Genomic DNA, 56496 nt, shown 5'->3' with positions numbered 1-56496 from the left:
CCACGCCCTGCCGCCGCAACATCCGCCGCGCCACCGTGCCATCCCTGCGCGCCGCGCGGTGCTCCGTGCCGCCGCGGCGCTCGTCTTCGGCAGTGCCGCCTTCGCCCTGCTGCCGGCCGGCGCCGCGCATGCCGAAGACCTGCGCATCGGCCTGGCCGCCGACGTGACGTCGATGGATCCGCACTGGAACAATGCCGGCCCCAACAACGCCATCGCCCTGCATGTGTTCGAGTCGCTGGTGTTCATGGACAAGAACGCCCGCTACATCCCCGGCCTGGCGCTGTCGTGGAAGCCAGTCAACGCCATCACCTGGGAAATCAAGCTGCGTCCCAATGTGAAGTGGCACGACGGCTCGCCCTTTACCAGCGAAGACGTCAAGGCGTCGCTGGAGCGCCCGGAGAAGCTGGTCAACAGCCCGGGCTCGTTCACCAGCTACACCAAGCCGATCGCCCGCATCGACACGCCCGACCCGCTCACCGTGCGCCTGACCATGAGCGTGCCCAACTACGCCAACCTGGCCAACGACCTGAACAGCGTGCCGATCATGCCGAAAAAGGTCGCGGCCACGCTGACGCAGAACGATTTCGACTCGGGCAAGGCCATGATCGGCACCGGCCCGTTCAAGTTCGTGCGCTTTGCGCGCGGCCAGGAAATCGTGATGGCGCGCAATCCCGACTACTGGGGCCCCAAGCCCGAGTGGGACCGCGCGGTATTCCGCATCATCACCGACAACGGCGCGCGCAGCGCCGCGCTGCTGGCGGGCGATGTCGACGTGATCGAGAGCGTGCCGTCGGCCGACGTCGCCAGGCTCAAGCAGAACCCGAAGTTCAAAATCGAGCAGCAGGTGTCGTGGCGCACCGTGTTCTGGCAGATGGACCAGTCGCGCGACAACCCGCCCTTCGTCACCGACAAGGCTGGCAAGCCGCTGGGCAAGAACCCGTTCAAGGATGCGCGCGTGCGCGCCGCGGTCAGCAAGGCGCTGAACCGCGACGCCATCGTCAGCCGCATCATGGAGGGGCTGGCGGTGCCGGCGTCGTCGATCGTGTCGCCGCAGATCTTCGGCCATCCCGGCACCAAACCCGATGCCTATGACCCGGAAGGCGCGAAGAAACTGCTGGCCGCGGCCGGCTACCCCGACGGTTTTGGCCTGACGCTGCACGCCACCAACAACCGCTACCTGAACGACGCCGCGGTGGCGCAGGCCACCGCCAGCATGCTGACCCGCATCGGCATCCAGACCAGGGTGGAAACCATGCCGGTGGCGGCCTACTTCACGCGCGCGCGCCAGGGCGAGTTTGCCTTCCAGATGCTGGGCTGGGGCTCGGCCGCGGCCGACGTGGCGCTGCGCTCGATCACCGGCACGCCCAACCCGAAGACCGGCTACGGCACCTGGAACTGGGGCAAGTACAGCAACCCGCAGCTGGACCAGCTGATCGAGAAATCGCTGACCACGGTCAGCAGCGACAAGGCGCGCGAGGAAAATGCCCGCGCCGCGGCAAAGTTCGCGCTGGCCGACCACGCCATCATTCCGTCGCACAGCCAGCTGGCGATGTGGGCAATGAAGAAGGGGCTGAAGTACGAGGCGCGCACCGACGAGTGGTCGCTGGCGCAGTTCTTTCACAAGGAGTGAGGACGACCGCGCGCCGCGGGTTTTCTCCTCTCTCCCGCATGCGGGAGAGAGGCGTCAAATCCTCAACCGCTCTTCCTGCCGCGCATTGGCCGCGCGCAGCTTCTGCACCCAATCCCGCGCCGGCAAGCCGGTGGTGTCCTCGACGACGTCGGCACGCGCGTCCAGCACTGCCCACGACACATCGATTTCCGGCCCGTTGAAGGCCAGCGCGATGATGTTGCCGTCATGCACTTCCGGAAACACCAGCACGCGGTTGTCGAAGGCATCGCAGATGCGCTCGATGTTCTTCGGAAAGCTGTCGTGGTCGCCGAACAGGTTGATCGTCATCACGCCGGGCCCCCTCAGCGTGCGGCGGCAGGCACGGTAGAACGCGGTGGTGTCCAGCACCGGGCCGCGCGCGGTGGCGTCGTACAGGTCGACCTGCAGCACGTCGATGGCGCCGGCGTGGGCGCCGTCCATGACGTAGTCCCAGGCGTCCTGCTCGCGCACGGTCAGGCGCGCGTCGTCCTCGCGCAGGCCGAACATGCTGCGCCCGGCGATGATCACGGCGGGGTTCAGCTCGACCGCAGTCACGCGCGCGCGGCTGAACTGGCGATGGCAGAACTTGGTCAGCGCCGCGGCGCCCAGGCCCAGCTGCACCACGTGGAATTCATCGGCCGACGGCGACAGGAACAGCAGCCAGGCCATCATCTGCTGCGCGTATTCCAGCTCGATCGCGTCCGGCTTGCGCAGCCGCATCGCGCCCTGTACCCACTCGGTGCCGAAGTGCAGGTAGCGCACCCCTTCCATTTCCGAGAAGGTCACCGGCGCGAAGCGCGGCGTCATGCGTTTTTCTTCGCGGGCCGGCGCCTGGCCGCGGGTGCGGGTGCCGCGTGCCGGTCGGCGCGAGGCCACGGCTTCAATCGATTTGCGTTTCAGTAGGGTCATATTGTCGGGAATACATGGACCGGGGGCGCCGGCCCGCGCCTTACTTGCCCAGCGCCGCCTGCGCGCGCTGCAGCCACTCGCGGTTGTGTTCGCGGGCATGGCGCGGCCAGTGGCGGGCGTCGTGGACGATTTCGGCATAGAGCTGGCGCGCGCGTTCGCGGTCGGCGGCGTCGGACTGCGTTGCCAGCCAGTCGGCGAACAGGCAGCGCGGCGCGACATCGCTGGCGCTGGTCAGTGCCTGCTCGAACGCGGCGCGCGTGCCGGGCGCGCCGGTGGCGGCCAGCGCGCGAGCATACAGCAAGGCGGGCACGGGCTGCTGGCGCGCATGCGGGCTGGCAGCGAACAGCTTTTCCAGCGTCGCCAGTGCCGCCGCCGCGTCGCCGGTGGCGAACTGCGCCTGGGCTAGCCCCTGCAGCAGCGCCGGATCGGAGGCAAACGGCCCGTTGGCCGCGGCCTGGTAGTGCTGCAGCGCCTCGGCCGGCTCGCCGGCTTCGAGCAGCGCGGCGCCCAGGCGCATGCGGTGCGCCACGGTCGGGGCGCGGTCAAAGTCGGTGCGGGCCTCGCGCACCGCGCGGTTGGGGTCGACCAGTTGCGAGATGGCGCGCGTGGCGGCGCGCGCCCCGCGCGACTGGCGCAGCTCGGGCAGGAAGATCGCAAAGAAATAGACCAGGCTGCCGAGGCCTGGGAACAGGAACAGGATCAGCAGCCAGTACATGTTCTGGTGCGTGCGCACCGCGTGCACGGCAAAGAACAGTGCGACGATGATATGGATGCTGATGCCGAAGATACGCATAGGGAGATCACCTTTGAAACCATGGCGGGCGCGCCAGCCGCCGGCATTGTGACAGAAAGGCGCGGCGGCGGCCCGGCGCAGGCGCCGGACAGGGCTGCAGACAAGGCTGCGGACAGGCCCTCAGGATGCCAGAAGCGCCTGGCGGCGGCAAAAAAAGCGGCCCCGGCAGCGCCGGTGTCGCAACCGGTGCCCGGGGCCTGCTGGTTTGCCGCGCGTCGCAGGTGCTAGCGATAGACCAGCACCGGGATCTTGCTGTGCGTCAGCACCTTCAGCGTCTCGCTGCCGATCAGCATGCCCTGGATGCCGCGCCGCCCGTGCGATGCCATCACGATCAGGTCGCAGCCCTTGTCCTCGGCGGTCTTGATGATGGCTTCGTAGGGATGGTCGTTGACGGCGTACGCGGTGTCGCACGGCACGCCCGCCGCGCTGGCTTCCTCGGCGCGCTCGCGCAGGTACTGCGTGGCGCCGGCCGCGGCTTCCTTGACGTAGGTTTCGCGCGTGTCCTCCAGCATCTCGACCTGGTAGGTCAGCACGTGGTAGTTCGGACAGACGCGCACCGCGGTGGTACGCGCCCCCATGTCCCGCGCCAGCGCGAGCGCCTTGCGGAACGCCGATTCAGACAGGTCGGAGCCATCGACCGCCAGCAGGAGATGCTTGAACATGATTGCCTCCTTGCCTGCAACTTTGCCGGCTCAGGCAACTCACTTCCGATGCATTCGCGCCATGCGTCAGAAAGTGCGAGCCCGCAAGGCGCACAAGGAGCGGCCGATACTCCCGGTTTGGAATCATGGGCCGGCCCGATTCCAGTATAGGTGCGCGATGGCCCACGACAATCCGGAACGCGTCACTTCCGGGCAGGCCGATTCCATACACGCAATGCGGCGACAAGCCTCTCAGTCCAGCAGGCTGCGCCACAGCGCCAGCTTCTGCTCGAAGCTGCGCGCGGCATGCGCCGGGCTGGATGACGGCAGCACCACGGTCTCGTAGCCCTGCGCGGCAAACTGCGGCGCAAAGCGGGCGGAGGTGCCGCCATTGAAGCCGACGCGCCGCAGCGACGGCGCCAGCGCGCGCAGGCGCGTGAAATCGTTGGCCTGCGGATAGCGGATATTGCTGTCCAGGCTGCCTTCGCGCTGGCACGCGCCCAGCACGTCCCACACGCCGATGCGATGCGCCAGCAGCCGCACCAGCCGTTCGGCATAGGGCAGTTCCGGCAGCGGCTCGCCGGTCAGGGCGCCCAGCAGCGGCCAGAACTGGTTGCGCGGATGGGCGTAATACTGGCGCGCGGCCAGTGACGCGGCACCGGGAAAGCTGCCCAGCACCAGCACGCGGGTGTGGGTGTCGATGACGGGGGGCAGGCCCTGGTGGAGATCGGTTTGAGGCGTAGAGGTGTCGGGCATGGCAGCAACGCAGGCCGAGCAAATCTGCGATGGCGGTCTCCGCTCTCCCATTAATTTATGGGAGAGCGGAAACCCCATCGCGTCCGCTCAGGCCAGCAGCTTGTTCACGCGCTGCACGTAGGCCGCCGGGTCTTCCAGCATGCCGCCCTCGGCCAGCAGCGCCTGGTCGAACAGCACCTGCAGGCGGTCGCTGAAGGCATCCCCCGATTCCTCGCCTTGCAGATCGCGCAGCTTCTTCACCAGCGCATGCTCCGGGTTCAGCTCCAGGATCGGCTGGGCGTCGGGCGCCTTCTGGCCGGCCTGCTTGAGCAGGCGCTGCAGGTAGCCGCTCATGTCGCCCTCGTCCGAGACCAGGCACGATGCCGATTCGGTCAGGCGCAGCGTCACGCGCACGTCCTTGGCCTTGCCGGCGAGCACGGCCTTGGCGCGCTCGACCACGTCCTTCCAGTCGGCTTCGGCCTTCTCCTGCTCGGCCTTCTCGGCCTCGTCGGCGAGCTTGCCCAGGTCGAGATCGCCACGCGCCACCGACACCAGCTCCTTGCCATCGAACTCGCGCAGGAACGACAGCATCCATTCATCGACCCGGTCGGTCAGCAGCAGCACCTCGATGCCCTTCTTGCGGAACACTTCCAGGTGCGGGCTGTTCTTGGCGGCGGACCAGGTGTCGGCCGTGACGTAGTAGATCTTGTCCTGCCCTTCCTTCATGCGGCCGACATAGGCAGCCAGCGACACGTTCTGCTCGGCGGTGTCGTTATGGGTCGAGGCGAAGCGCAGCAGCTTTGCCACGCGCTCCTGGTTGGCCTGGTCTTCGCCGGCGCCTTCCTTCAGCGCCTGGCCGAACTGCTGCCAGAAGGTGTCGTACTTGGCGCGCTCGGCTTCGTCCTCGCTGTCGGCCAGCGCTTCCAGCATCGACAGCACGCGCTTGGTGCAGCCCTCGCGGATCGCCTTGACGTCGCGGCTTTCCTGCAGCAGCTCGCGCGACACGTTCAGCGGCAGGTCGGCGGAATCGACCACGCCCTTGACCCAGCGCAGGTAGCCCGGCAGCAGTTGCTCGGCGTCGTCCATGATGAAGACGCGCTTCACGTACAGCTTCAGGCCGGCCTTGTGGTTGCGGTCCCACAGGTCGAACGGCGCGCGCGCCGGGATGTACAGCAGCTGGGTGTATTCGCTGCGGCCCTCGACGCGGTTGTGGGTCCACGCCAGCGGCGCCTCGTTGTCGTGCGCGATGTGCTGGTAGAAGGCGGTGTACTGCTCGTCGGTGATATCGGACTTGGCGCGGGTCCACAGCGCGCTGGCCTGGTTGACGCTCTCCCACTCGTCGGTGCGCTTGTAGCTGCTGGCTTCCGCGTCCCACACTTCCTTGGGCATGCGGATCGGCAGCGAGATATGGTCCGAGTACTTCTGGATGATGCTCTTCAGGCGCCACGCCGACAGGAAGTCGTCCTCGCCCTCGCGCAGGTGCAGCGTGATGGTGGTGCCGCGCTCGGTGCGCGCGATCGCGTCGACGGTGAACTCGCCGTCGCCGGTGCTTTCCCAGCGCACCGCTTCCTCGGCGCCCAGGCCGGCGCGGCGCGTTTCCACGGTGACCTTGTCGGCGACGATGAAGGCCGAATAGAAGCCCACGCCGAACTGCCCGATCAGCGCCGCGTCCTTCTGCTGGTCGCCGGACAGCTGCTGGAAGAACTCCTTGGTGCCCGAGCGGGCGATGGTGCCGAGGTTGCGGATGGCCTCGTCGCGGCTCATGCCGATGCCGTTGTCGGTGATCTTCAGCGTGCGCGCCTGCGCATCGGCCTCGATGCGGATGGCCAGGTCGGCGTCGTTCTCGAGCAGGGACGGATTCGCGATCGCCTCGAAGCGCAGCTTGTCAGTGGCGTCCGAAGCATTCGAGACCAGCTCGCGCAGGAAAATTTCCTTGTTGCTGTACAGCGAGTGGATCATCAGGTGCAGCAGCTGCTTCACTTCCGCCTGGAAGCTCATCGTCTCGTGCGGTGCGGTCATGGTTCTCCTCTTGAAAACAGGCGAATCTGGATGGGTTGGGTGGCCACCGGGGCCGTGCCGGCAAAAATAGGGACGCCCGGGCCATTTTCAAGACCCGGTGGCGCGACTGGCGGTGCGGCTACAGCCGCTCGAGCTGCCGCGCCAGGAAGCGCAGCATGTCGGGATCGCCGCTGCTGGCGACGTTGAAGCGCATCCAGCCGGACGGCATCTGCGACGGCGAAAACAGGCTGCCCGGCGCGAACAGGTAGCCTTCTTCGTGGCCGGCGGTGGCGATGGCGTTGGAATCGCGGCCGGTGTCGGCCCACAGGTACATGCCGGCATGCTGGCCCGGGAACAGGCGCAGGCCCAGCCGCTCCAGCTCCTGCCGGGTGTCGTCGCGGGCGCGGTCGAGCCGCGTGCGCACGCGCTCGACGTGCTTGCGGTAATGCCCTTCGGTCAGCACCTTGTACAGCACCCGCTCGTTGATCTCGGGCGTGGCCAGCCCGGCCAGCAGCTTGCTGTCGGTCAGCGCCGCGGCCGTCTCCGGGTGCGCGGCGACGAAGCCGACGCGCAGGTTGGCCGCCAGCGTCTTGGAAAAGCTGCCCAGGTAGATCACCCGGCGCAGCTGGTCCAGGCTCGCCAGACGGGTGGCGGCGTGGCCGGGCGGGCACAGGTCGCAGTAGATGTCGTCCTCGACGATCAGGAAGTCGTACTGCTCGGCCATGCGCAGCAGCTGGAACGCCTTGGCCGCCGACAGCGAGGTGCCGGTCGGGTTGTGCAGCACCGAGTTGATCACGAACAGCCTGGGGCGGCGCGCCTGCACGATGCGCTCCAGCGCCTCCAGGTCGGGCCCTTCGCCGGTGTAGGGCACGCCGATCACCTGCGCGCCCTGCGCGGCAAAGCGGCCGAACATCACGAACCACGCCGGGTCGCCCACCAGCACCGCGGCGCCGGGCTGCAGGTAGAGCCGGGCGATCAGGTCGAGCGCCTGGGTGATGCCCGAGGTCAGCACGATCTGCTCGGCGCCGGCGCGGATCTCAAGTTCTTCCAGGCGGGTGCGCAGCTGCTGGCGCAGCGGCAGGAAGCCCTGCGGCGTGCCGCTGGCGAGGAAGTGGTTGCCCGGCTGGCGGCCGAGCCCGCGCAGCGCGCTGGCGATCAGCTCGCCGTCGAGCCAGTCGTTGGGCAGGAAGCCCAGCCCCGGCGCCTTGTGCGCCTCGGCGGTATGGAACATGCTGCGCAGCAGCCAGGTCACGTCGATCTTGCGCGCCGCCGGCGCGTCGCGCGAGACCGGCGCCGCCGGCGCGGCCGGGGTCCGCTCGCGCACGTAGAAGCCCGAGCCCCGGCGCGATTCCAGGTAGCCCAGCGCCACCAGCCGCTCGTAGGCCTCGACCACGGTAAAGCGCGAGATGCCCTTCTCCTGCGCCAGCTGCCGGATCGACGGCATGCGCATGCCGGCGCGGAACACGCGCTCGTCGATGCGCATGCGCGCCCATTCGGTCAGCTGCTCGACCAGCGTCATCTGCGCCGACGGCACCGGGTCGGGCAAGCGCGCGGTGGACGGCAGCACCAGCTGCAGCGCGCGCGCCGGCGCGGCGCCGGCTGGGGCTTGCGTGCCGCCTCGGCTATCCTTCTGGCGGGCCGCGGCGGCGCTGTCGCCGCCGCCGTCGCCCTTGCTGGATTGGGCATCCATGTGCTGCTCCTGCAACTGTACTGAAGACGATCCGTGCAACTGTACCGGTACTGTACCGAGTACCTTGTCTACCATCAAGCCAAGATGAAGCTAGCCCTCGATCACCTCGTCGTTGCCGCCCCAGACCTCGACGCCGGCACGGATTACGTTGCCGGCGTGCTGGGCATTGCGCCCCAGGGCGGCGGCGCGCATGCGGCCATGGGCACGCACAACCGCGTGCTGGGCCTGTTCGGCGGCATCTACCTGGAAGTGATCGCGATCGATCCGGCCGCGGCCGCGCCGGCACGGCCGCGCTGGTTCGGCCTGGACAGCGAAGCGGTCCGGCAACGGCTGCGCGATGGCCCGTTCCTGCTGCACTGGGCCGCGCGCGTGGAACGGCCCGCCGACCTGAGCCGCTGGCAGGCGCAGTATCCCGAGCGCATCGCCCCGGTCATCCCGATGAGCCGCGGCAGCCTGCACTGGCGCATCACCGTGCCCGCCGACGGCAGCCTGCCGGCCTGGCCCGGCGAAGCCGGCAGCGCCGGCGACGGCGCGCTCCCCAGCCTGATCCAGTGGGACGTGACCCCCGCCCCCGGCGCCAGCCTGCCGCGGCAGGACCTGGCGCTGCGCCGGCTGTGCGCGCACCACCCGCGCGCCGAGCTGCTGCGCCAGGGACTGGCATGGCTGGGCGCCGACCACCTGCTCGCGGTGGATCAGGACGATGGCCCGCCCGGACTGATGGCCGAGATCGAAACCGCGCAGGGCATCCGCACCCTGCGCTAGCCGTCCCTCACAACAAGCCCCAAGGAGCCCCCGATGTCCGCCACCCGCAAGCGTTTCGACGAAGACCCGTACCTCGACCACTGCGCCGCCACCGTGGTGGCCGCCAGCGCCGAGGGCATCGAGCTCGACGAGACCGTGTGCTATGCGCGCAGCGGCGGCCAGGCCGGCGACACCGCCACGCTGACGCTGGCCGACGGGCGCGCCGTGGCCATCGTCGACACGGTCTACGCCGACGACCGCCGCCGCATCCTGCATGTGCCGGCCGCCGGGGCGCCGCTGCCGCGCGTCGGCGAGCGCGTCACCGTGGCGATCGACTGGGACCGCCGCCACCGGCTGATGCGGCTGCACACCTGCCTGCACCTGCTGGGCTCGCTGATCCCGGTGCCGGTGACGGGCTGCGGCATCTCGCCGGACAGCGCGCGCATCGACTTCGACCTGCCCGAATCCACGCTCGACAAGGCCGACCTGAGCGAGCGCCTGAACGCGCTGATCCGCGCCAACACCGCGGTGCGCACCACGCTGATCACGCCGCAGGAACTGGCCGCGCAGCCCGACCTGGTGCGCACCATCGGCGCCGCGCCGCCGGCGGGCACGGCCAGCATCCGCATCATCGAGATCCCCGGTGTCGACCGCCAGCCGTGCGGCGGCACGCACGTGGCCAGCACCGGCGAGATCGGCGCGGTGGTGGTGACCAGGATCGAAAAGAAAAGCCGCACCAACCGGCGCGTGGCGGTGGCGTTCGCATGACCGCTTCCGCACTGCTCACGGAGCTGCTCACCGGCCTGAGCGCGGCGCAGTTCGCGGCGCTGCTGACGCTGCTGACGGTCGGCCTGTTCACGCCCGGACCGAACACCACCATCGCCGCGGTGAGCGGCGCCAACTTCGGCCTGCGCGCGACGCTGCCGCACTGCGTCGGCGTCGCCTTCGGCTTTGCCAGCATCCTGGCGCTGTGCGCGCTGGGCGTAGGCGCGCTGGTGCTGGGCCAGCCCGCGCTGGCCGCCGCGGTGCACGCGGCCGGCGTCGCCTACCTGCTGTGGCTGGCGTGGAAGATCGCGCGCAGCACCGCGCTGGCCGAAAAACAGGTGCTGCGCCCGCTCAGCGTGTGGCAGTCGGCGGCGCTGCAGTACGCCAATATCAAGGCGTGGATGCTGGCGCTGGCGGTGGCGGCGTCGTACATGGCGGGCGCGGCGTCGCCGGTGCAGCGCGTGCTGCTGGTGTGCGGCGTGTTCGGCGTGCTGGGCTTCGTCAGCAACGGCGTCTATGGCGCAGTGGGCGCGTCGCTGCGGCAGTGGTTGCAGCACGGCCAGCGCGTGCGCTGGTTCAACCGCGCCATGGGCGCGGCGCTGGCGCTGACGGCGCTGTGGATTGCGGTCGGGGCCCGCCCCGGCATTCCCGCGCCAGCCTGAGCACGCGCCCGACACCCCTGACAACACAGAGGCCAACCATGCCCGACAGCCGCCCCGCTCCGCAACCTCCCTTATCGACGACACCTCCGGCTGCTGCCGTGCCGGCCTCCGGCGGCATGCTGCTGGGCCTGATCGGCGTGGCGATCTTCAGCCAGACGCTGCCGTTCACCCGCATGGCGGTGGCCGAACTGGACCCGATCTTCGTCGCGCTGGCGCGGGCCGTGCTGGCCGCGCTGCTGGCGCTGGCGCTGCTGGCGTGGCGCGGCGCGCTGCGCGCGGGCCGGCGCCCGCGCGGCGGGCAATGGGCGCGGCTGGCCGTGACCGCGCTGGGCGTGGTGGCGGGTTTTCCGCTGTTTTCTTCACTGGCCATGCGCGAGGTGCCGGCCAGCCACGGCGCCATCGTGATCGGGCTGCTGCCGCTGGCGACCGCGGTGTTCGCCGCATGGTTCGGGCGCGAGCGGCCGTCGCCGGCGTTCTGGCTGTCGGCGCTGGCCGGCAGCGCGCTGGTGGTCGGCTTTGCCGTATGGCAGGGCGCCGGCGGGCTGCAGCATGCCGACTGGTTCCTGTTCGGCGCGGTGCTGCTGGGCGCGCTCGGCTACGCCGAGGGCGGCAAGCTGTCGCGCGAGCTGGGCGGGCTGGAAACCATCAGCTGGGCGCTGGTGGTATCGCTGCCGGTGCTGGTGCCGGTGGTGGCCTGGCTGACGCTGCGCGACCTGCCGGCGATCGCCGCGGCGTCGCCGCGGGCCTGGGGCGGCATGGCCTATGTTTCGGTGTTCTCGATGTTCGTGGGCTTCCTTTTCTGGTACGCCGGCCTGGCAAAAGGCGGCGTGGCCCGCGTCGGCCAGATACAATTGCTGCAGCCGTTCCTGACGCTGGCGGGCGGCGCGCTGATCCTGTCCGAGCCGCTCGACGCTGCCACCATCGCCTTCGCGGTGGCGGTGATTGCCGTCGTGGCCCTGGGCCGCCGCGCCGCCGTGCAGCAATCCGCACCCGCCCCGGAACCCTCACCGATCCTTCCCGGACGCATTCACTGACTGGAGCCTACATGTCCCAAACCTCGGTCTACGACACCCTTGCCCGCCTCGGCATCGAACTGCCGGCCGTCAGCGCCCCCGCCGCCGCCTACGTGATGGCCGCGCAGACCGGCAACACCGTGTTCCTGTCCGGCCATATCGCGCGCAAGGACGGCAAGGTATGGACCGGCAAGCTGGGCCAGGACATCGACACCGACACCGGCAAGGCCGCCGCCCGCGCCGTCGCCATCGACCTGCTGGCGACGCTGCATGCGCATGTCGGCGACCTGAACCGCGTCACCCGCATCGTCAAGGTGATGAGCCTGGTCAATTCGACCACCGACTTCACCGAGCAGCACCTGGTCACCAACGGCGCCTCCGAGCTGCTGGCCGAAGTCTTCGGCGACAAGGGCAAGCACGCGCGCAGCGCGTTCGGCGTGGCGCAGGTGCCGCTGGGCGCGTGCGTCGAGATCGAACTGATCGCCGAAGTGCAGGGCTGAAGCTTTATCGTTGACCGGGCGGCCGGCCGTTGCCGTGCCGCTCTCCCAAGAATCACCGCAGACTAGAGACACATCATGAAATGGGCCATTTCCCGCCGGGCGCAGCAACTCACCAGCTCGGCCATCCGCGAAATCCTTAAGGTCACCGAGCGTCCGGAAGTCATTTCGTTCGCCGGCGGCCTGCCGTCGCCGGCGTCGTTCCCGGTAGCGGCAATGGAAGCCGCGACGGCCCGCGTGTTCGCCGACAACCCGCAGGCGGCGCTCCAATACGCCGCGACCGAAGGCTACCTGCCGCTGCGCGAGTTCGTCGCCCGGCGCCATGACGTGGCGGTCGAGCGCGTGCTGATCACCACCGGCTCGCAGCAGGCGCTGGACCTGATCGCCAAGGTGATGATCGACCCGGGCAGCAAGGTGATGGTGGAAACCCCCAGCTACCTCGGCGCGCTGCAGGCGTTCTCGCTGTTCGAGCCGGAATTCGTCTCGATCCCAAGCGACGACAAGGGCCTGCTGCCCGAGGCGCTGACGCCCGAGCTGACCGCCGGCGCGCGCTTCCTGTACGCCCTGCCCAACTTCCAGAACCCGACCGGGCGCCGCCTGCCGCTGGAGCGCCGCCAGGCGCTGGTGGCGCGCGCGCAGGAACTGGGCGTGCTGCTGGTCGAGGACGATCCGTACGGCGCGCTCAGCTACACCGGCGACCAGCTGCCGAGCCTGCTGTCGATGAACCCTGACGGCGTGATCTACATGGGCTCGTTCTCGAAGGTGCTGGCCCCCGGCATGCGCCTGGGCTACGTGATCGCCCCGCCGGAGCTGCATTTCAAGCTGTGCCAGGCCAAGCAGGCGTCGGACCTGCACACGCCCACCTTCACCCAGCGCGTGGCTTACGAGACCGTGCGCGACGGCCTGCTCGACACCCACATCCCGACCATCCGCGAGCTCTACGGCAAGCAGTGCCAGACCATGCTGGATGCGCTCGCGCGCCACATGCCCGAGGGCGTCAGCTGGAACACGCCCGAAGGCGGCATGTTCATCTGGATGGAGCTGCCCGAGGGACTGGACAGCATGGTGATCCTGGAAGAAGCGGTCAGGCGCAACGTCGCCTACGTGCCGGGCGCGCCGTTCTACGCCAACAACCCGAAGCGCAACGCGCTGCGCCTGGCCTTCGTCACGGTGCCGGCGGAGCGCATCGAGCAGGGCGTGGCGATCCTCGGCGAACTGTTCCGCGAAGCCATCGCCGCGGCACGGCAGCCGCGCGCCGCCTGAAGCCACGGATCAACGGGCAAACGCGGGCGCACCTGACTTGGGAGACGACATGTTGCGTATCTGGGGCCGGCTTTCCTCCATCAACGTGCAGAAGGTGGTCTGGTGCGCGCGCGAGCTGCACCTGGACCATGAGCGCATCGATATCGGCGTGACCAAGGGCGACCTCGACACCGAGGCCTACGTGCGCCTGAACCCGAACCGCCAGATCCCCGTGATCGAGGATTTCCGCGGCACGGATGTCGGCGGCGAGCCCTTCGTGCTGTGGGAGTCCAATGCGATCGTGCGCTACCTGTGCGCGCGCTACGGCGAGGGCACGCTGTGGCCCGAGGACGTCAAGGCGCGCGCCTCGGCCGACCGCTGGATGGACTGGCAGACCACCGCCTTCAGCCCGGCGATGGTGACGGCGTTCCTGAACCTGGTGCGCAAGCCCGCAGCCGAGCGCGACCCGGCCGCCATCGAGACCTCGTGCGAGCGCACCGAGCCACTGGCCGCGCTGCTCGACCAGGCCCTGGCCGGGCGCGAGTTCATCGGCGGCGACCGCTTCACCATGGCCGACATCTCGCTGGCCTGCGCCGCGCACCGCTGGATGGGACTGCCGCGCCAGCACCAGCCGCGCCCCGATCTGGAGCGCTGGCTCAACGCCATGCGCGCCCGCCCCGCCGCGGGCGGCATCCTGGAACTGCCGCTGCGCTGAGCCGCGGCAGTTTTTTCACCCGCCCTGCTACTTCGGCGCGCGCGAGCCCGACGCCGCCGTGAACACCCCCAGCCCGATAAAGGCCGCGCCGGTCAGGTAGCGGCCCAGCGCGCGTGCCCGGCCGGCGCGGCGCAGTGCCGGCATCACCGCGGCGGCGGCCATCACGTAGCAGGCATCGGTGGTCGCGGCGATCAGCACGAAGGCCACGCCCAGCGCCAGGCTCTGGGCCAGCGCCGAGCCCGCCGGGTTCATGAACTGCGGCAGGAAGGCCGCGAAGAAGATCGCGGTCTTGGGGTTGAGCAGCGCCACCACGAAGCCATCGCGCACCACCTGGCGCAGGCTGCGCTGCGACACTTCCGGGGCGCCGCCAGCGGCGCTGGTGCCGGCCCCACGCAGCGCGCGCAGGCCCAGCCAGATCAGGTAGGCCGCGCCGGCGTACTTGACCACCGTGAAGGCCAGGGCCGAGACCGAGAACAGCACCGCCAGTCCCAGCGAGGCGCCGATGGCATTGCCCAGGTTGCCCAGCGCCACCGCGCCGATCGAGGCCAGCCCGGCCTGCCGCCCCTGCGCCAGCGTGCGCGTGACGATATAGACCACGGCCGGGCCCGGCGTGATCGCCAGCGCAAGGCTGGCTACCACGAAGGCCGTCAGCAACGGCCACGGCGGAAGGAATTCAGTCATGGGGGACACCTCGCCTGAAAGTGGAATGGCGCCGGCGGTATGCCGGCGCGCTGCCCGCCAGTATGGCGCGATGGCCGCGCCCGCGCCAGCCGGCCGGAATCGTCGCGAGGGCCAGTCATGCGGGCGCGCGGCTGGCTTGCATACTTTTGCAACGGGCGCCGTTTAGAGTACTCTGGCCGGGTGTGCCGCAAGGGCCGCATGTGCGCCGCCATGCTCTCCGGGCAAACCCTGATCCCTGAATGTGGCTCATCGCGATCATGACGCGATGTACGGCGGGCGCCGGCAAGCCCTTTTTTAAAATCCTTGTTCTTTGCCGGCGCGGCGGATACCGCACGCCGGTGCAAAGCGCATGCGGGAGTTCCAGGGCACGCAGATCGCCCGGGCGCCCGAGCCAAACCAGAGGAGGATTTCGATCGTGTGGAGTCAAGTCTATGACCCGCTAGGCAATATGGCGCTGTCGACCATTGCCGCGGGCATTCCCGTCGCCGTGCTGCTCGCAGCGCTGGCGTTCTTTCATATGCAGGCGCACCTGGCGGCGGGCCTGGCGCTGGTGATCGGCATCGTGGTCGCGTCGACCGTGTTCGGCATGCCGGCGGCCATGGCGGGCAAGGCGGCGGGGCTGGGCATCGTGTCCGGGCTGTTCCCGATCGGCTGGATCGTGCTGAACATCATCTTCCTGCACCGGCTCACCACGCTGAACGGATCGTTCAAGGTCTTGCAGAACTCGATCTCGGGCATCACCGAAGACCGCCGCCTGCAGCTGCTGCTGGTGGCGTTCAGCTTCGGCGCCTTCTTCGAGGGCGCGGCCGGCTTCGGCACGCCGGTGGCCGTGACCGGCGCGATCCTGATCGGGCTGGGCTTCTCGCCGCTGGCGGCCTCGGGCCTGGCGCTGATCGCCAACACCGCGCCGGTGGCGTACGGCGCGCTGGGCGCGCCGATCATCGGCCTCGCCTCGGTGACCGGGCTGGACCTGCTCGACCTGTCGGCGATGATCGGGCGCCAGCTGCCGTTCTTCTCGGTGATCGTGCCGTTCTGGCTGATCTGGGCCTTTGCCGGCTTCCGCGGCATGCTGGCGATCTGGCCGGCGATCCTGGTGGCGGGCGTGAGCTTCGCCATCCCGCAATACCTGGTGTCGAACTTCCACGGCCCGTGGCTGGTGGATGTGATCGCCGCGCTGGTGTCGATGGGCGCGCTGACGCTGTTCCTGAAGGTCTGGCATCCGAAGGAAATCTGGACCTCGACCAAGATCCTGGGCCGCCACGACGACTCCAAGGTCGACCACCCCGAGGCGCTGGCGGCCGACGCCCGCGCCAGCGCCGCCTCGGCCGGGATCTCGGTGGCCAAGGCGTGGATGCCGTGGGTAATCCTGACGGTATTCGTGTTCGTCTGGGGCATCCCCGAATTCAAGAAGCTGATGGACAGCCTGTGGGCCTGGAAATTCCCGGTGCCGGGCCTCGACAAGGCCATCGTCAAGGTGCCGCCGGTGGTGCCCAGGGAAGTCATCGAAGGCGCGGTGTTCAACTTCAACGTGCTGTCGATGGCCGGCACCGGCATCTTCGTCTCCGCCGTCGCCGGCGGCCTGCTGATGGGCTACTCGGTGCCGCGGCTGTTCAAGGAGTACTGGGAAACGATCAAGCTGGTGCGCTACTCGCTGCTGACCATCTGCGCGATGTTCGGGGTCGGCTACCTGACCCGCTACTCGGGCCTCGATGCCACGCTGGGCCTGGCCTTTGCCCACACCGGCGTGTTCTACCCGCTGTTCGGCACCATGCTGGGCTGGCTGGGGGTGGCGCTGACCGGCTCGGACACCGCCTCTAACGTGCTGTTCGGCGGCCTGCAGAAGACCACCGCCGAGCAGCTGGGGCTGTCGCCGGTGCTGATGGCATCGGCCAACAGCTCGGGCGGCGTGATGGGCAAGATGATCGACGCGCAGTCGATCGTGGTGGCCTCGACCGCGACCAAGTGGTACGGGCACGAGGGCGACATCCTGCGCTACGTGTTCTTCCATTCGATCGTGCTGGCGATCCTGGTGGGCCTGTTCGTGACGCTGCAGGCCTACGTGCCGCCGTTCACGCATATGGTGATCCACCACCCCTGACGCCGCTGGTGCCGCTGGTGCCGCTGGTGCCGCTGGTGCCGCTGGTGCCGCTGGTGCCGCTGGCGCCGCTGGCGCCGCTGCCGCGGCAGCGGTTTCCCCATGGCGTTCCGGAAAAGCCCCGTCCCAGGCGGGGCTTTTCCATTGGGCAAGGCGCGTATCATGTTGCGTCTGATCCGCCGCAAGCGCCCGGCATCCCACCAGGACGAGCGGGCGTGCCGTGGCACACAACGGGAACCCCGCCATGTTGCGTCGCCTGGAAAGACTGATCGACCCCTTCCGCCATATGCCCGACCGCGAGCCGCCGGGCCAGGTGCTGCGCTTCTACACGTGGTACCTGCGCGAGGTCTGGGGCGTGTTCGTGCTGCTGTTGCTGGTGGGCCTGGTCGGCGCGCTGATCGAGGTAGCGCTGTTCAGCTTCCTCGGCCGGCTGGTCGACATGGCGCAGACCACGCCCGGCGCCGAGTTCTTCAGCCGGCACCGCAACGAGCTGGTGTGGATGGCAGTGGTGGCGGTGCTGCTGCGCCCCATCTTCTTCGGCCTGCACGACGTGCTGGTGCACCAGGTGATCAGCCCCAGCCTGTCCAACCTGATCCGCTGGCAGAACCACCGCTACGTGCTCAAGCAGAGCCTGTCGTTCTTCCAGAACGACTTTGCCGGGCGCATCGCCCAGCGCATCATGCAGACCGGCTTTTCGCTGCGCGACTCCGCGGTGCAGGCGGTCGATGCACTGTGGCACGTGGCGATCTACGCGGTCAGTTCGCTGGTGCTGTTCGCGCAGGCCGACTGGCGCCTGATGATCCCGCTGCTGCTGTGGATCGCCTGCTACGTGGCCGCGCTGCTGTACTTCGTGCCGCGCGTGAAGCAGCGCTCGGTGGTCGCCACCGAATCGCGCTCGCGGCTGATGGGGCGCATCGTCGACGGCTACACCAATATCACCACGCTCAAGCTGTTCGCCCATACCCGGCAGGAAGAAGACTACGCGCGCGACGCCATGGCCGAGCAGACCGAGAAGACGCGGCAGGCCGGGCGCATGGTCAGCGGCATGGACGTCACCATCACCGCGATGAACGGCGCGCTGATCGCCGGCACCACCGGGCTGGCGGTGTGGCTGTGGAGCACCGGCCATGTCACCACAGGCGCGATCGCGCTGACCACCGGGCTGGTGATCCGCATCAACAATATGTCAGGCTGGATCATGTGGGTGGTCAACGGCATCTTCGAGAACGTCGGGCAGGTGCAGGACGGCATGAAGACCATCGCGGTGCCGCGCCAGGTCACCGACCGCGCCAATGCGCAGCCGCTGCGCGTGACGCACGGCGAAGTCCGCTTCGAGCAGGTCGGGTTCCACTACGGCAAGGGCTCGGGCGTGATCGAGGGCGTCAACCTGACCGTGCGGCCGGGCGAGAAGATCGGCCTGGTCGGCCCTTCGGGCGCGGGCAAGTCGACGCTGGTCAACCTGCTGCTGCGGCTCTACGACGTCGAGCGCGGCCGCATCCTGATCGATGGCCAGGACATCGCCACGGTCACGCAGGAAAGCCTGCGCGCGCAGATCGGCATGGTCACGCAGGACACCTCGCTGCTGCACCGCTCGATCCGCGAAAACCTGCTCTATGGCAAGCCCTCGAGCACCGATGCCGAACTCGCCGCCGCGCTGCACCGCGCCCGCGCCGACGGGTTCATTCCGCACCTGGTCGATGCCCACGGCAACACCGGGCTGGAGGCGCAGGTCGGCGAGCGCGGCGTGAAGCTGTCAGGCGGCCAGCGCCAGCGCATCGCGATCGCGCGGGTGCTGCTCAAGAACGCGCCGATCCTGATCCTGGACGAAGCCACGTCCGCGCTGGACTCCGAAGTGGAAGCCGCGATCCAGGAAAGCCTGGAAACGCTGATGCAGGACAAGACCGTGATCGCGATCGCGCACCGGCTCTCGACCATCGCACGGATGGACCGGCTGGTGGTGCTCGATCGCGGGCATATCGTGGAAAGCGGCACGCATGCGGAATTGCTCGCGCATGGAGGGCTGTATGCGCGGCTGTGGGCGCATCAGACGGGGGGATTCGTGGGGGTCGACTGACCCGCTTGTTTGCTCCCCTCTCCCGCTTGCGGGAGAGGGGAGACAACACTTGCTTCGGCAAACTCGGTCAGTTGCCGCCGCCCGGCACCTCCACCCGCACCGGCTCGATCCTCGGCTCCTTCAGCTTCGCCTCGAGCGGCTTGCCCTTGCGCGCCCGCTTGCCGACATACGGCAGCAGCGACTGCCCGGCCAGCTTCTGCGACGACGGTTTGCCGCCGCGGCCCGCGCCGGACAGCACCAGCCCGGGCGCACCCACGGCGACCGCCTGCAGCAGCTTCTCCTTGGGCTCCAGTTCCATCAGGATCACGCCGCGGCCGCCGGCGGACAGCACCTTGACTTCATCCAGTGCCACCAGCAGCAGGCGGCCGTTGCCGGACAGGCAGGCCGCGTGCGTGGCCTCGTCGCCGATCGGCGCGGGCGGCAGCGGGGTGTCGCCGTCGTCCAGCGTCAGGAACGACTTGCCGCCCTTCTGCCGGCCGGTCATGTCGCCCACCGTGGTCTGGAAGCCGTTGCCGTTGGCGGTGGCGATCAGCACGCGCTGGCTGGCGCTGCCGGCAAAGGTGTGCGCCACCTGGCTGCCCGATTGCAGCTCGATCAGCGTGGTGATGGGCACCCCGTCGCCGCGCCCGCCCGGCAGGCTGGAGACCGGCACGGAATAGACCCGGCCGTTGGTGCCGAACACCAGCAGCACGTCGACCGTGCGGCAGTCGAAGGTGTTGTACAGCGCATCGCCCGCCTTGAAGGTGAACTGCTGCGGGTCGTGGCCGTGGCCCTGGCGCGTGCGCACCCAGCCCTTCTGCGACATCACCACCGTCACCGGCTCGTCGATCACCCGCACCTCGGCCGCGGCGCGGCGCTCTTCCTGGATCAGCGTGCGGCGCGGGTCCTTGTCTTCCGGGCTGTACTGCCTGGCGTCGGTCTCGATCTCCTTGATGATGCGACGGCGCATCATGGTCTCGGACTTGAGCAGCACGTCCAGGTCGGCCTGCTCCTCGCGCAGCTCCTTCAGTTCCTTCTCGATCCGGATCGCTTCCAGGCGCGCCAGCTGGCGCAGGCGGATTTCCAGGATGTCCTCGGCCTGGCGGTCGCTCAGGCCGAAGGCCTCGATCAGCGCCGGCTTGGGCTCGTCGCTCTCGCGGATGATGCGGATCACCTCGTCGATATTGAGCAGCACCAGCATCCGGCCTTCGAGGATGTGGATGCGGTCCTCGACCTTGCCCAGCCGATGGCGCGTGCGGCGCGTGACGGTGTCGAAGCGGAACGCGATCCACTCGCCCAGGATCTCGCGCAGGCCCTTCTGGCGCGGACGGCCATCGGTGCCGATCATCACCAGGTTGATCGGCGCCCCGGATTCCAGGCTGGTATGCGCCAGCAGCGTCTGGATGAACTCCGGCTGGCCAATGTTCTTGCTCTTGGGCTCGAACACCAGCCGCACCGGCGCGTCCTTGCCGGACTCGTCGCGCACCGCGTCGAGCACCGCCAGCACGGTGGCCTTGAGCTGCTGCTGGTCCGGCGTCAGCGCCTTCTTGCCGGTCTTGATCTTGGGATTGGTGATTTCCTCGATCTCTTCCAGCACCTTCTGCGCCGAGGTATTCGGCGGCAGCTCGGTCACCACCAGCTGCCACTGGCCGCGCGCCATTTCCTCGATGGTCCAGCGCGCGCGCACCTTCAGGCTGCCGCGGCCGTTCTCGTAGATCTGCGCGATGTCCGCCGCGGGCGAGATGATCTGGCCGCCGCCGGGATAGTCCGGCCCCGGCATCAGCGCCAGCAGCTCGGCCAGCGCGATGTTCGGGTTGCGGATCATCGCCACGGTGGCGGCGGCGACCTCGCGCAGGTTGTGCGGCGGGATCTCGGTGGCCATGCCCACCGCGATGCCCGAGGCGCCATTGAGCAGCACGAACGGCAGCCGCGCCGGCAGCAGCTTCGGCTCCTGCATCGAGCCGTCGTAGTTGGGGATGAAGTCGACCGTGCCTTCGTCGATCTCGTCGAGCAGCAGCCGCGAGATCGGCGTCAGGCGCGCTTCGGTGTAGCGCATCGCCGCGGCGCCGTCGCCGTCGCGCGAGCCGAAGTTGCCCTGGCCGTCGATCAGCGGGTAACGCAGCGAGAAGTCCTGCGCCAGCCGCACCAGCGCGTCATAGGCGGACTGGTCGCCGTGCGGGTGGAACTTGCCCAGCACGTCGCCGACCACGCGCGCGGACTTGACCGGCTTGGCGTCGGCGCGCAGCCCCATCTCGTGCATCGCGAACAGGATGCGCCGCTGCACCGGCTTCTGGCCGTCGGCCACCTCGGGCAGCGCGCGGCCCTTGACCACGCTGACGGCGTAGTCGAGGTAGGCGCGCTCGGCGTAGCGGGCCAGCGTCAGCGAATCGGCCGGCTCTTCAGGTTGAAACGTGATGTCTTGTTGTTCCATGGATAGGCAAGGATTCGGCGCGCCACGCGTCGGACCGCGACGGCCGGCGCACCGGTTGCTTGTGATTCTTGGGTGCTGCTCAGGGCATGGGCCGGCGCGCGCCGAGCACCATCTTCACGCGCGGGCCGTCGCCATCGCCCGGGCCGGCGCCGGCGCTGGCGCGCGTGAGCACCACGCCCTGCTGCGGCTGGTACAGCCGGTAGAACTGCAGCACGGTGCTGACATACTGCCGCGTCTCCGGATACGGCGGAATGCGGTTGTTGTAGCGCTGCACCGCGCCCTCGCCGGCGTTGTACGCCGCCAGCACCAGCTCGAGGTTGCCGGGGAACTGCTGCATCAGCCAGCTCAGGTAGCGCACCCCGGCGGTGATATTGGTGCGCGGGTCGGCCAGCTTCTGTTCGATGGTGCGGCGCGCATCGGCGCTGACGCCAAAGCGCGCGCCGGTGTCGGGAATCACCTGCATCAGGCCGATCGCGCCCTTGGGCGACACCGCCGCCGGGTTGAAGCCGGATTCCACCGCCATCACCGCCTTGACCAGCGCGGGATCGACATCCTGCTTGCCGGCGATCTGGTGGATCAGCGGCTCGACGGTCTTGATATTGGGATGGTTGAGAACGTAGCGGTACAGCTTGTGCTGCTCGAGGTCGATGTCGAGGTCGATGTCACCTCGCGCCGCCTGCGCCTGCCGCGCGGCCAGGCGTCCGGTGTCGAGCTTGCCGCCGTCCTTCATGAACAGCTTGTAGCGCGCGTCGAGCTTCTGGTCGGCGAAGTGCGCCACGCCGTCGGCATCGATAAAGCCCCACAGCTCGGCATGCGCCGACGGCACGCAGGCGAGCCCGGCCAGCGCCAGCAGGGCCGCGGTTGCCTTGCGCCAGGGATTGCCGTGGGTTCTCGTCTTCATCGTGCGTTCCAGAGTAGGCGGACCGGAGCCGGCATTATGCGCCAATCGGGCCGGGCTGGCACCGGAGCGGCCGCGCCCGCGGCGCGGCGCACCGGCTCAGATATCGGCCTCGACCTCGTTGCCCTTCTCTTCCAGCCAGCTGCGGCGCTGGGCGGCCTCGCCCTTGCCCATCAGCATGTTCATCATCTCTACGGTCTGCGGCAGGTCGTATTCGCCCAGCATCACGGGCAGCAGGCGCCGCGTGTCGGGGTTCATGGTGGTTTCCCACAGCTGCTCGGCGCTCATCTCGCCCAGGCCCTTGAAGCGCGAGATCTGCCACGAGTTTTCCTTGACGCCGTCCTTGAGCAGCTTGTCCTGGATGGCCTCGAGCTCGCCTTCGTCCAGCGCGTACAGCTTCTGCGCCGGCTTCTTGCCGCGCGCCGGGGCATCGACGCGGAACAGCGGCGGACGCGCCACATAGACGTTGCCGGTCTCGATCAGCTTGGGGAAATGCCGGAAGAACAGCGTCAGCAGCAGCACCTGGATATGCGCGCCGTCGACGTCGGCATCGGACAGGATGCAGATCTTGCCGTAGCGCAGGTTGGACAGGTCGGGCTCGTCGTTGGCGCCGTGCGGGTCCACGCCGATCGCCACCGCGATGTCGTGCACCTCGTTGTTGGCAAAAAGGCGGTCGCGCTCGGTCTCCCAGGTGTTCAGCACCTTGCCGCGCAGCGGCAGGATCGCCTGGAATTCCTTGTCGCGGCCCATCTTGGCCGAGCCGCCGGCAGAGTCGCCCTCGACCAGGAACAGCTCGTTGCGGGTCACGTCGGTGGACTCGCAGTCGGTCAGCTTGCCGGGCAGCACGGCCACGCCGGAGCCCTTCTTCTTCTCGACCTTCTGCGCCGCGCGCGTGCGCGCCTGGGCCTGGCGGATCACCAGCTCGGCCAGCTTCTTGCCGTACTCGACATGGTGGTTCAGCCACAGCTCCAGCGCCGGGCGGCTGAAGGTGGACACCAGCCGCACCGCGTCGCGGCTGTTCAGGCGCTCCTTGATCTGGCCCTGGAACTGCGGGTCCAGCACCTTGGCCGACAGCACGAACGAGGCGCGCGCGAACACGTCCTCGCTCATCAGCTTGACGCCCTTGGGCTGCAGCGCATGCATCTCGATAAAGCTCTTGACCGCCTGGAACAGCCCTTCGCGCAGGCCGGACTCGTGCGTGCCGCCGGCCGGCGTGGGAATCAGGTTGACGTAGGACTCGCGCACGGGCGCGCCGTCCTCGGTCCAGGCCACCACCCACGACGCGCCCTCGCCGTCGGCAAAGCCTTCCTCGCCGGGATTGGCGTCGGGGTCGGCAAAGTGCTCGCCCTCGAACATCGGGATCACCAGTTCCGAGCCGCTGCCCTGCGCCAGCGCTTCGACCAGGTAGCCCTTCAGGCCCTGGTCGTACTGCCAGGTCTGGCGCTCGCCGGTCTTTTCGGTCACCAGCGTGACCTTGACGCCCGGCAGCAGCACGGCCTTGCTGCGCAGCAGGCGCTGCAGTTCGGCCAGCGGGATCGCGGCCGAATCGAAATACTTCGCGTCCGGCCACACCTGCACGCGCGTGCCGTTCTTTTTCTCGCCGCGCTCGAGCTTGCGCGAGGCCAGCGGCACGGTCACGTCGCCGCCCGAGAAGGTCAGCGTCGAGCACATGCCGTCGCGCCACACGGTCACGTCCAGCTGCGTCGACAGGGCATTGGTCACCGACACGCCGACGCCATGCAGGCCGCCGGAGAAGGCATAGGCGCCGCCCTTGCCCTTGTCGAACTTGCCGCCGGCGTGCAGCCGGGTAAAGACGATCTCGACCACGGGCACGCCCTCTTCCGGGTGGATGCCCACCGGGATGCCGCGGCCGTCGTCTTCCACGCTGAGGCTGCCGTCGCGATGCAGGGTCACCAGGATCTCGGAGCCGTGGCCGCCGAGGGCCTCGTCCGAGGCATTGTCGATCACCTCCTGCACGATATGCAGGGGGTTGTCGGTCCGGGTGTACATGCCGGGGCGCTGCTTGACCGGCTCCAGGCCCTTCAGGACCCGGATGGAAGATTCGCTGTACTGACTGGTTTTGCTCGCCATGGAGTCGCTACGAAAGTGATGGTCCGGCTGCCGCGAGGCGCACAACTGTGCACGCGCCGGGGCACCGGGCACTGCATTGTAATGGAAGCGCGCGACGCCAATCCCGCAGAAAAAGCGCACCTGCCTCGCGGCCCGGGCCGGTCCGGCTTGCCGGGCCGCCGGCACTTTTTGCCGGGGCGCCGCGGCTGCGGGCAGCGCCGTACGCGTTTTCCCGAGGCAGAGTAAACTCCCCACCACCCGGCCCCGGCAAGCCTGATTGCCGTTCCGGCGCGGTAAAACAACAAGCACAGACAATCCTGTCGGCGCCGCTTCACCCGGCGCGGCCGCCGCACACCGAGCCAAGACATGCAGAACCGACAACTCTCCCTGACCACCGTGCTTGTGTGCGGTGGCCTGCTGGTCACGCTTTCGATGGGCATCCGGCATGGCTTCGGCCTGTTCAACCTGCCGATCACCCAGGCCCACGGCTGGAACCGCGAGACCTTTGCCTTTGCGCTCGCGCTGCAGAACCTGATGTGGGGCGCCAGCCAGCCCTTCGCCGGGGCCCTGGCCGACAAGTTCGGCGCGCTGCGCATCATGCTGGTGGGGGTGGCGCTGTACGTCGCCGGTCTGGTGGTGATGGCGCTGGCGACCAGCGGCACCGCCTTCGCCACCGGCGCCGGGGTGATGATCGGCATCGCCCAGTCCGGCACCACCTACAGCATCGTCTATGGCGTGATCGGCCGCGTCGCCAGCCCGGAGAAGCGGGTCTGGGCCATGGGCATCGCCGCCGCGGCAGGCTCGTTCGGCCAGTTCCTGATGATCCCGGTGGAACAGGGGCTGATCTCCGGCCTGGGCTGGCAGAACGCGCTGTACGTGATGGCGCTGATGGCGTGCGTGATGCTGCCGCTGGCACTGACCCTGCGCGAGCCGCGCGAGGCCGCGCACACTGGCGGCCACCACCAGACCATCGGCCAGGCCATCCACGAAGCCTTCGGCAACCGCAACTTCCAGCTGCTGACGCTGGGCTACTTCGTGTGCGGCTTCCAGGTGGTCTTTATCGGCGTGCACCTGGCACCGTACCTGAAGGACCAGGGGCTGACCGATCCCAAGGTGGCCGTGGTGGCGCTGGCGCTGATCGGCCTGTTCAATGTCTTCGGCACCTATACCGCCGGCGCGATGGGCCAGCGCCTGCCCAAGCGCTACCTGCTGGCGGCGATCTACCTGGCGCGCTCGGTGGTGATCGCCGCCTACCTGCTGCTGCCGCTGACGGTCGCCAGCACCTGGGTGTTCGCGGCGGTGATGGGTTTCCTGTGGCTGTCGACGGTGCCGCTGACCAACGGCATCATCGCGCAGGTGTTCGGGGTGAAATACCTGTCGATGCTGTCGGGGGTGGTGTTCTTCTCGCACCAGATCGGCAGTTTCCTCGGCGCGTGGCTGGGCGGCTATCTGTATGACCGCACCGGGGGCTACAACACGGTGTGGCTGATCGCGATCGCGCTCGGGGTGCTGGCGGCGCTGGTCAACCTGCCGATCCGCGAGCAGGCGGTGGTGCGGGCGCAGCCGGCGGCGGCGTGATGAGCACGGCCCAGGCGCGCATGGCGAAGGCAGCCGGGCTGGCGGTGCTGGCCGGGGTGCTGGCGCTTGGGTTCGTGGGTTACCTGCGGCCGGCCTTCATGGTCGACCTGACCAATATGGTGCTGGCGTGGTGCGGGTAAGGTCCGGCGCCTGCCGGACCCTCACGCCTCAGGCGCCTTCGCCCTTAGTCTTCGCCTCCAGCACTTCCCAGCGCTCCAGCGCTTCCAGCAGTTCCATTTCGATCTCGTCATGCCGCGTGCCCAGCTGCGCGGCCTTGGCCGCATCGCTGACATAGAGCGAGCCGTCCGCGAGCTGCGCCGAGATCGTCTTCTGCTCGGTCTCGAGCGCAGCGATGCGCTCGGGCAGTCCATCCAGCTCGCGCTGCTCCTTGTACGACAGCTTGACGGTCCGGTTGGCCCCGCGCGCCTCGCGCGACTCCTTGCCCCTGGCCGGCTCCGCCAGCTTCTGCTCCGCCGGCTTGCGCGCCGCCTGCAGCGCCGCGCTGCGTGCTGATTGCTCGACCCAGTCGGAATAACCGCCCACCGATTCGCGCCAGACCCCATCGCCTTCGGCGGCCAGCGTCGAGGTCACCACGTTGTCGAGGAAGGCGCGGTCGTGCGATACCAGGAACACGGTGCCGCCGTAGTCCTGCAGCAGCTCCTCCAGCAGTTCCAGCGTGTCGATGTCGAGATCGTTGGTGGGCTCGTCCAGCACCAGCACATTGGCCGGCCGCGCGAACAGGCGCGCCAGCAGCAGCCGGTTGCGCTCGCCGCCCGACAGCGACCTGACCGGCGAGCGCGCGCGCTCGGGTGCGAAGAGGAAGTCGCCCAGGTAGCTCATCACGTGCTTGCGCTGGCCGTTGACCTCGACCCAGTCGCTGCCGGGACTGATGGTGTCGGCCAGCGACTTTTCCAGGTCCAGGGCGGTGCGCATCTGGTCGAAATACGCCACCTGCAGGTTGCTGCCGTTGCGCACGGTGCCGCTGTCCGGCGCCAGTTCGCCCAGGATCAGCCGCAGCAGCGTGGTCTTGCCGGCGCCGTTGGGGCCGATCAGGCCGACCTTGTCGCCGCGCATGATGGTGGCGGTGAAGTCGCGCACCACCACCTTGTCGCCATACGCCTTGCTCACGTCGGTCAGCTCGGCCACGATCTTGCCGGAGCGGTCGGCCTGCGACACCTCCAGCCTGACATTGCCCTGCACCTCGCGGCGCGCGGCGCGCTCGTTGCGCATCGCCACCAGGCGCTGGATGCGCGACACGCTGCGGGTACGCCGCGCTTCCACGCCCTTGCGGATCCACACCTCTTCCTGCGCCAGCAGCTTGTCGAACTTGGCCTGCTCGACCTGCTCGGCGGCCAGCATCTCGGCCTTGCGCGCCTGGTAGGCGGCGAAGTTGCCGGGAAAGGACACCAGCCGCCCGCGGTCCAGCTCGACGATGCGCGTGGCGACGCGATCGAGGAAGGCGCGGTCGTGGGTAATCAGCAGCACGCTGCCCCGGAACTGCAGCAGCAGGTCTTCCAGCCAGCGGATCGCCTCCACGTCGAGGTGGTTGGTGGGTTCGTCCAGCAGCAGGATGTCGGGCTCCGCCACCAGCGCCTGCGCCAGCGCCACGCGCTTCTGCAGGCCGCCCGAGAGCGCGTCGACGCGCGTGTGCGAATCCAGCCCCAGCCGGGCCAGCGTGGTTTCCACGCGGGTGCGCAGCTGCCAGGCGCCGGCAGCGTCGAGCTCGGACTGCAGCTGGTGCAGTTCGGCCAGCGCCGCTTCGTCGTCGTGGTGCTCGGCAACGCGATCGGCGGCGGCCTCGTAGCGCACCAGCAGGTCGTGCGCGTCGCCCATGCCTTGCGACACCGCATCGAACACGGTGATGCCGGGCGCGAACTGCGGCTCCTGCGGCACGTAGGCGCTGGTCACGCCGCTCTGGCGGGCGATCAGCCCGTCATCCGGCGCCGCCAGCCCGGCCACGATCTTCAGCAGCGAGGACTTGCCCGAGCCGTTGCGCCCGATCAGCCCCACGCGCTCGCCGGCCTCCAGCGAAAAGTCGGTGTGATCGAGCAGGGCCACGTGCCCGAAGGCAAGCTGGGCGTCGGTAATGGAAAACAGGGCCATGGGAAGGAAGGCGAGACAGCGAGGAAAGAAGGGACGGGCCGGCGGCACGGGCGCGCCCGGCGGCAGCCCGCATTGTAGACGACCGGCAGCGGCAGCTGGCCGGGCAAGGGACGGGCAAGAGACCGGGCAAAGGGCCGGGCAAAAAAGAAGGGCCCGCGCACTGCGGGCCCAAGAGTCTCTCCTCGGTGCCCTGCTCGCAAGGCACGAATCCAGCATAACAACCGCCCACGCCCCGCTCCAGTCGGACAAGTCCGTAAGGGAAAGCCCCGTCAACGGCGGTCGCCGCACCGGGCCCGGCCAAATTGGTACGACCAAGGCACTCATGCGAAGATGGCGGCCGTACCCAAGTGCCTGCTGCCCGTCCCCATGACCACCGCCTCCCTCAAATTTTCCGACCTGTCCGTGTCGGCGCTCGTCGCCGGGCTGGTCGCCACGCTCACCGGCTATACCAGTTCGCTGGTGCTGATGATCCAGGCGGGACACGCGGCCCACCTGACCGACGCGCAGATCTCGTCGTGGATCTGGGCGCTGTCGATCGGCATGGGGATCACCACCATCGGCCTGTCGCTGGCGTTGCGCGTGCCCATCGTGGTGGCGTGGTCCACGCCCGGCGCGGCGCTGCTGATCGCCAGCCTGCCCGGCGTGCCCTATGCCGAGGCGATCGGCGCCTTCCTGCTGGCCGCCTTGCTGATGACCGCGGCCGGCATGACCGGCTGGTTCGACAAGCTGATGCGCGCCCTGCCCGCCAGCATTGCCTCGGCGCTGCTGGCCGGCATCCTGTTCCGCATCAGCGTGGACGTGTTCGTGCAGGCGCAGCACCAGACCGTGCTGCTGCTGGCGATGTTCGCGGCCTTCCTGCTGGGGCGGCGGCTGTGGCCGGCCTACGCGGTGCCGGGGGTGCTGCTGGCCGGCGTGGTGGTGGCAGGCGGGCTCGGGCAGCTCGATTTCTCCGGCGTGCGGCTGGAACTGGCCGTGCCGGTGTGGACCACGCCGGCGTTCTCGATGCCGGCCTTCATCAGCCTGGCGATCCCTCTGTTCATCGTCGCGCTGGCGTCGCAGAACATCCCCGGGCTGGCCGTGCTGCAGGCCGATGGCTACCACGTGCCGGCCTCGCGCCTGATCACCGTCACCGGGCTGGCCTCGGCCGCGCTGGCGCCGTTCGGCTCGCACGGCATCAACCTGGCGGCCATCACCGCCGCGATCTGCACCGGCCCGCAGGCCGACCCAGACCGCCACCGCCGCTATACCGCGGCCGTGGTCTGCGGCGTCGGCTACCTGGTCGCGGGCACGCTGGCCGCCAGCATCGCCGCGCTGTTCGCCGCCTTCCCACAGGCGCTGGTGGTGGGCGTGACCGCGTTCGCGCTGCTGGGCTCGATCGCCAACGGCCTGACCGTCGCCATGCAGATCCCGGCCGAGCGCGAAGCCGCCCTCTTGACCTTCATGATCACGGCTTCGGGCATGACCCTGGCCGGCATCGGCTCGGCATTCTGGGGTGTGGTGGGCGGCATGCTCGCCTACCACGTGCTGCGCCGCCGGGCAGCCTGACGGCAGATCCGGCGCGGGGCTACAGCAGCAGGAAAGCCAGGTCGGACAGGCCGATCTCTTCGGGCTGCACGCCCTTGCGGCGCTGGAACAGGATGTGCTGCATCACGCGGTCGCGGTCGCCGGCGAAGGTCTCCGGATCCAGCCGCAGCGCCACGCGCGCGTAGTGCTCGGCCAGCAGCCGGTAGACCCGGTGCCGCACCCGCAGCATCTCGTTGTCGGCATGCAGCCGGCTCATCGCGCTGGTGTGTTCTTCCTCGAGCTGGCGCATGCCCACCACCACGCGGGCATGCATGCCGCGGTAGCGATCGATCTCCGCATGGGCCTTGCGCAGCTCTTCACGCAGCGCCCGCACGTCCTGCATCAGCTTCAGGTTTTGCTGCACGCCGCGCTGGATGCGCGCGGCCTCTTCCAGCGCCTGGTCCGCCGCCGCAATGGTGTCCTGCCATGGGTTGGCGTCCGGCGCGATGGCCGTGTCCCCGGACCCCGATGTTGCCGACGATGCCGGCACGGCGGCGCCGTCGATGCCAGTGTGCTGCATACCGCTCCCCTATCCCCGAGCCCGCCGCCGGCATCGTCATCTCGTGCCGGCTTGGTCAGGCGTTGCCGCGGGCCAGCGTGGACCCGCTTGTTATGGTTCTGCGCGTCACATTCAACCTGCGCTTGCCGGCGCGCACAACCACCGCAAGGGAGGGACGCGGCTTTGGCGCAACATGCGCGGGACGCTAAGATGCCGGCTCAGGCCCATTGCCGGCCAGCCTCTTCTGCATGCCATGAACGGATACGTGCTTCTCGCCCTCGCCATCGTCGCCGAGGTCATCGCCACCAGCAGCCTGAAAGCCTCGCAGGGCTTTACCCGGCTGCTGCCCAGCGTGCTGGTGGTCACCGGCTACGTCGCCGCCTTCTATCTGCTGATGCTGGTGATGCGCACCGTCCCGGTCGGCATCGCGTATGCGATCTGGAGCGGCGCGGGCATCGTGCTGGTGTCGGTGATCGCGGTGGTGTTGTACCGGCAGGTGCCGGACCTGGCGGCCTGTGTCGGGATCGGGCTGATCATTGCCGGGGTGGCGGTGATCCAGCTGTTTTCGAAGACCAGCGCGCATTGACAGGGCGGGAAAATCCAACGCCGGTCAATTCCGGGACGCCGGGTTTCCCGCATTGCCGCGCCCTTGCCGATCGCCGCCTGGCCAACTCGAGGTCGGCTAGTTTTGGAACCGGGCCACGCGGGTACGCCCGGCACTGCGCCGGGCCATGGCATGTACGACCAGCGCGCGATGCATGACGAGCTGCTTGAGGCTCGCGCGCATGTTTGCCAGCATCGATTCCGCCGTGTCGGCGTTGATGCGCTCGCGCTTCAGCTGCGCGACGCGCAGCTGCTGGGCATCGATCCGGTTGGACAGGCGCTCGATCGCCTGGTCGGTTTCGTCCAGATCCTGGAGATCCTCCTCGATGCTGCGCAGGGGCTCGACTCCCGGTTGCATGGCCATCTCCCATCTGAGCGATATGGTTTGGTGATAGGCCAGATGCAAAGTCCTGTGTATCAGGCTCCGTCCTACAAATCGGGAATTCACCGGGCAACGCGAATCATTCGCGCTGACAAGGGCATTATGGGTGGATCCCGCCCTTGTCCTTGCCAAAGGAGATGCGCCGGCCGACGCGGCCATCGCGCGTGTGGACGATCAGGTCGACGCGATCCTCCTCGGCCTTCGCCGTGCCGGCCGCGATGGCCGCCTCCCGGCTGGGGAAAAGCAGGCGGCCCTCGCTGCCGCACGCGCGTTCCACCACCCACTGAAGTCCCTCGATCCGCAATACGTGAACGTCCGACATGGCTGCTCCAAAACTGACGGAGAGAGTATCTGCAGTCGGCCCCCGGCTCGGTATCGGATTTTGTCCGACGCGGCGGATTTGCAACGGCGGAGGATGAGATACGGCAGACGATAATGCCGCTGAAAATCCTGGAGTGACGCGGGAGGAAGGATTTTGGCAGACGGTCGCCAAAAGAATCGGTGGTCCCGCCGACAGGAATCGAACCTGTATCTAGCGCTTAGGAGGCGCTCGTTCTATCCATTGAACTACGGCGAGGGACAGGACTGCCAGGACCGGCAAGCCGCGGGCGCGGTGATCCTGGAGACGGGCGGGAGTATATCAAAATCCGCACGCCCGCGGCCCGGCGCCGCCGCGGTGGTGGGTGTTGGCCGACACCGGCGCGCCGGGGTGTCGGCGCGCATCCAACGGCCCGGCGCCGGCGGCAAGGGGCGGCGGGTGCCCGCCCTGCCGGGAACCCGCGTCAGGCCCCGGATGCTGGCCTGAGCCGGCACGCTGGCGGTCGGTGGCACGCCGCTTGCTCAACCGTCGGTACCGCCCCGGCGCGTCGGCGCCTTCCACCGGAGACCGCATATGGCCACCCTCTCGATCAATGACCTTGCCGGCTGCCGCGACCTGGCTCCCGCCGCCATGGCGCGCGTACGCGGCGCGGGTGGGCAATGGGTATTCGGCTGGATCCGACCGTTCGTGCCGTCGTCGCCGGCGCCGCTCGGCACAGTGATCAACTTTTACGAGATCAACTACAGCTTCTATGCTGATCAGATAAACAACCAGTTCCAGAACATCGATATCCGCAACAACGCGCCGAACGCCAATATCAATGTGCAGGCCGATCAGGGTGCCAGGAACGACGGCCGACTGGTCTGATCCGGCCGTGGCCCGGGCGCCCTCCGGCGCTGGCGTGAGCGTTGCGGATCGCAGCGGAGACCAGCTTGGGTTTCGACTCGCATTTCCGGTGGACCTCGGCGGCGTGCACCGACGTCGGGCGCGTGCGCGAGCGCAATGAGGACGCCTGCCTGGACCTGCCCGGACAGGAATTGTGGGCCGTGGCCGACGGCATGGGCGGCCATGCCGTGGGGGACTTCGCCAGCCAGGCGGTGGTGCGGGCGCTGACAGCGCTGCCGCCGCAGGCGCGGCTGGAAGACCGCATCGACGCCACGCGCGCGGCCTTGCAGGGCGTGAACCTGGCGCTGGTCGACGAAGCCGCGCGCCTGGGCGTGCGCTGCATCGGCAGCACGGTGGTAGTGCTGCTGGCCGGCGACAGCCGCTGTGCCTGCCTGTGGGCCGGCGACAGCCGCCTGTACCGGCTGCGCGGCGGCCAGCTGGCGCGGCTCACGCGCGACCACAACCAGGTCGAGCGCCTGCTCGCGCGCGGCCTGATCACGCCGGAGCAGGCGCGCCACCATCCCGCGCAGAACACCATCACGCGCGCCGTCGGCGCGGCGCCGACGCTGGCGCCGGAGCAGCTGCTGACCGACGTCGCCGACGGCGATGTCTACCTGTTGTGCAGCGACGGCCTGAGCAACGAAGTCGACGATGATGCGATCGCCGCGGTGCTGGCGCAGCAGGACGTGGCGCAGGCCGCGTTGACGCTGGTGCAGAAGGCCCTCGATGCCGGCGGGCGCGACAACATCTCGGTGGTGGTGCTGCGCGCGGCCGACCCTTGCGGCCCAGACCGCACCCTGGTCAACCCCGAGCTCGACGCCTGACGCCTGACACCGGCGCGCCCTAGCCCTTGCCGGCTTCGGCCTGCCGGCTGGCGCGGAAGTCCTTCGAGTGGATGCCGTGCTTCTTCAGCAGCATCTGCAGGTGCGAGCGGTTCATGTCGAAGCGCCGCGCCAGTTCGGCGACGGTGCCGCCCACCTCCTGCAATCCGCGCTCGAGAAAGGCGCGCTCGGCCTCGTCGCTGGCCGCGCGCTTGGCTTCGCTGAGCGAGGTCGCCATGGCGATGTCGGCGCCGGCTGCGCCGCTGCCGACCACCGCCAGCGCCGCGGGTTTCGGGCGGATGTCCTGCGGCAGGTGCGGCAGGTCGGCGGTATCGCCGGCCAGGCAGCTCAGCCGGTACAGCAGGTTGCGCAGCTCGCGGATATTGCCGGGGTAGTCGTAGTGCAGCAGGAAGTCGCGCAGCCGCGGCGTCAGCCGCACCGGCGCGCGCCGCAGCATGCCGGCGGCCTCGTCGCTGAAGTAAGACACCAGCAGTGGGATCTCGTCGCGCCGCTCGCGCAGCGCCGGCAGGCTGACGTGGATCACGCTCAGGCGGTAGAACAGGTCCTCGCGGAAGGTGCCGGCCTGGCTCATGCGGCGCAGGTCCTTGTTGGTCGCCGCGACGATGCGCGCATCGACCGAGATGATCTCGTCCGAGCCGACCCGCTGGATCTCGTGCGCCTCGAGCACGCGCAGCAGCTTGACCTGCCCGGTCAGCGGCAGTTCGCCGATCTCGTCCAGGAAGATGGTGCCGGTATGCGCGCTCTCGAACTTGCCGCGCCGGTCGTTGCTGGCGCCGGTGAAGGCGCCCTTCTTGTGGCCGAACAGCTCGGATTCGAGCAGGCTGTCGGGAATGGCGCCGCAGTTGACCGAGATAAACGGCTTGTCGGTGCGCGCGCCGTTGGCGTGGATCACCTTGGCCATCAGCTCCTTGCCGGTGCCGCTTTCGCCGTCGATCAGCACCGGCAGGTCGGTCGGCGCCGCCTTCTCCGCGATCTCCAGCGCCTCGAGCAGCCGGGGGTTGTCGCCGAAGGTCCCTTCGAAGATAAAGCTGCGCTCCATCAGCGCCTGGCGACGCTCGCGCGGCAGGCGTTCGACTTCCGGCTGCGGCGGGACGGATTCGGTCGCGGTATCGGATGACGATGCCGCCTGCACGAAGCGCTCCTTGTGCGACAGCCCCATCACCTCGTCGCGCAGCGTGGTGGCCTGCTTGAGCAGCTTCTCGATCTCGGGCCGGTCCAGCTTCGACGCCCAGCGCAGCGTCGAGCGCAGGATCTCAATCTTCTCGATCAGCCCGGCGAACGACACCGGCGAAGTCACCGAGGCGGGGGTGGCACCCTGGTTGTATAGCTTCATGCGGCACTCAGTTGCTTCTGCACCAGTTGGAAATACATGCCCTTGCGCTCCAACAGCTCCTCGTGCCGGCCCTGCTCGACGATGGCGCCTTCGTACAGCACCAGAATCTTGTCGGCCTGCATGATGGTGCTGAGCCGGTGCGCGATGATCACCGCGGTGCGCCCGCGCAGGATCTCCTGCATATTGGCCAGGATGTTGCTCTCGGACTGCGTGTCCAGCGCCGAGGTGGCCTCGTCGAACACCAGCAGGCGCGGGTCGTGGTACAGCGCGCGCGCGATGCACAGCCGCTGGATCTGCCCGCCGGAAAGCCCGATGCCGCGCTCGCCGACGACCTGCTCGTAGCCCAGCGGCAGCTTGCTGATAAAGGCATGGGCGTCGGCCATGCGCGCCACCTCCTCGATGCGGCGCCGGTCCGGGCTGTCGTCGCCGCAGGCGATGTTCTCGGCGATGGTGCCGGAGAACAGCAGGTTGGACTGCATCACGTAGCCGACCTGGGCGCGGTAGAACGCCGCGTCGATCACGTTAAGGTCGTAGCCGTCAACCGTCATCGAACCCTCGGTGGGCTTGTAGAAGCCCACCAGCAGCTTGGCCAGCGTGGTCTTGCCCGAGCCGCTGCGGCCGACGATGGCGACCATCTCGCCGGGCCGGATGGCGAAGCTGATGTTCTCCAGCACATAGGGCGTGTCTTCGCCGCCGTAGCGGAAGTACAGGTCCTTCATCACGATCTCGCCCTGCAGGTCGGGCAGCATCACGCGCGACAGCACGTCCTGCGGCTTCTGCTCGGGCTCGAGGTCGAGCACGTCGCCAAGCCGCTCCATCGCCACGCCGGCGTCGTTGAGCTGGCCCCACAGCGCCACCAGTCCCATCAGCGGCGCCAGCACGCTGCCCATGAAGGCATTGAAGGCCATCAGCTGGCCGATAGTCAGCTCGCGCTCCAGCACCAGCGTCGCGCCCACCCACAGCACCGCGATGGTGGTGGCGGCATTGAGCAGCTGGCTGGCCAGCCCCACCAGGATATGGAACTGCTGCGCCTTGTACTGCGATTCCAGCGCCTTGGTGTACTTGCGCTCCCAGCGCAGCCGCACCGGGCGCTCGATGCCCATGCCCTTGACGGTCTCGGCGCCGCCCAGCGTCTCCATCAGGTAGGCCTTGGCATCGGTCGAGGTCGCGAACACGTCGCGCGCATAGGCCTTGACGCGCGGCGTCACCACCACCGTCAGCGTGGCGATCGGGATCACGAAGGCGATCAGCAGCAGCGTCAGCTTGACGTTGTAGAGAAACATGATGGTGAAGTAGATAAACACCATCAGCAGGTTCAGCGCCGTGGTCACCGTCGATTCGGTCAGGAAGGCGCGGATGGTCTGGTTCTCCTGGAAGCGCGCGAAGATGTCGCCGGTCTTGCGCTTGGCGAAGAACGACAACGGCAGCGACAGCGTGTGCCTGAAGAAGTGCGACATCATGGCGAAATCCATGTTGCGCACCATGAAGTTGGCCAGGTAGGCGCGGATCGTCGACATCAGCTGCGAGAACACGCTCGAGATGATCAGCCCCGCGATCAGCAGGTGCAGCAGCCCGACGTTCTGGTGCACCACCACGCCATCGAGGATGTTCTGGATGATCAGCGGCGGCACCACGCCCAGCATCTGGATCACGAAGGTCGCCAGGAACAGGTGCGCCAGGATCTTCTTGTACGGCGCCAGGTAGCCGATGAAGCGCAGCCATGGCGAGCGCTGCACCGACAGCTGCGTCATGCTCTCGCCCGGCGTGAACAGCAGGCAGGTGCCGCTCCAGCCGCGCTCGAATTCCTCCGCGCTCATCTTGCGGAAGCCGATGGCGGGATCCGCCACCCACACCCAGCGCGACGAGATCCCGTACACCACCACGTAGTGGTAGCCCTCCCAATGGACGATGAACGGCAGCTCGAAGCCCATCAGCGAATCGCGCGTGCATTGCACCCCGCGCGTGGTGAAGCCCAGCGACTCGCCGGCGCGCGCCAGGCTGTCGAGCGTGGCGCCCTGCGTGGTGACGTTGGCCAGTTCGCGCAGCTTGCCCAGCGTCATCGGGATGCCGTAGTGCCGGCAGATCATCGCCAGGCAGGCCGCGCCGCAATCCATTTCCTCGGCCTGCTCCACCAGCGCGAAGCGGCGGATCAGCTTCTCGCCCAGTTCGGGCCGGGAGGCCAGGTCGAGCAGTACCGGACGCTTGCGCCGCTCGGCCAGCTTCTTTTGCCGGTGCAGCTCGCGGTCCAGCACCCGGATGCGCTCCTCCAGCACCTCGCGCAGGCGCGGATTGCGCTCGAGGATCAGCTGCACGGTTTTCTCGGGGATCACCAGCAGGCGCACGTCGGTCTCGGCAATCGCCGACGCCAGCTGCTCCTGCCGCATCACGCAGGCGCGCTCGCCGAAGATATCGCCCTGGCCCAGCGTCGCCAGCGGGAACTCGCTGCCCTCTTCGCTGCGCACGATGCGCACCGTGCCCTGGCGCACCACGTACAGGCGCCGGTCCTCGCGTCCGTCCTGCTTCAGGATTTCCCGGCCGGCCGCGACGCGCTTCACGCCGACGCTGCGCACCGCGTCTTCCAGTTCCTGCTTGTCGAGCTTGCCGCGCAAGTCGAACAGCCGCGCGACAAAGCCGCCGGCCGAACTGATCGCGACATAGCTGGTGATGAAGGCCAGCGCCGCGGGGTTGCCGGCCACCACAGGTTCGCTGACGCTGCGCGGAATCATCAGCAGCTCGGTCTTGCCCGAGGCGCGCACCGACGACTCGTGCCGGTATTCGCGCAGCAGCGCGAGATCGGCAAAGACCTCGCCGGTCTTGCGCACCCCCATGCTGATTTCCTTGCCGTGCTCCTCGTTGAACACGCGCACCGAGCCGGACTTGACGATAAACAGGCCCGGCGCGGCTTCACCGGCATTGCAGACAGTGTCGCCAAAGCCGAAGCTCAGCACCTGCGCGGCGTCGGCCAGCCGCGCCAGTTCCTCCGGCGTCAGCACCGACAGGATCTCGACCGACGCCAGGAATGCGGCCAGCGCCGACCCCGCCTCCGGCGGCTGCGGCGCGGCGGTGGCGGCGTCGGCCGGACCGGCCTCGCTAGCGGGCTTCGATGACATGTTCCTGCGCCCTGGCCATCAGCCAGTCCTCACGCAGCAGGCGGCGCACTTCGACCGCCACCTCGCTGTCGAGCGTGGCCGGGTGCTTGGCGCGCACCAGGAAGACTTCGAAGAACGAGCGGTCGGCGGCCGGGAACGGTCCCAGCAGGTCGCCCGGCTCGGCGTTGAAGACCTTGGCCTCGATCTCGGTCTTGAGCGAGCCCCGCAGCACCTTGCCGATCTCGCCGCCGCGCTCGCGCGTGTCGGCAATCGAGTGCTCGCGCGCCATCTCGGCAAAGGCGTCGGGATCGTCCTGCAGGTACGAGATCAGTTCCCTGGCCTTCCCTTCGCTGTCGACCACGATATGGCTGACCTCGATGCTGTCGAAGCGCGGCGAGTTCAGCGCAAAATACTCCTGCACCGCCGCATCGCTGCACACCTGCGCCATCATCCGCTCCTGGTACAGGTTGTCGGTGATGAAGGCCTCGAACTCGTCCAGGCTGACGTTGAGCGCATCCAGATAGTGGTTCATGTCGGCGGCGCGGTGCAGGCCCTGCACGCGGCGGAACTGGTCGGCGCGCTCCTGGATTTCCTCGGGCGTGACCACCATGCCCTGCCGCTTGGCGGCGTGCACGGTCAGCTTGTCGCGCACGATCTGCTCGACCAGCCCTTCGAACTGCCCGGTCAGCTTGAGCAGGCGCACGAATTCCTCGACCCCAAGCACCTCGTCGTCGATACGCACGATGCCAGTCATTTTTCCGACTCCTTTGGCGGCCTGGCGCGGCGGCGCGCCGGGTCTGCCCAGATGCTGTTGCTGTGTGCCACCGCGACGCTAGCCGGCCACCTCACGGAACGGGTCGAGCCCGAGGTCGATCAGGCGCCGTTCGCGCACCACGATCTCCGCCGTGGCGGTCATGCCATAGCGCAGCGGATACTTGTTGTCGGCCACGGTGTAATAGTCGCGCGCCAGGCGCACGCGACCCTCGTAGACCGGCTGCTTGTCCGGCCCGCCCGGCTTGGTCGCGGGCGAGATGAATTCGAGCGTGCCGTCGATGATCCCGTAGCGCTGGTACGGGAACGCATTGAACTTGAGCTTGACCGGCAGCCCTTCGCGCAGGAAGGCGCGGTCGCGCTCGGCAATCACGATCTTCACCACCGGGCGCGCATCCCTGGGCGCGATGCCGCCCAGCGGCGTATTGGCCTGCACCTTGTCGCCGCGCTGGGTCGAGGTGACATCGGTGATCACGCCGGACACCGGTGCCAGGATCAGCAGGAAGTTGTCCTTGTCGATGTTCTCGAAGCGGATGCGCGCGGCGGCGTCCGCCACCAGGCGGGCGGTCTGCACCTGCAGGCGCAGCTTGTCCTCGGTATTGGCGATCTCGCGCAGCGCCGCGTCATACTGCACGCGCAACCCCGCGAGGTCCTGGCCGCTGCTTTCCAGCTCGGAGCTGGCCTGGGTCAGCTCGCGGCCCAGGCGCGCCTCCAGCTCGCCCAGCCGCGACTGCGCCACGCGCAGGTTGTTGTCCGCGTCCTGCGCCGCGGCACGCTTGGCATCGACCTGCGATTGCGACACCCCGCCGCCGCCGGGCAGCGCCAGCAGGCGCGCATAGCGGTCCTGCTCCTGGCGCGCGAACTCGCGCGCGCGGCGCGCGTTGTCGAGGTTGCTGCGCGCCTCCTGCAGCTGCGCACGCTGCTGCTCGGCCAGCCGCATGGTGCCTTCGGCGATGCGGGTCTCGTGCTGGCGCGTGGCCACGTCGATCTGCTGCTTGAGCGCCGCCGCGCGGCGTTCCATCAGCGCCTTCTTGTCGGGGAACTGCTTCCACTCGCGCTCGGAGTCTTCCAGCTTGAGCTGCGCCTCCAGCGCGTTGGCGGCGGCCTCGATCGCGCCACGCGCATTCAGGCGCGCCAGCACATCGTCCTTGGAGACCGGCTGCCCTTCCGCCACGTAAAGGTCGGCCAGCTCGCCGTCCACCGGCGCATAGAAGCGCCGCACCTCGGATTCCGGCGCCAGCGTACCCTGCGCGGTGACGATGACATCGGCGTGGCCGACGAAGGACCAGACCAGCCCGCACAGCACCAGCGCGAAGGTGGTGACGATGGTCAGCAGGCCCAGGCGCGACGGCTCGGCGCTGAGCAGGCCGATGCCCTCGGCGCCGTGGTCTTCGAGCGCCTCGGACAATGGCTTGAGGCCGGCGTGGCGGGCATCGTCCTTCATGGCTTCCCCACTGCCCCGGATGGCGGGACCTTGGCCGCAGCCGCGGACGCAGCCGCGACGGACTCGGGCGCCTTGCCGGTGTCTTCACCGCCGATCAGCGCGAGCTTGGCCTTGAGCACGGCGGGGTCGAGCACGGTGCTTAGCTCGCGCAGCGCGTGCCGCTGCTGCTCCGCCTCGGCGCGGATCTCCTGCTCGACCTTGGCCAGCTGCGCCAGGTCGGCGCTTTCGCCGGCACGCAGTTGCGTGAAGATGCGCATGCCCTGGCGCGCGTCGTCCTGCGCCTGCGACAGCAGCCGCGCCTGCGCACGGAACTTCGGCGAGATGCCGGGCTCCAGCCGCTGCTCGCCGCCGATCACGCCGTTGGCGCGATACTGCTTCCACGCCGCGAGCGCGCTCGCCATCAGCTCGCGCGCGCGGCGCAGGGCGCTGTCGCGCACGCCGTTGACATCGGCCTCGACCGCCTTGGCGAAATAGCCGTCCTCCTCCGCCTCGAGCATGGCGTAGAAATCTAGCAGGCGGTCCTCGTAGCCACGGCTGCCGCGCGCGGACTGCAACGCGGCATACTGCGCCGCGACCTTCTGCTTGTGCGCGACGTCGCGCGCGAGGTCATCGGCCCACGGTCCGCCGCGGATCTGCCCGAGCGCGGCCAGCGCTGCGGTGCTGTCGCCGCGCTGCCACGCGCGGGACGCGTTCGCATACGCGCGCGCCATCTCCGGCGGCGGCAGGCGCGCGCCCAGGCTGGCCAGCTGCGCCTGGAACGGGGGCGTGGCGAAACGGCTGTCGGCCAGCCGCGCCACCAGCTGCCCCGGCCGGCGCGCGCGCAATGCCTGCAGCAGGCCGGTGTAGCGATCCAGGTCCGACTGCAGCCGGTCCAGGCCGGCCAGGCGCGGATACTTGTCGCGGTATTCGGCCAGCACCGGCTGCAAGGCCTCCGGGCGGTCGCGGCCCAGTTCGGCAGCGATGGTGGCATTGAGCCGGTCGATCGCCGCCAGATAGACCGAGGCATCGTTCTGCAGCCGGCGCACATCGCTGAGCGCATCGGCATACAGGTCGCGGAACGCCGGCACGTCGGCGGCGATGCGCCCGAGCGCGCGCTGGTGCGCGGCCGTGTCCTGGTTCCAGTACGCCAGCAGCTGGCGCATCGGCGTTTCGTCGGTGTAGAGCCGGATCGGCGCATCGGCACCGCGCGGCGCGGTGAAGCGCTCGAGCCTGCCGACCCAGTCGAGCTCGGCCACCAGTGGCCGTGCTTCCGCGTTGTGCGTGCTGAGCTGGCGCAGGCGCGCCAGCACGGCATCGGCGCCGGCCATGTCGGCGCCCTTCAGCCTGGCGGCAAAGTCCGGCACGTACGCACGCAACAGGGCCTCGGTACCGATGGCCTGGACCTCGACATCGTCGGGATGCCGCGCCAGATAGCTGTCGGCCGCCTGCGCCGCGCCGGCGTGGTCGCCCGCGGCGAAGCGCGACTGCACCGCACGCTCCGGCGCGCCACGCCAGTAGACCGCGGCGCCCGCCACCAGCACGAGCAGCAGCAAGGCTGCGCCCCAGCGCGCCATGCGCCGCGTGCGCGCCGGCTGCTCCAGTCCGAACAGCCTCGCCCCTTCCGCCAGCAGCAGCGCGGCACGGCCGCGCGCACGGTGCCCGCCGCGCGCGCCGTCAGCGGCAGCGGTGGCTGCCGCGGCCTGGGCCTCGGCTTCGGTGTTGACCTCGTCCTCCTGGTGGGCGGCGTAGTCGACGCAGAAGATATCGAGGAAGGAATCGGGCGCGCCGACAAAGGTGGTGCGGTCGCCGTCGTCGCGCGCGGGCGGCGTGGCAATCGTGGCAGCCACGGCGGCAGGCGGTGCGGGCGTGCCGGGCGTGGCAGGCGTTTCTGGCGTGTCCGGAAGCTGCAGCAGCGAACGCGTTGCCGTGGCATCGCCGCCGTCGGACCGCACCTGGGCCTGGTAGACAAAGTGGTTGCCACCGAACGCGATCAGGTCGCCATCGTCGAGCGGCACGCCGTGGTCGGCCAGGCGCTTGCCGTTGACGAAGGTGCCATTGGTGCTGCCAAGGTCCTCGACGAAGGGGATGCCGCCCTTCAGGTAGATATGCGCATGGCGCCGCGACAGGTAGTTGACCTGGTGCGGATAGCTGTCGCGAAAACGCGCGAAGGCATCGTCGCCCTTGCTGATCAGGTACGGGAACTGCTCCACGTGCAGCGGCTGCAGCCCGACGTCATGGCGTTCCGGCACCAGCGTCAGCGCCACGCGCGGCGGCTCGGGCCGCAGCGCGCGCGGCGACAGCCGCACCCGGAACGACAGCATCGGCCCGAACGCGACTTCATCGCCATCGCTCAGCTGCGCCGGCTGGCGCGCCACGGCCGTGCCGTTGACGCGCGTGCCGTTCTTGCTGCCGAGGTCCGCCACATAGACTGCGCCATGCTCGGCAAAAATGCGCGCATGGCGCCGCGACAGCGTTGCGGCCAGCGCTTCCGGGTAAGTCGCGAACGGCAACTCGCTGCGGCCGACCGCGAACAGCGCTTCGTCGATGCGGATCTCGCCCAGCTCGGGGCGCGCCACCGGCGTCAGGAAGACATCGAATTCCTGCGCAACGTCCTGCGCAACGTCCTGCGCCTCATGCTGAGCGAGTTCCCGTGCGGATCCCTGGGCCATTTTCACCGGCATTTCCATGATCAGTGCTTCGTCAGGAGCCATGTTTCCAGCGAGCCAACAGCGCGGCTGCCGCGGCGGCGGGCCAGGGGGGATGAAGCGACTAAGAACATAGTAGGCGACGGCCTAGGCTAGTCAATCGGCCACGGCAGGCGTGGTTGGGGTGGCAGCGGCATCGGCTTGCAGCCAGCGGCCGGTGCGCGCGCAGGTGTTGCGCAACGCGTTGCTTGCGCCGGCATCACCTGCGCGCCGGGACGGCATCGCCGGCACCACTTACTGCGGTGGATTCAGGGCGGTGTTGCGCACATCGGCCTCGGGCCAGCCCCCGCCGAGCGCCTTGTAGAGCGTGATGGTGTCGCCCAGGATTTGTTGGTGGACCGCCAACAACTGCAGCTGCGCGGCCAGCAGCGAGCGCTCGGTTTCGAACACTTCGAGCTGCGAGACCACGCCTTCCTTCAGCTGCGCCTCGATCTGCGCGGATACCACGCGCAGCTGTTCCACCTGCTGCTGCAGCTCGATGCGCTGCTTCTTGTGGGCGTCGACGTTGACCAGCGCGGTCTCGACCTCCTCGAACGCGGTCATCACGGTGCGGCCATATTCGTTTTCCGCCACGCCCACCTGCGCCTCGGTGGTCTTCACCCGCGCGCGCACGCCCGGGTCGAGCATCGGCAGGTTGATGCTCGGCATGAAGCCGAAGGTGAAGGACTTGAGCAGGTCGCTCAGGGCGAAGCTGGCGGTGCCGCCGCGCGCGGTCAGGCTGATGCTGGGCAGTTGCGCCAGGCGCGCCTGGCCGACGATGTTGTAGGCGGCCAGCACGCGATACTCCGCCGCCACCACATCCGGGCGCCGCGCCAGTAGCTGCGACGGCAGCCCCGCCGGCACCGGAGGCGGCTGCACGCGGTCCTGCAGCCGCCCTGCCGGCACCTTGAGATTGCCGGCGGGCACGCCCACCAGCGTCGCCAGCGCGTTCTCCGCCACATCGCGCGAACGGCGCAGCTCGAGCAGGTCCTTGTTCAGCCGGTTGATTTCCGCCTGCTGCTGCATCACGCGGATCTTCGGCACCAGCCCGTTCTGGTACATGGCCTGGTAGGTCGACAGGATCTGCCCGTTCCTGGCCACGGTGCGCGACTGCTGCTCGATCTGCTCGTCGAACTGCAGGATCTGGAAGTACGTGGTCGAGACATTGGCCACCAGCGTCAGGTAGCCGGCGCGCCAGTCCGCCTCGGTGGCGCGGAACTCGGCCGTCTGCGCCTGCACGCCCTTCTCGACCTTGCCCCAGATATCGATGTCCCAGTTCAGCTGGGCGCCGGCGCTATAGGTCCAGCTGGATTTCTGCCCGGTGCTTTTCTCGAAGCTCGCGCCCGCGCCGATGTCGATCACCGGCAGCCCGCCGGCGCGGGCCTCGCCGATCTGCGCGTTGGCCACGCGGATGCGCGCCGCCAGCACCTTGATATCGTAGTTGCCGCCAAGCGCGCGTTCGATCAGCTGGTTCAGGTACGGGTCCTTGAAGCCCAGCCACCAGTTGGGCTGCACCGCTTCGGCCGGCGATACCGTGATCGAGTCCTGGCGCGACCATTCGGCCTTGGCAGGCGTTTCGGGGCGCTGGTACACCGGCGGGCGGAAATCGGCGCAACCCGCCAGCAGCGCCAGGCCGGCCGCCAACGTGGCAAGCCAGGCAGCACGGCGCGGCGCGCGGATCACCGCAAGCACGGACGGAGCGATGGGGAATTCGGGCACGATGTGTTCCTGCGTGCGACAGCGGCGTTCGCCAGGGCTGTGCCGGTTCGCCGGTCCAGCGGGGCCGCCGCGTCTGTCTGTATTGTGGTGCGCGCGGGCGCGCGCTCCAACCCCGATCGGCACGGGGTTGGCAAAAGCGCCGCGGGGTCGCCCCCGCGGCGCTGCGCCATCTCAACCATCCTCTCAACGATAGATATTGTTGCTGGCGTTCTGGTTGGTATCCACATGCGAACGGACATGGTCGAGGAAGGCCGAGCCGTTGCCGTTCAGGTTGGTCACGGACTGCATCTGCGCGATCTCCTGCACGGCGGTGATGCTCTTGTCGAACGACAGGTTCAGCGGCTGGAACACGGCCACGAACGGCAGCGCGCGGCCGCCGTGCACGGCGTGCATGCTCTTGCGGTCCAGGGTTTCGACAGTGGTCAGGTCGGCGAGGGTCAGCTTGGTCATGATGGTCTCCGGTAGAGGAAGGGTGTTGCCTGGGGTGTCGGGGTTCGAGCATCGGGTTGGTGTCGCGCTCGGGAGGGACAAACGCAGGGACTGTGCCAGCGCGCCCGCGATGCCGGGGCAAATCGCTGAAGTGCTTGTAAACACGGGGGTTTTTCGTTTCCGGCGCGTCGCCGGGAAGGCCCGCGGCACGATTGCCGCGCGGTGCTGTGGCGGGAGGACGCCAACAGGTTGGAGGATTCGTGTTGGGATCGGGCCAACAACCTGGACCGCTTCCGCGCCAGGTCACCAGCCCGCCTGCCCCAGGCTTACTTCACGTAGATCGTGATCCGCTTCGAATACACCGGCGGATTGGTCGGTATGTGCTTGTCATCGCCCATCAGCAGTTGCAGCGTGTGCTTGCCCGGCGCCAGCTCGATCATGGTCTCGGTCTCGCCCGCGCCGAAATGCAGGTGATTGCGGTCGTTGGGAATTTCCTTGTCCATCGGCGGCAACTCGACGTCGATCAGCAGATGATGGTGCCCGGTATTGGGAAACTTCACGTCCTTGGGCGCCACCCCCATGTTGCGCAGCCCGAACCACACCTTGAACGGCTTGCCGGCGGGCAGGGTCTGCCCGTCATTGGGCCAGCCGATATACAGATAGGCATTGGGCGGCGCAGCCGTGGGGCCGCCCTGCACCCACGCGGACAGCAACAGGCTGACGGCGAAGACAGCCGCGGCAAGTAGTCGGGACATGGCGCTCTCCCTGTTTGATGATCGGCCTGCGCCGGCGTGCGCGGCGCTCGCTGCGTCGCTATTTCACCGTGATGGTGATCTTCTTCGAATAGATCGGCGGCTCGAACGGAACATGCTTCGCGTCGCCCATCAGCAATTGCAGCGTGTGCTTGCCGGGCGGCAGCTCGATGCGCGCATCGGTCTCGCCCGCGCCGAAGTGCAGGTGGTTCTTGTCCGAAGGGATTTCCTTGTCGAGGGGCGGCAGCTCGGTATCGATCAGCAGGTGATGGTGTCCGCAGCGCGGCGATTCGACGCCCTTGGGGCACACGCCCATATTGCGCAGGCCCATGCGCACCCAGAACTTGCCGCCGCCGATGACAGCGCCGTCGTACGGCCAGATGATATAAACCTCGGCATTGGGCGGAGCTGCCGTCGACAACGACAGCGACGGCGCGGCGGCCAGCGTGGCGGCCGCCAGCAGGCGGATCAGGAATCGTCTGGACATACGCGTCGCCTCCCCGAGAGCTATCCCGAAACCCGATCACGTTGTCCCGAAAGCCCCTTGTTGTTGCTTGTTGGTCAGCGCTCGGCGATTCGTCATTCAGGTTAGAACGCAAGCGCGGAAAAGGCGACCCCCGCGTGCCGCGGCGGCCCGGCGATGCCCCGCCGCATCCACACGCGCTGTGCTATCTTGAAGCAAGCCGGTCGGCGTCCTGGCCACACACCGATGTGCCCAGCGCATGCCGGCGGCGACGGCATGCATTGGAATCGCGGCGGCTCCAGCGAGGTGTGAAGATGTGGCGCAACCTACCAGTGGTACGCGTGGCTGCGATGATACCGGTTGCCGCCGTGGCAGCACTGCTCGCCACGGCAATGCCCGCGGCAGGCGAATCGATGCAAGCCCGGACCCTGCTCGCCGGCATCATGCCGAAGAACACCGACGAGCAGTATGAGCTGAGCTTCTGGGAATCGATCAAGAACAGCAACCACGCTGCCGATTACGAGGCCTACCTGAAGCAGTACCCCAACGGCCGCTTCGCGGGACTGGCCAGGGCACGGATCGAGCGCCTGGGGGGCAGCGCGCCCGCACCCAAGGCGCAGGCACCTGCGCCGCAGCCGCGCGCCGGCGCCACTGGCAGCGGACAGGCCTCGCGATCCCCCGCACCTGCAACGGCTTCGGCTCCGCCGGCCAAGGCTGCGCCGCCCGCGGCCGCGCGTCCCTCAACTCCAGCACCAGCACCCGCACCGCGTGCCGCGGGCGACGGCGTCGTCAGCACCACGCTACGCACCGCCGAAATCCGCGATTGCCCGGCCTGCCCGGCGCTGGTCACGGTGCCGGCAGGCAGCTTCACCATGGGCAGCAACGCCAGCGATCCGGCCGAAAAGCCGCCGCATCAGGTCGCCATCGCGCAACCCTTTGCCATCGGCCGCTATGAAGTCACGGTCGAGCAATGGAACGCGTGTGCCGACGCCGGCGGCTGCCAGCGCATTCCCACCGTCGCCGACAGCGCGAAGAACGCGCCGGTACGCGACGTCAGCTGGGACGACGCGCAGCAGTACGTGGCGTGGCTCAGCAAAACCACCGGCAAGAGCTACCGGCTGCCCACCGAAGCGGAATGGGAATACGCGGCGCGCGGCGGCAGTGCCACCACTTACTGGTGGGGCGACCAGATGCGCAAGGGCAATGCCAACTGCAAGGACTGCGGCGATCCGTGGAGCCAGGATGCGCCGGCCCCGGTGGGCTCGTTCGCGGCCAATCCCTACGGTCTGCATGACGTCAACGGCAGCGTGTGGGAATGGGTGGCCGATTGCTGGCACAGCTCGTACAAGGGCGCGCCCGCCGACGGGCGCGCATGGAACGAGAACGCCTGCGGCGCGCGTGTCATCCGCGGCGGCTCGTGGCGCGAAGGCGCCAGCTACATGGTGTCGTCGACCCGCTTCAAATACAGCCCGAGCGTGCGGCAATCGCAGAACGGCTTTCGCGTGGCACGCGACATGAAGTAGCAAGCCGCTGCGGCGCAAAGCGCAAGTCCCTGTGGCTGTGGCCGGCACCGTCAGCGCGCGCGCGTCGAAATCTGTACCAGGTCCGCGCTGATGCGGTCGCGGCCATAGGTGCGCGCCATCTGCGCCAGCGGCTTTTCCAGCGCGCGCAAATAGTCCTGACGCGATTCGACCTCGGCACGGCGCGACGCGAACAGCGGCGCGGGCGTGGTCAGCAGCACCACCAGTTCGTTGCCGAAGGGCGGTGAAACGATCCAGTCGCCGCTGTCGCCAATGGTGGCGTGATGCGCGGGCGGCGCCTGGTGGGCGGGAATGCGCTGGCTCGGCACCATATGCGCGACCTTGCCGTCCGCGGCGAAGTAGTCGACGTAAACGTAGGAATCCTTCCCCGGCGTGCGCAGCTCGAGCACCATCGGCGTGCCCTCGGTCAGTTGCGTGCCCTTGCCGCGCAATTGCAGCGACGACGCCGTGTCGCCCTGCCGGTTGCCCGACCAGTACGGCGCGATCATCGCGGCCACTTCGCATTTGTCGGCGGCGAGCGGCTGGGCGTCGACCACCACCTCGCGCAGCCCCCTGGCCCCCGGCAAGCCGCTGAGCTGTTCGCGCAGGCGCGCGGCCCCCACGCTCTCGGCGAGGTAGCCACGCACGTGCAGGGTCTGGTCCTGGCGCGCGCCGGCAAGCAGCGAGCACGGCACCGCGGCCAGCAGCTTGCCGACCTCGGCCATCGACAATTCCGCCGCAGCGGCTGGCGCGGGCGCCGGCGGCGCCGGCACGGGCGGCGCCGGCACGGGCGCGGCGGACGGCTTCGCCGCCGGCGCGGCAGCGCTGAGCGGCGCGGTCGCGCCGGCATCCGCGGCCGGGGCTTCGGCTGGCCGCTGCGACTGCCAGGCGTAGTAGCCGAGTGCCGCCACGCCAGCCAGCGCGGTCAGCACGCCACCGGCCACCAGCGGTCCGGAGCGGCGCGCCGGGCCGCGGCTCACGGCCGGCGCCACGCTCATGCCCTGCAGGAAGCGCGCGACCGTCGGCGTGCGCGTCTCGCGGTCGAGCGAAAGTGCTTCACGCAGGGTCTTCCATTGCGTGCGGCCCAGCTGCGGCAGCGGCGCCGGCTTGAGCCCCGCTTCGCGCGCCTGGTTGGCCGACAGCCGCTGGTAGGGATGCTTGCCGCTCAGCAGTTCGTAGGTCACGCAGGCCAGTGCATAGATATCGTCGCGGGGGTCGGGCTCGCGATGCTCGAACATCTCGGGGCTGGCATAGGCCGGCGTCATGCCGCCCAGCGAACCGGGATCGAATACGGTGCGGTCGGACTCGTCGGCCGGCGGCAGGAAGCCGCGCGCGATGCCGAAGTCGATCACCTTGACCTCGCCGTTGCCGGTCAGGAAGACGTTGGCGGGCTTGAAGTCGCAGTGCACGAAGCCGCGCTCGTGCGCATACGCCAGCGCATTGCCCATGCCCTGGATGATGGGCATGGCGCGCGCCATCGGCATGCCGGCAAAGCCCGGGGCCTTGAGCACATGGTTGAGCGACGAGCCCGACAGGTACTCCATGGTGAGGAAGACCACCGGCCCGTCGCGGTCGAAGTCATAGACCGTGACGATGTTCCGGTGCGCCAGCGTCTGCGCCTTGCGCGCCTCGCGCTGCAGCGCCATCAGCGACTTGGGATGGCCGCTGAATTGCAGGTTCAGCACCTTGATGGCGATATAGGGCCGGCGGTCCGAGGCTTCCAGCTTGCGCAGGTCGAGCGCCTTGTAGACCGTGCCCATGCCGCCCACGCCCAGGCATTCCTCCAGCACGAAGCGGCCGTTGAGCGTATCGCCCACGCCCTTGGTGGCCGGCGTCTGCGGCAGCGTGCCGGGCTCGGGCGAGGCCGCATACATCGAGCCGGTCTCGGTGCCGGCCAGGCGCGTGGCGTCGGTGGCGCCGTCGCCATCGCGGTTGTATTGGGTGGCGCCGCGGCGCTCGATGCGCCGCATGACTTCGGCATAGACCGCGGGCGGAAACGGAAAGCGCGTGTTTTCCTCGATCACCACCCGGGCCGCCTGGCTCGGCGTGGTGGGGTCTTGCGCCAGCGCCGTTTCGAATGACGCGACGAACTCGTCGTCGGAGAGACCACCGTTCTGGAACTTGCGGATCAGGTCTTTGAGACTGGCCACGGAATGCCCTGACATGGTTGCTGGCAGGGCCTGTCCCACCGTGCGGATATGCCCTCTCCTCGCTGGATACTAGTGCGCACCCAAGGCATGCGCAAACCATGCGAGGACGGCATGCGACCGCGCCCCGGCGCGCTTTGCATGCGCCATCGCCGCCAGCGCGCGCCACTGTCGCGGCGGCACCAACACCGGCGCCGCCAGTGTTGGCCGCGGCCCGTCACAGCGGGCCGCCGGCAGCGCCGCGCGGGCCGTGCCCGCGAGCCGACATCGGCCGCGAATACCCCTTGTTTTCAGGCACTTGCACGCGCGCGGCGCGAGTGTCCATGGCCCTGGCACAGTCCCTGCGTTTGTCCCTCCCGAGCGCGACACCAACCCGATGCTCGAACCCCAAACCCAAGGCAACACCTTCCTCTACTGGAGACCATCATGACCACGCTGACCATCAACGACCTGTCCTCCGCCGCAACCCTCGACAGCAAGCGCATGCACGCCGTGCGCGGCGGCATGTCGTACCTGCCCTTCGCCGCCGTCTACAGCCCGGTAAAGCTGTCGGTCGACAAGAGCATCACCGCCGTGCAGGAGATCGCGCAGATGCAGTCCGTCACCAACCTGAACGGCAACGGCTCGGCCTTCCTGGATCACGTCAAGTCCGACGTGCGCACCAACCAGAACGCCACCAACAACATCTTCGGCTGAGCATCGCGCCCAGCCCACCGAACCCAGACACTCACTACCGATACCGGAGACCATCATGACCACGCTGACCATCCAGGACCTGTCCGCCGCCGCAACCCTCGACCGCAAGCGCATGCACGCCGTGCGCGGCGGCATGTCGTACCTGCCCTTCGCCGCCGTCTACATGCCGATCAAGGCGTCGGTCGACAAGAGCATCAGCGCCGTGCAGAGCATCGCGCAGATGCAGTCCGTCACCAACCTGAACGGCAATGGCTCGGCCTTCCTGGACCACGTCAAGTCCGACGTGCACACCAACCAGAACGCCACCAACAACATCTTCGGCTGAAACCCGATGCGCAGCGCGCGGAGACCCTGCCTGACCGCAGCAAACTCCGCGCCTGCCACCCCCACACCGATTCCAAGGAGCACCATCATGTCAACCATCCTCGTCCGCGACCTTGCCCTGAGCAAGGAACTCGACCGTGCCTCGCTGGGCGCCGTACGCGGCGGCAGCTCGTGGCTCAGCCGCGGTGTCGGCGATGTCGGCCCGCTCGCCAATGTCACTGTCAACGTCAACCAGAACATCGCGCAGCTGCAAAGCATCAACGTCAACACGCTCAACAACAGCTTTGTCGGCCCCGGCGTCGGCCCGGTGCGCGTCAACGTCAACCCGTCGCAATGGGCCGGCAACTTCGCCGCCGTCTGAGCGCAGCGCGCGGCGGCCCGCGGCAGGATCGCGGGACCGCCTCGCCGCCTATACTGAAGCGGTCCCGCGGCCGCAAGGCCGTGGTCCCGCTTGACCGGAGACAGCCATGGCAGTGATCGTCATCAAGGATTTGCCCGACAGCATGGATCTCGACCGGCAGGCCATGACCACCATCCTCGGTGGCGGGCGCAGCGCCGGCGGCCAGGCATGGCATGGCTTGCGGCGCCAGGGCGCCGCGCGCATCGTCGACTACCCCGGCGGTTTGCCCGGCAACCGCCATGTCATGCCGCGCGAGGCGCCGCTCGGCCGGCTGCCGCGCAAGTCCGCGGGCAAGGATGCCGGGGACTGAAGCGAACCGCCGGCCCAAATGAAAAGCCCGCCATCTCTGGCGGGCTTTGGATGCGGACGGGCCCGGACCGCCTGGGTCACGCGGTCAGCAGTTCGGTCATTCTGTATCCATGCAGGCTTCCCATGATTCCGCCCATGACGCGGACGCCCATCCGGACCACCCGGAGAGTCGCAGGAAGACTGGCGCCTGGAGTCAATGACCGCAGTGCTTGCCGCGAACAGCGGCGCAATGCCGCTGAAGGAGGTCAAGCGGGAACGTTTTCGTCCGCCCCGTGCGGGCATCCTGTGTGCTCGCGCCTAAAGTATAGGCGGGGCATTTCCGCTTTCAACCAGCGGGCCGGCCGCTGCTGCACAGGTGACGCAGCGCTGACATATCCGGTTACGTTTTCGCAGTGCAACAAAATTCTGGCACTCTGCTATAATCCGCGCCGTGAGTTTCGCAACTGTGAGATCCGCCAAGCGCCCGGCTTCCTGCCGCGGCGAATCCGCTGCCCTCCCAAGCTCTGTTTCCTCGCTGCCGGACGCCTAGTCATCACAATATGGCCCCAGCCGCCCAGCAGAACGCACCGCTCACCTGACGTCGCCTCGTCTCCGATCCTGTTGAACAGCCTGAACTGAGCTGTTTGCCTGCCAGGGACATGGCCGGACCGCCCCGCGGTACCCAGCCACCACCCTGCCTGCCGCCGTACTGCCAGCTGTGTCTGTCGTAACGGCCTCACCGATTGGCGCCGAAGCCTTTTTAAGACTTTGCACTGCGCCCACCCCATTCTGCGTTCCGGGGTGCCATGCATTTATTTGACCATTCCGACATGACCCAGCACGACATTCGTGCGGAGCAAGCTATTGCCTCCGCGACCGACGCTTCGATCACTTCCGACGCTGCCCAGAGCCCGCTCGACAAGCTCGACGCCCTGCTCAACCCCAGCGCGGCAGTGGCAGCCCCGGCCGTGGACAGCGGTTTCGCCGCGCTTGGCCTCGACGCGGCCATCCTGCGCGCGCTCTCCGACCTGAACTACAACTCGCCCACGCCGGTGCAGGCCCAGGCCATCCCGGCCTTCCTGGCCGGCCGCGACCTGCTGGTCTCGAGCCAGACCGGCTCGGGCAAGACCGCCGCGTTCATGCTGCCGGCGATCCAGCGCATCAGCGAAATGCCGGCGCCGCAGCGCCCGACCGAGCCCGCCAAGCGCATGAAGGGCAAGCGTCCGCGTCCGGCTCCGGCCCAGCCGGCGCTGCTGGTGCTGACGCCGACGCGCGAACTGGCGCTGCAGGTGACCGAGGCCGCCGCCAAGTACGGCCGCAACCTGCGCCGCATCGTCTGCGCCAGCATCCTGGGCGGCATGCCCTACCCCAAGCAGCTGGCCATGCTGGCCAAGATGCCTGACATCCTGGTGGCGACGCCGGGCCGCCTGCTCGACCATATCGACGCCGGCCGCATCGACCTGTCGGCGCTGCAGATGCTGGTGTTCGACGAAGCCGACCGCATGCTCGACATGGGCTTTGCCGACGACATCGACGCCATCGTCAACGCCACCCCGGCCGCGCGCCAGACGCTGATGTTCTCGGCCACGCTGGATGCGCGCATCGCCCAGCTGGCGTCGCGCCAGCTGAAGGACCCGCAGCGCATCGAGATCGCCGCGGCCCGCGCCGACCAGAGCCATATCGAGCAGCGCCTGCACTTCACCGACGACATGTCGCACAAGGAGCGCCTGCTGGACCACCTGCTGCGCGACGCGTCGCTCAAGCAGGCGATCGTCTTCACCGCGACCAAGCGCGATGCCGATTCGCTGGCCGAGCGCCTCTCGGACACCGGCTTCTCGGCCGGCGCGCTGCACGGCGACATGACCCAGGGCGCGCGCAACCGCACCCTGACCGCGCTGCGCCGCGGCAACCTGCGCGTGCTGGTGGCCACCGACGTGGCCGCGCGCGGCATCGACGTGCCCGATATCACCCACGTGGTCAACTTCGACCTGCCCAAGCAGGCCGAGGACTATGTGCACCGCATCGGCCGTACCGGCCGCGCGGGCCGCTCGGGCATCGCCATCAACCTGGTCAACCACAACGACATGTTCCAGTGGAAGCGCATCGAGCGCTTCACCAACAATCGCGTCGACGCTTCGGTGATCGAAGGCCTGGAGCCGCGTCGCTCACCCAAGCCGCGCTCGAACTTCGGCGGCAAGCCGGGTGGCGGCCGCGGTGACTTCCGTGGCAACGGCGGCGGCAATGGCGGCTACCGTGGCGGCGAACGCAGCTTCGGCGACCGCAAGTTCGGCGGCGACAACCGCACCGGCTTCGGCGAGCGCAAGTTCGGCGGCGACAGCCGCGGCTTCGGCAACCGCACCGAAGGCGCGCGCCCGTTCGGCGACGACAACCGTGGCGGCTTTGGCAACCGTGAAGGCGGCTACCGTGGCCAGGGCGGCCAGGGTACCGGCTACCGCGGCGCCAGCGACGGCGCGCGCGGTTTCGGCAACCGTGAAGGCGGCCGCACGTTTGGCGACGATAACCGCGGCGGCTTCGGCAATCGTGACGGCAACCGCGGCTTCGGCGACAGCCGTGGCAACGGCGGCGGCTACCGTGGCAATGGTGGCAATGGCGAAGGCCGCAGCTTCGGCAACCGCGACGGCAACCGCGGCTTTGGCGGTGGCTTCGGTGGCAATGGTGGCGGCAACCGCAACAGCCGCTCGCGTTACGAGCGTTGAGCGCGCGGTGCGCTGAGCGCACCTGCCGCATGACAAAACAGGGCACCCTCGGGTGCCCTGTTTTTTTTGTGCCGGCGCGGTGTTACATCGCGCAGGTACGAAAGCCGATGAAGGACAGGTCGTCCTCGGGCAGCCGCGCCCAGCGCGCGCGCACATGGCGCAGCCGCGCCGGGCTGGCGAACGACACCCCGCGCACCGCCTGGTGCGTGCCGAAGCGCCCCACCATGTCGCCATCGGACGGCGCGGCGACAAAGCCGGCATATGGCTCGTACGGCGTGGCGGTCCACTCGCGCAGCGCGCCCCACTGCAGGCCGCGGTTCTGGGTCGCGGCGAGTTCCCATTCCGATTCCGCCGGCAGGCGCCGGCCGGCCCAGATGCACCACGCCTGTGCCTCGTACAGCGTGACGTGGCGCACCGCCTCGTCCGGATTGAGCGTGCGCAGGGTGCCGAAGCGCTCCAGCATCCATGCGCGCGACTCCGGATGGCGCGACCAGTAGCGCGGCGCGGAGCGTTCCTGCGTCATCAGCCATTGCCGTCCCGCCGACGACCACCAGGCCGGATGCTCGTAGCCGCCGTCCTCGACGAACTCAAGGAACTGCGCGTTGCTGACCAGCGCCATGTCGATTTCGAACGCGGGCACGTAGGTCGGCTGGGGCGGCAGTTCATCGGGCCAGGCAAAGCCGTCGGCATCGCTCCAGCCGAGCGTGAAGCGCCCGCCCGGGAAATGCAGCGTGCCGCCATGTCCGGCAGCCGCCGCCGGCGCCGCCCCGGCGGCCTCGGCGGGGGCCATGCCAAGCGCCTGCAGCAGCGCGGCCACGCCCTCGCCCTGCGCGTCTTCATGCAGCAGCGCGCGACGGTACGGGTACAGGGTCAGGTCGGTGTCGTCGGGCAACAGCGCGATCCGGCGCAGCACGCCGTCGAGCACCTCGGCGGCATAGCGCTTGACCACCGCGACGTCGGGCAGCGCGATCTCCCAGCGCTCGTCGGGTCCGATGCGGTCGGGATCGAACCATTCATCGGCGCCATCCAGCAGCGACGGCTCCGATGCCACCGGCACCGGCACGCCGCCGCGATCGACCTGGCGCACGCCGCGCAGGCACCACCACTCCGCATGCCAGGCAACGTGGCCGAGCGTCCACAGCGGCGGGTCGGCATCGTACTGGCGCGGCACGTCCCAGGCGCGGCGGGTCTGCCCGAACGGCGCCAGCCACGCCAGCGTGCGGCTGCGCGTGTCGACCAGGGCCTGCGCCAGCCCTTCGCGCGGCAGCCGGCGCGGGTCCGACCACGTCGCCTTGCCGCCGGTGAAGTAGAGATCGGGAAGCATGGGAAAGCCGCTCATCGGGAAGTCCGCGCAGGGAGTGGAGGGTGGACAGGCAGCGATCCGGACGGCCGCGGGCAACCACGGCCCGGCGGTGGCGCCGCGCCGGACTGCGGCCATTATGACACTACCCGCCCGGCGCGCCGGTCAGCCGCGCGCGTGGAACACCGCAAACCAGCCGCGCGGGTCGGACCAGTGCACCGGGTCGTCGAAACCGGCGGCTTCGAGCAGCAGCGCGAAGTCCTCCGGGCGGTACTTGTACGAATCCTCGGTATGGATGCGCTCGCCCGCGGCGAACTCGCGCGCGCCGCCGTCCCATTGCACGCGCACGTCGCGGCACGCCTGCAGGTGCATCTGGATGCGCGAGGCCGCGCGGTCGAAGCTGGCCTGGTGGCGCCAGTCGTCCAGCGCGAAATCGGTGCCGACGATGCGGTTGACGTTGCGCAGCACATTGCGGTTGAAGGCCGCGGTGACGCCCAGCGCATCGTCATAGGCCGATACCAGCGTGGCTTCGTCCTTGTGCAGGTCCACGCCGATCAGCACGCCGTCGCCGCGCCCGGCCGCGCCGCGCAGGCGCTGCAGCAGCGCCAGCGCTTCCACCGGAGCGAAATTGCCGATGCTCGAGCCCGGATAGAAGAACAGGCGCCTGCCGCGCCTGACCTGGGCCGGCAGGTCGAACGGCGCGCACAGGTCGGCGCCCAGGCCGAGCATCGGGATCTCGGGATGCTGCTGCTGCAGCGACGACAGCGTCGCGCGCAGGAACTCCACCGAGATATCGACCGCCACGTACTGCGCCGGGCGCAAGCTGCCGAACAGCCGCGCCGCCTTCTCGCAGTTGCCCGCGCCCAGGTCCACCAGCACGCAGCCGCTGCCCGCGCGCGCCGCGATGGCTGGCGCCGCGCTGGCAAAGATCGCGGCCTCGGTGCGGGTCGGGTAGTACTCGGGCAGGTCGGTGATGGCTTCGAACAGGCGCGAGCCCAGCACGTCGTAGAAAAACTTGGGACTGATCGCCGCCTGCGCGGCGCGCAGGCCTGACAGCACCTGCTCGCGCAGCGCGCCGCTGTCTTCGCGGTACTGCTGCACGAACTCCGGCTGCGGCGGGCGCTGCGCGCGGCCGTTGGCCAGCGCCACCAGCGCGGGCGGCGCCACGGCATGGCCGTTATGGTGGTTCAGGGACGGGAGAGGTGTCTGCGGGGCTTTGTGGTGCGAGGGCGGGTTGGGCGGGTTCGGGACAACCGGCATGTCGTTTCCTTGTGTGGTCGCAAATGGGCACTGCTTCACTGCGTATTCCCCAAGGCCGCGCTGTGCATGTCGTGCGCGCCGGTCTCCGCAATGCGCGCCTGTGCTGTCCGGGGCGCATCGGTCGGAGCCG

Annotated in this window: 48 protein-coding genes and 1 tRNA gene (1 of these 49 running past the window's edge); 22 read left to right on the top strand and 27 right to left on the bottom strand. The window is 68.9% G+C overall.

Translation table 11 applies throughout. The features are described from left to right. A protein-coding gene (locus tag C7416_RS25460; protein WP_111521452.1) for an ABC transporter substrate-binding protein crosses the window boundary here: on the top strand, nt 1–1630 show its 3' portion. Its footprint begins 11 nt before the window's first position; the window shows 1630 of its 1641 coding nt (coding positions 12–1641); the start codon falls outside the window, past its left edge; it ends in the stop codon at nt 1628–1630. A gap of 54 nt (nt 1631–1684) precedes the next feature. On the opposite strand, the gene C7416_RS25455 is transcribed toward C7416_RS25460, so the two are convergent. The 6 genes from C7416_RS25455 to C7416_RS25430 form a co-directional block, all read right to left on the bottom strand. Beyond that, nucleotides 1685–2557, bottom strand: a complete 873-nt coding sequence (locus tag C7416_RS25455) for a class I SAM-dependent methyltransferase (protein ID WP_111521451.1) — start codon at nt 2555–2557, stop codon at nt 1685–1687. Between the two features lie 40 nt (nt 2558–2597). Further along, nucleotides 2598–3350 carry a tetratricopeptide repeat protein gene (locus C7416_RS25450; RefSeq protein ID WP_111521450.1) on the bottom strand — a complete coding sequence of 251 codons (753 nt, stop codon included), beginning with the start codon at nt 3348–3350 and terminating at the stop codon, nt 2598–2600. A gap of 224 nt (nt 3351–3574) precedes the next feature. Next, entirely contained in the window at nt 3575–4012 is a 438-nt protein-coding gene (locus C7416_RS25445) for a universal stress protein (RefSeq protein ID WP_111521449.1), read from the bottom strand. A gap of 231 nt (nt 4013–4243) precedes the next feature. Beyond that, nucleotides 4244–4747 (bottom strand): DNA-deoxyinosine glycosylase, encoded by a 504-nt coding sequence (locus C7416_RS25440; RefSeq protein ID WP_111521448.1) that lies wholly within the window; start codon nt 4745–4747, stop codon nt 4244–4246. Between the two features lie 87 nt (nt 4748–4834). Then, nucleotides 4835–6745 carry a molecular chaperone HtpG gene (gene htpG, locus C7416_RS25435; protein WP_111521447.1) on the bottom strand — a complete coding sequence of 637 codons (1911 nt, stop codon included), beginning with the start codon at nt 6743–6745 and terminating at the stop codon, nt 4835–4837. A gap of 118 nt (nt 6746–6863) precedes the next feature. Next, entirely contained in the window at nt 6864–8414 is a 1551-nt protein-coding gene (locus C7416_RS25430; RefSeq protein ID WP_111521446.1) for an aminotransferase-like domain-containing protein, read from the bottom strand. Between the two features lie 84 nt (nt 8415–8498). On the opposite strand from C7416_RS25430, the gene C7416_RS25425 reads away from it, so the two are divergent. The 7 genes from C7416_RS25425 to C7416_RS25395 all read left to right on the top strand — a co-directional run bounded on the left by C7416_RS25425 (nt 8499) and on the right by C7416_RS25395 (nt 14049). After that, nucleotides 8499–9176 (top strand): VOC family protein, encoded by a 678-nt coding sequence (locus C7416_RS25425; protein ID WP_111521445.1) that lies wholly within the window; start codon nt 8499–8501, stop codon nt 9174–9176. A gap of 33 nt (nt 9177–9209) precedes the next feature. Next, nucleotides 9210–9923, top strand: coding sequence for an alanyl-tRNA editing protein (locus C7416_RS25420; protein ID WP_111521444.1), 714 nt, complete (start codon nt 9210–9212; stop codon nt 9921–9923). Next, nucleotides 9920–10582, top strand: coding sequence for a LysE family translocator (locus tag C7416_RS25415; protein WP_111521443.1), 663 nt, complete (start codon nt 9920–9922; stop codon nt 10580–10582). Before C7416_RS25420 ends, C7416_RS25415 begins: the two co-directional genes overlap by 4 nt. Nucleotides 10583–10620: 38 nt before the next feature. After that, nucleotides 10621–11616 carry a DMT family transporter gene (locus C7416_RS25410; protein WP_373424963.1) on the top strand — a complete coding sequence of 332 codons (996 nt, stop codon included), beginning with the start codon at nt 10621–10623 and terminating at the stop codon, nt 11614–11616. Between the two features lie 11 nt (nt 11617–11627). Then, the gene (locus tag C7416_RS25405) at nt 11628–12095 is read left to right on the top strand and encodes a RidA family protein (protein ID WP_012353394.1); all 468 of its coding nucleotides are present in this window, start codon (nt 11628–11630) and stop codon (nt 12093–12095) included. A gap of 75 nt (nt 12096–12170) precedes the next feature. Next, the gene (locus tag C7416_RS25400; protein WP_111521442.1) at nt 12171–13355 is read left to right on the top strand and encodes an aminotransferase-like domain-containing protein; all 1185 of its coding nucleotides are present in this window, start codon (nt 12171–12173) and stop codon (nt 13353–13355) included. Nucleotides 13356–13404: 49 nt separating this feature from the next. Further along, entirely contained in the window at nt 13405–14049 is a 645-nt protein-coding gene (locus C7416_RS25395; RefSeq protein WP_111521441.1) for a glutathione S-transferase family protein, read from the top strand. Nucleotides 14050–14076: 27 nt separating this feature from the next. Here the strand turns inward: C7416_RS25395 and C7416_RS25390 are convergent, their stop codons facing one another. Continuing rightward, the gene (locus C7416_RS25390; protein ID WP_111521440.1) at nt 14077–14730 is read right to left on the bottom strand and encodes a LysE family translocator; all 654 of its coding nucleotides are present in this window, start codon (nt 14728–14730) and stop codon (nt 14077–14079) included. 415 nt (nt 14731–15145) lie between these two features. Here C7416_RS25390 and C7416_RS25385 point away from each other — a divergent pair, with 415 nt between their 5' ends. Further along, complete coding sequence (locus C7416_RS25385; RefSeq protein ID WP_111521462.1) at nt 15146–16828, top strand: L-lactate permease; 1683 nt, start codon at nt 15146–15148, stop codon at nt 16826–16828. A 241-nt stretch (nt 16829–17069) separates the two neighbouring features. Then, a complete protein-coding gene (locus tag C7416_RS25380; RefSeq protein ID WP_111521439.1) occupies nt 17070–18899 on the top strand; it encodes an ABC transporter ATP-binding protein in 1830 nt (609 codons plus the stop codon). A gap of 67 nt (nt 18900–18966) precedes the next feature. Here the strand turns inward: C7416_RS25380 and parC are convergent, their stop codons facing one another. The 3 genes from parC to C7416_RS25365 all read right to left on the bottom strand — a co-directional run bounded on the left by parC (nt 18967) and on the right by C7416_RS25365 (nt 24298). Further along, complete coding sequence (gene parC / locus C7416_RS25375; RefSeq protein ID WP_111521438.1) at nt 18967–21309, bottom strand: DNA topoisomerase IV subunit A; 2343 nt, start codon at nt 21307–21309, stop codon at nt 18967–18969. A gap of 79 nt (nt 21310–21388) precedes the next feature. Further along, nucleotides 21389–22210 carry a lytic transglycosylase domain-containing protein gene (locus C7416_RS25370; RefSeq protein ID WP_111521437.1) on the bottom strand — a complete coding sequence of 274 codons (822 nt, stop codon included), beginning with the start codon at nt 22208–22210 and terminating at the stop codon, nt 21389–21391. A gap of 96 nt (nt 22211–22306) precedes the next feature. Further along, on the bottom strand, nt 22307–24298 hold the full coding sequence (locus tag C7416_RS25365) for a DNA topoisomerase IV subunit B (RefSeq protein WP_111521436.1): 1992 nt from the start codon (nt 24296–24298) through the stop codon (nt 22307–22309). A 345-nt stretch (nt 24299–24643) separates the two neighbouring features. On the opposite strand from C7416_RS25365, the gene C7416_RS25360 reads away from it, so the two are divergent. Next, nucleotides 24644–25855 (top strand): MFS transporter, encoded by a 1212-nt coding sequence (locus C7416_RS25360; RefSeq protein WP_111521435.1) that lies wholly within the window; start codon nt 24644–24646, stop codon nt 25853–25855. Then, nucleotides 25855–25995, top strand: a complete 141-nt coding sequence (locus C7416_RS29220) for a hypothetical protein (RefSeq protein WP_181461317.1) — start codon at nt 25855–25857, stop codon at nt 25993–25995. The genes C7416_RS25360 and C7416_RS29220 overlap by 1 nt, the downstream gene beginning before the upstream one ends. A gap of 28 nt (nt 25996–26023) precedes the next feature. On the opposite strand, the gene C7416_RS25355 is transcribed toward C7416_RS29220, so the two are convergent. Continuing rightward, nucleotides 26024–27958: an ATP-binding cassette domain-containing protein gene (locus tag C7416_RS25355; protein ID WP_111521434.1), complete on the bottom strand. Its 1935-nt coding sequence runs from the start codon at nt 27956–27958 to the stop codon at nt 26024–26026. A 366-nt stretch (nt 27959–28324) separates the two neighbouring features. Here C7416_RS25355 and C7416_RS25350 point away from each other — a divergent pair, with 366 nt between their 5' ends. Further along, nucleotides 28325–29503, top strand: a complete 1179-nt coding sequence (locus C7416_RS25350; RefSeq protein WP_111521461.1) for a benzoate/H(+) symporter BenE family transporter — start codon at nt 28325–28327, stop codon at nt 29501–29503. 19 nt (nt 29504–29522) lie between these two features. On the opposite strand, the gene C7416_RS25345 is transcribed toward C7416_RS25350, so the two are convergent. Next, nucleotides 29523–30041, bottom strand: coding sequence for a hypothetical protein (locus C7416_RS25345; protein ID WP_111521433.1), 519 nt, complete (start codon nt 30039–30041; stop codon nt 29523–29525). 232 nt (nt 30042–30273) lie between these two features. Here C7416_RS25345 and C7416_RS25340 point away from each other — a divergent pair, with 232 nt between their 5' ends. Continuing rightward, nucleotides 30274–30606 (top strand): DMT family transporter, encoded by a 333-nt coding sequence (locus tag C7416_RS25340; RefSeq protein WP_111521432.1) that lies wholly within the window; start codon nt 30274–30276, stop codon nt 30604–30606. A 96-nt stretch (nt 30607–30702) separates the two neighbouring features. Here the strand turns inward: C7416_RS25340 and C7416_RS25335 are convergent, their stop codons facing one another. The 3 genes from C7416_RS25335 to C7416_RS25325 all read right to left on the bottom strand — a co-directional run bounded on the left by C7416_RS25335 (nt 30703) and on the right by C7416_RS25325 (nt 31582). After that, nucleotides 30703–30981 carry a hypothetical protein gene (locus C7416_RS25335; protein ID WP_111521460.1) on the bottom strand — a complete coding sequence of 93 codons (279 nt, stop codon included), beginning with the start codon at nt 30979–30981 and terminating at the stop codon, nt 30703–30705. Between the two features lie 124 nt (nt 30982–31105). Next, a complete protein-coding gene (locus C7416_RS25330; protein WP_111521431.1) occupies nt 31106–31327 on the bottom strand; it encodes a DUF2188 domain-containing protein in 222 nt (73 codons plus the stop codon). Nucleotides 31328–31507: 180 nt separating this feature from the next. Beyond that, nucleotides 31508–31582, bottom strand: a tRNA-Arg gene (locus tag C7416_RS25325). A gap of 315 nt (nt 31583–31897) precedes the next feature. Here C7416_RS25325 and C7416_RS25320 point away from each other — a divergent pair. Next, complete coding sequence (locus C7416_RS25320) at nt 31898–32191, top strand: hypothetical protein (protein WP_111521430.1); 294 nt, start codon at nt 31898–31900, stop codon at nt 32189–32191. A 65-nt stretch (nt 32192–32256) separates the two neighbouring features. Beyond that, nucleotides 32257–33033, top strand: a complete 777-nt coding sequence (locus C7416_RS25315; RefSeq protein WP_111521429.1) for a PP2C family protein-serine/threonine phosphatase — start codon at nt 32257–32259, stop codon at nt 33031–33033. 19 nt (nt 33034–33052) lie between these two features. Here C7416_RS25315 and C7416_RS25310 read toward each other — a convergent pair whose 3' ends face one another. The 9 genes from C7416_RS25310 to C7416_RS25270 all read right to left on the bottom strand — a co-directional run bounded on the left by C7416_RS25310 (nt 33053) and on the right by C7416_RS25270 (nt 45738). Beyond that, a complete protein-coding gene (locus C7416_RS25310; protein ID WP_111521428.1) occupies nt 33053–34384 on the bottom strand; it encodes a sigma-54 interaction domain-containing protein in 1332 nt (443 codons plus the stop codon). Next, nucleotides 34381–37494, bottom strand: coding sequence for a peptidase domain-containing ABC transporter (locus tag C7416_RS25305; protein ID WP_181461316.1), 3114 nt, complete (start codon nt 37492–37494; stop codon nt 34381–34383). The genes C7416_RS25310 and C7416_RS25305 overlap by 4 nt, the downstream gene beginning before the upstream one ends. Continuing rightward, entirely contained in the window at nt 37475–38227 is a 753-nt protein-coding gene (locus tag C7416_RS25300; protein ID WP_111521427.1) for a peptidylprolyl isomerase, read from the bottom strand. The genes C7416_RS25305 and C7416_RS25300 overlap by 20 nt, the downstream gene beginning before the upstream one ends. 78 nt (nt 38228–38305) lie before the next feature. Continuing rightward, nucleotides 38306–39688, bottom strand: a complete 1383-nt coding sequence (locus C7416_RS25295; RefSeq protein ID WP_111521426.1) for a beta-barrel domain-containing protein — start codon at nt 39686–39688, stop codon at nt 38306–38308. Further along, entirely contained in the window at nt 39685–42378 is a 2694-nt protein-coding gene (locus C7416_RS25290) for an FHA domain-containing protein (RefSeq protein ID WP_111521425.1), read from the bottom strand. The genes C7416_RS25295 and C7416_RS25290 overlap by 4 nt, the downstream gene beginning before the upstream one ends. Nucleotides 42379–42606: 228 nt before the next feature. After that, a complete protein-coding gene (locus tag C7416_RS25285; protein ID WP_111521424.1) occupies nt 42607–44070 on the bottom strand; it encodes an efflux transporter outer membrane subunit in 1464 nt (487 codons plus the stop codon). 183 nt (nt 44071–44253) lie between these two features. After that, entirely contained in the window at nt 44254–44520 is a 267-nt protein-coding gene (locus tag C7416_RS25280) for a hypothetical protein (RefSeq protein WP_062801207.1), read from the bottom strand. Between the two features lie 305 nt (nt 44521–44825). Beyond that, nucleotides 44826–45254, bottom strand: a complete 429-nt coding sequence (locus C7416_RS25275) for a DUF4399 domain-containing protein (RefSeq protein WP_092307142.1) — start codon at nt 45252–45254, stop codon at nt 44826–44828. A gap of 58 nt (nt 45255–45312) precedes the next feature. Next, entirely contained in the window at nt 45313–45738 is a 426-nt protein-coding gene (locus C7416_RS25270) for a DUF4399 domain-containing protein (RefSeq protein WP_111521423.1), read from the bottom strand. Between the two features lie 290 nt (nt 45739–46028). On the opposite strand from C7416_RS25270, the gene C7416_RS25265 reads away from it, so the two are divergent. Continuing rightward, nucleotides 46029–47237: a formylglycine-generating enzyme family protein gene (locus C7416_RS25265; RefSeq protein ID WP_111521422.1), complete on the top strand. Its 1209-nt coding sequence runs from the start codon at nt 46029–46031 to the stop codon at nt 47235–47237. Between the two features lie 50 nt (nt 47238–47287). On the opposite strand, the gene C7416_RS25260 is transcribed toward C7416_RS25265, so the two are convergent. Next, nucleotides 47288–49399, bottom strand: a complete 2112-nt coding sequence (locus C7416_RS25260; protein ID WP_111521421.1) for a serine/threonine protein kinase — start codon at nt 49397–49399, stop codon at nt 47288–47290. 408 nt (nt 49400–49807) lie between these two features. Here C7416_RS25260 and C7416_RS25255 point away from each other — a divergent pair, with 408 nt between their 5' ends. The 5 genes from C7416_RS25255 to C7416_RS25235 all read left to right on the top strand — a co-directional run bounded on the left by C7416_RS25255 (nt 49808) and on the right by C7416_RS25235 (nt 53806). Next, nucleotides 49808–50077 carry a hypothetical protein gene (locus tag C7416_RS25255; RefSeq protein WP_111521420.1) on the top strand — a complete coding sequence of 90 codons (270 nt, stop codon included), beginning with the start codon at nt 49808–49810 and terminating at the stop codon, nt 50075–50077. Between the two features lie 55 nt (nt 50078–50132). After that, on the top strand, nt 50133–50402 hold the full coding sequence (locus tag C7416_RS25250; protein WP_111521419.1) for a hypothetical protein: 270 nt from the start codon (nt 50133–50135) through the stop codon (nt 50400–50402). 87 nt (nt 50403–50489) lie between these two features. Next, complete coding sequence (locus C7416_RS25245; RefSeq protein WP_062801221.1) at nt 50490–50762, top strand: hypothetical protein; 273 nt, start codon at nt 50490–50492, stop codon at nt 50760–50762. Nucleotides 50763–50868: 106 nt separating this feature from the next. Continuing rightward, nucleotides 50869–51111 (top strand): hypothetical protein, encoded by a 243-nt coding sequence (locus C7416_RS25240; protein WP_111521418.1) that lies wholly within the window; start codon nt 50869–50871, stop codon nt 51109–51111. Nucleotides 51112–51919: 808 nt separating this feature from the next. Then, nucleotides 51920–53806, top strand: coding sequence for a DEAD/DEAH box helicase (locus tag C7416_RS25235; RefSeq protein WP_111521417.1), 1887 nt, complete (start codon nt 51920–51922; stop codon nt 53804–53806). Between the two features lie 82 nt (nt 53807–53888). Here the strand turns inward: C7416_RS25235 and C7416_RS25230 are convergent, their stop codons facing one another. Beyond that, on the bottom strand, nt 53889–55145 hold the full coding sequence (locus tag C7416_RS25230; RefSeq protein ID WP_111521416.1) for an SUMF1/EgtB/PvdO family nonheme iron enzyme: 1257 nt from the start codon (nt 55143–55145) through the stop codon (nt 53889–53891). Between the two features lie 126 nt (nt 55146–55271). Further along, nucleotides 55272–56366, bottom strand: coding sequence for an L-histidine N(alpha)-methyltransferase (gene egtD, locus C7416_RS25225; protein ID WP_111521415.1), 1095 nt, complete (start codon nt 56364–56366; stop codon nt 55272–55274). Nucleotides 56367–56496: the final 130 nt, after the last annotated feature.

The sequence above is a fragment of the Cupriavidus phytorum genome, from assembly GCF_003254285.1.
In the GTDB taxonomy this organism is placed as follows: domain Bacteria; phylum Pseudomonadota; class Gammaproteobacteria; order Burkholderiales; family Burkholderiaceae; genus Cupriavidus; species Cupriavidus phytorum.
The sequence above is the reverse complement of the archived record's forward strand: the minus strand, read 5'-3'. Positions and strand labels throughout refer to the sequence as shown.

Excerpts from the sequence above, each read along its gene's own strand:
- C7416_RS25455 (WP_111521451.1), bottom strand. The coding sequence starts at position 2,557 with ATGACCCTACTGAAACGCAAATCGATTGAAGCCGTGGCCTCGCGCCGA.
- C7416_RS25450 (WP_111521450.1), bottom strand. The coding sequence starts at position 3,350 with ATGCGTATCTTCGGCATCAGCATCCATATCATCGTCGCACTGTTCTTT.
- C7416_RS25445 (WP_111521449.1), bottom strand. The coding sequence starts at position 4,012 with ATGTTCAAGCATCTCCTGCTGGCGGTCGATGGCTCCGACCTGTCTGAA.
- C7416_RS25440 (WP_111521448.1), bottom strand. The coding sequence starts at position 4,747 with ATGCCCGACACCTCTACGCCTCAAACCGATCTCCACCAGGGCCTGCCC.
- htpG (WP_111521447.1), bottom strand. The coding sequence starts at position 6,745 with ATGACCGCACCGCACGAGACGATGAGCTTCCAGGCGGAAGTGAAGCAG.
- C7416_RS25430 (WP_111521446.1), bottom strand. The coding sequence starts at position 8,414 with ATGGATGCCCAATCCAGCAAGGGCGACGGCGGCGGCGACAGCGCCGCC.
- C7416_RS25425 (WP_111521445.1), top strand. The coding sequence starts at position 8,499 with ATGAAGCTAGCCCTCGATCACCTCGTCGTTGCCGCCCCAGACCTCGAC.
- C7416_RS25420 (WP_111521444.1), top strand. The coding sequence starts at position 9,210 with ATGTCCGCCACCCGCAAGCGTTTCGACGAAGACCCGTACCTCGACCAC.
- C7416_RS25415 (WP_111521443.1), top strand. The coding sequence starts at position 9,920 with ATGACCGCTTCCGCACTGCTCACGGAGCTGCTCACCGGCCTGAGCGCG.
- C7416_RS25410 (WP_373424963.1), top strand. The coding sequence starts at position 10,621 with ATGCCCGACAGCCGCCCCGCTCCGCAACCTCCCTTATCGACGACACCT.
- C7416_RS25405 (WP_012353394.1), top strand. The coding sequence starts at position 11,628 with ATGTCCCAAACCTCGGTCTACGACACCCTTGCCCGCCTCGGCATCGAA.
- C7416_RS25400 (WP_111521442.1), top strand. The coding sequence starts at position 12,171 with ATGAAATGGGCCATTTCCCGCCGGGCGCAGCAACTCACCAGCTCGGCC.
- C7416_RS25395 (WP_111521441.1), top strand. The coding sequence starts at position 13,405 with ATGTTGCGTATCTGGGGCCGGCTTTCCTCCATCAACGTGCAGAAGGTG.
- C7416_RS25390 (WP_111521440.1), bottom strand. The coding sequence starts at position 14,730 with ATGACTGAATTCCTTCCGCCGTGGCCGTTGCTGACGGCCTTCGTGGTA.
- C7416_RS25380 (WP_111521439.1), top strand. The coding sequence starts at position 17,070 with ATGTTGCGTCGCCTGGAAAGACTGATCGACCCCTTCCGCCATATGCCC.
- parC (WP_111521438.1), bottom strand. The coding sequence starts at position 21,309 with ATGGAACAACAAGACATCACGTTTCAACCTGAAGAGCCGGCCGATTCG.
- C7416_RS25370 (WP_111521437.1), bottom strand. The coding sequence starts at position 22,210 with ATGAAGACGAGAACCCACGGCAATCCCTGGCGCAAGGCAACCGCGGCC.
- C7416_RS25365 (WP_111521436.1), bottom strand. The coding sequence starts at position 24,298 with ATGGCGAGCAAAACCAGTCAGTACAGCGAATCTTCCATCCGGGTCCTG.
- C7416_RS25360 (WP_111521435.1), top strand. The coding sequence starts at position 24,644 with ATGCAGAACCGACAACTCTCCCTGACCACCGTGCTTGTGTGCGGTGGC.
- C7416_RS29220 (WP_181461317.1), top strand. The coding sequence starts at position 25,855 with ATGAGCACGGCCCAGGCGCGCATGGCGAAGGCAGCCGGGCTGGCGGTG.
- C7416_RS25355 (WP_111521434.1), bottom strand. The coding sequence starts at position 27,958 with ATGGCCCTGTTTTCCATTACCGACGCCCAGCTTGCCTTCGGGCACGTG.
- C7416_RS25350 (WP_111521461.1), top strand. The coding sequence starts at position 28,325 with ATGACCACCGCCTCCCTCAAATTTTCCGACCTGTCCGTGTCGGCGCTC.
- C7416_RS25345 (WP_111521433.1), bottom strand. The coding sequence starts at position 30,041 with ATGCAGCACACTGGCATCGACGGCGCCGCCGTGCCGGCATCGTCGGCA.
- C7416_RS25340 (WP_111521432.1), top strand. The coding sequence starts at position 30,274 with ATGAACGGATACGTGCTTCTCGCCCTCGCCATCGTCGCCGAGGTCATC.
- C7416_RS25335 (WP_111521460.1), bottom strand. The coding sequence starts at position 30,981 with ATGCAACCGGGAGTCGAGCCCCTGCGCAGCATCGAGGAGGATCTCCAG.
- C7416_RS25330 (WP_111521431.1), bottom strand. The coding sequence starts at position 31,327 with ATGTCGGACGTTCACGTATTGCGGATCGAGGGACTTCAGTGGGTGGTG.
- C7416_RS25320 (WP_111521430.1), top strand. The coding sequence starts at position 31,898 with ATGGCCACCCTCTCGATCAATGACCTTGCCGGCTGCCGCGACCTGGCT.
- C7416_RS25310 (WP_111521428.1), bottom strand. The coding sequence starts at position 34,384 with ATGAAGCTATACAACCAGGGTGCCACCCCCGCCTCGGTGACTTCGCCG.
- C7416_RS25305 (WP_181461316.1), bottom strand. The coding sequence starts at position 37,494 with ATGTCATCGAAGCCCGCTAGCGAGGCCGGTCCGGCCGACGCCGCCACC.
- C7416_RS25300 (WP_111521427.1), bottom strand. The coding sequence starts at position 38,227 with ATGACTGGCATCGTGCGTATCGACGACGAGGTGCTTGGGGTCGAGGAA.
- C7416_RS25295 (WP_111521426.1), bottom strand. The coding sequence starts at position 39,688 with ATGAAGGACGATGCCCGCCACGCCGGCCTCAAGCCATTGTCCGAGGCG.
- C7416_RS25290 (WP_111521425.1), bottom strand. The coding sequence starts at position 42,378 with ATGGCTCCTGACGAAGCACTGATCATGGAAATGCCGGTGAAAATGGCC.
- C7416_RS25280 (WP_062801207.1), bottom strand. The coding sequence starts at position 44,520 with ATGACCAAGCTGACCCTCGCCGACCTGACCACTGTCGAAACCCTGGAC.
- C7416_RS25275 (WP_092307142.1), bottom strand. The coding sequence starts at position 45,254 with ATGTCCCGACTACTTGCCGCGGCTGTCTTCGCCGTCAGCCTGTTGCTG.
- C7416_RS25270 (WP_111521423.1), bottom strand. The coding sequence starts at position 45,738 with ATGTCCAGACGATTCCTGATCCGCCTGCTGGCGGCCGCCACGCTGGCC.
- C7416_RS25265 (WP_111521422.1), top strand. The coding sequence starts at position 46,029 with ATGTGGCGCAACCTACCAGTGGTACGCGTGGCTGCGATGATACCGGTT.
- C7416_RS25260 (WP_111521421.1), bottom strand. The coding sequence starts at position 49,399 with ATGTCAGGGCATTCCGTGGCCAGTCTCAAAGACCTGATCCGCAAGTTC.
- C7416_RS25255 (WP_111521420.1), top strand. The coding sequence starts at position 49,808 with ATGACCACGCTGACCATCAACGACCTGTCCTCCGCCGCAACCCTCGAC.
- C7416_RS25250 (WP_111521419.1), top strand. The coding sequence starts at position 50,133 with ATGACCACGCTGACCATCCAGGACCTGTCCGCCGCCGCAACCCTCGAC.
- C7416_RS25245 (WP_062801221.1), top strand. The coding sequence starts at position 50,490 with ATGTCAACCATCCTCGTCCGCGACCTTGCCCTGAGCAAGGAACTCGAC.
- C7416_RS25240 (WP_111521418.1), top strand. The coding sequence starts at position 50,869 with ATGGCAGTGATCGTCATCAAGGATTTGCCCGACAGCATGGATCTCGAC.
- C7416_RS25235 (WP_111521417.1), top strand. The coding sequence starts at position 51,920 with ATGACCCAGCACGACATTCGTGCGGAGCAAGCTATTGCCTCCGCGACC.
- C7416_RS25230 (WP_111521416.1), bottom strand. The coding sequence starts at position 55,145 with ATGAGCGGCTTTCCCATGCTTCCCGATCTCTACTTCACCGGCGGCAAG.
- egtD (WP_111521415.1), bottom strand. The coding sequence starts at position 56,366 with ATGCCGGTTGTCCCGAACCCGCCCAACCCGCCCTCGCACCACAAAGCC.